The 57,671-nt window shown below is 58.3% G+C and carries 48 protein-coding genes (1 of these 48 running past the window's edge); 27 read left to right on the plus strand and 21 right to left on the minus strand.

All coding sequences use genetic code 11. The features are described from left to right. Positions 1-70: 70 nt before the first annotated feature. Positions 71-511 (minus strand): BPL-N domain-containing protein, encoded by a 441-nt coding sequence (locus EXN68_RS22920; RefSeq protein WP_237681457.1) that lies wholly within the window; start codon positions 509-511, stop codon positions 71-73. Between the two features lie 106 nt (positions 512-617). Beyond that, complete coding sequence (locus EXN68_RS22925) at positions 618-2,072, minus strand: hypothetical protein (protein WP_237681458.1); 1,455 nt, start codon at positions 2,070-2,072, stop codon at positions 618-620. A gap of 364 nt (positions 2,073-2,436) precedes the next feature. Here EXN68_RS22925 and EXN68_RS22930 point away from each other — a divergent pair, with 364 nt between their 5' ends. The 3 genes from EXN68_RS22930 to EXN68_RS22940 are packed head-to-tail and all read left to right on the plus strand — an operon-like array spanning position 2,437 to position 4,871. Beyond that, entirely contained in the window at positions 2,437-2,850 is a 414-nt protein-coding gene (locus EXN68_RS22930) for a PepSY domain-containing protein (protein ID WP_161991462.1), read from the plus strand. A gap of 3 nt (positions 2,851-2,853) precedes the next feature. Beyond that, positions 2,854-3,519, plus strand: coding sequence for a response regulator transcription factor (locus tag EXN68_RS22935; RefSeq protein WP_142843027.1), 666 nt, complete (start codon positions 2,854-2,856; stop codon positions 3,517-3,519). Next, complete coding sequence (locus tag EXN68_RS22940) at positions 3,516-4,871, plus strand: sensor histidine kinase (RefSeq protein WP_142843028.1); 1,356 nt, start codon at positions 3,516-3,518, stop codon at positions 4,869-4,871. Before EXN68_RS22935 ends, EXN68_RS22940 begins: the two co-directional genes overlap by 4 nt. A gap of 291 nt (positions 4,872-5,162) precedes the next feature. On the opposite strand, the gene EXN68_RS22950 is transcribed toward EXN68_RS22940, so the two are convergent. Continuing rightward, positions 5,163-5,936, minus strand: coding sequence for a type 1 glutamine amidotransferase domain-containing protein (locus EXN68_RS22950; RefSeq protein WP_142843029.1), 774 nt, complete (start codon positions 5,934-5,936; stop codon positions 5,163-5,165). 155 nt (positions 5,937-6,091) lie between these two features. Here EXN68_RS22950 and EXN68_RS22955 point away from each other — a divergent pair, with 155 nt between their 5' ends. Next, positions 6,092-7,009 carry a LysR family transcriptional regulator gene (locus EXN68_RS22955; protein WP_142843030.1) on the plus strand — a complete coding sequence of 306 codons (918 nt, stop codon included), beginning with the start codon at positions 6,092-6,094 and terminating at the stop codon, positions 7,007-7,009. 270 nt (positions 7,010-7,279) lie between these two features. On the opposite strand, the gene EXN68_RS22960 is transcribed toward EXN68_RS22955, so the two are convergent. Genes EXN68_RS22960 through EXN68_RS22995 form a run of 8 tightly spaced genes read right to left on the minus strand, consistent with a single transcriptional unit; the run spans position 7,280 to position 16,336 of the window. Then, positions 7,280-8,179, minus strand: coding sequence for a ribokinase (locus tag EXN68_RS22960; RefSeq protein WP_142843032.1), 900 nt, complete (start codon positions 8,177-8,179; stop codon positions 7,280-7,282). A 12-nt stretch (positions 8,180-8,191) separates the two neighbouring features. Next, on the minus strand, positions 8,192-9,997 hold the full coding sequence (locus EXN68_RS22965) for an ABC transporter ATP-binding protein (RefSeq protein ID WP_142843034.1): 1,806 nt from the start codon (positions 9,995-9,997) through the stop codon (positions 8,192-8,194). A gap of 4 nt (positions 9,998-10,001) precedes the next feature. Next, entirely contained in the window at positions 10,002-10,940 is a 939-nt protein-coding gene (locus tag EXN68_RS22970) for an ABC transporter permease (protein WP_035264986.1), read from the minus strand. Then, complete coding sequence (locus tag EXN68_RS22975; RefSeq protein ID WP_142843036.1) at positions 10,940-11,914, minus strand: ABC transporter permease; 975 nt, start codon at positions 11,912-11,914, stop codon at positions 10,940-10,942. The genes EXN68_RS22970 and EXN68_RS22975 overlap by 1 nt, the downstream gene beginning before the upstream one ends. Then, positions 11,911-12,891, minus strand: coding sequence for a nucleoside hydrolase (locus EXN68_RS22980; protein ID WP_003519718.1), 981 nt, complete (start codon positions 12,889-12,891; stop codon positions 11,911-11,913). Before EXN68_RS22980 ends, EXN68_RS22975 begins: the two co-directional genes overlap by 4 nt. After that, positions 12,888-13,847 carry a nucleoside hydrolase gene (locus EXN68_RS22985; protein WP_080819665.1) on the minus strand — a complete coding sequence of 320 codons (960 nt, stop codon included), beginning with the start codon at positions 13,845-13,847 and terminating at the stop codon, positions 12,888-12,890. The genes EXN68_RS22980 and EXN68_RS22985 overlap by 4 nt, the downstream gene beginning before the upstream one ends. Before the next feature lie 33 nt (positions 13,848-13,880). After that, entirely contained in the window at positions 13,881-14,762 is an 882-nt protein-coding gene (locus EXN68_RS22990; protein WP_142843038.1) for a dihydrodipicolinate synthase family protein, read from the minus strand. 23 nt (positions 14,763-14,785) lie between these two features. Continuing rightward, entirely contained in the window at positions 14,786-16,336 is a 1,551-nt protein-coding gene (locus EXN68_RS22995) for an ABC transporter substrate-binding protein (RefSeq protein ID WP_142843040.1), read from the minus strand. Positions 16,337-16,465: 129 nt separating this feature from the next. On the opposite strand from EXN68_RS22995, the gene EXN68_RS23000 reads away from it, so the two are divergent. The 15 genes from EXN68_RS23000 (at position 16,466) to EXN68_RS23075 (ending at position 34,195) form a co-directional block, all read left to right on the plus strand. Then, complete coding sequence (locus EXN68_RS23000; protein ID WP_142843238.1) at positions 16,466-17,368, plus strand: LysR family transcriptional regulator; 903 nt, start codon at positions 16,466-16,468, stop codon at positions 17,366-17,368. A 270-nt stretch (positions 17,369-17,638) separates the two neighbouring features. Then, on the plus strand, positions 17,639-17,821 hold the full coding sequence (locus EXN68_RS23005; protein ID WP_237681460.1) for a hypothetical protein: 183 nt from the start codon (positions 17,639-17,641) through the stop codon (positions 17,819-17,821). 345 nt (positions 17,822-18,166) lie between these two features. Beyond that, on the plus strand, positions 18,167-19,195 hold the full coding sequence (locus tag EXN68_RS23010) for a ketopantoate reductase family protein (protein WP_142843042.1): 1,029 nt from the start codon (positions 18,167-18,169) through the stop codon (positions 19,193-19,195). 49 nt (positions 19,196-19,244) lie between these two features. Next, positions 19,245-19,817 (plus strand): TetR/AcrR family transcriptional regulator, encoded by a 573-nt coding sequence (locus EXN68_RS23015; protein ID WP_142843044.1) that lies wholly within the window; start codon positions 19,245-19,247, stop codon positions 19,815-19,817. Between the two features lie 12 nt (positions 19,818-19,829). Beyond that, entirely contained in the window at positions 19,830-20,432 is a 603-nt protein-coding gene (locus EXN68_RS23020) for a 2-hydroxychromene-2-carboxylate isomerase (protein WP_142843046.1), read from the plus strand. A gap of 115 nt (positions 20,433-20,547) precedes the next feature. After that, positions 20,548-21,924 carry an FAD-binding oxidoreductase gene (locus tag EXN68_RS23025; protein ID WP_142843048.1) on the plus strand — a complete coding sequence of 459 codons (1,377 nt, stop codon included), beginning with the start codon at positions 20,548-20,550 and terminating at the stop codon, positions 21,922-21,924. Between the two features lie 38 nt (positions 21,925-21,962). After that, positions 21,963-24,368, plus strand: coding sequence for a molybdopterin-dependent oxidoreductase (locus tag EXN68_RS23030; RefSeq protein WP_142843050.1), 2,406 nt, complete (start codon positions 21,963-21,965; stop codon positions 24,366-24,368). A gap of 336 nt (positions 24,369-24,704) precedes the next feature. Further along, a complete protein-coding gene (locus tag EXN68_RS23040; RefSeq protein WP_142843052.1) occupies positions 24,705-26,360 on the plus strand; it encodes an ABC transporter substrate-binding protein in 1,656 nt (551 codons plus the stop codon). 38 nt (positions 26,361-26,398) lie between these two features. After that, positions 26,399-27,409, plus strand: a complete 1,011-nt coding sequence (locus EXN68_RS23045) for an ABC transporter permease (protein ID WP_142843054.1) — start codon at positions 26,399-26,401, stop codon at positions 27,407-27,409. Continuing rightward, complete coding sequence (locus EXN68_RS23050) at positions 27,406-28,251, plus strand: ABC transporter permease (protein ID WP_142843056.1); 846 nt, start codon at positions 27,406-27,408, stop codon at positions 28,249-28,251. The genes EXN68_RS23045 and EXN68_RS23050 overlap by 4 nt, the downstream gene beginning before the upstream one ends. Continuing rightward, positions 28,230-29,948, plus strand: a complete 1,719-nt coding sequence (locus tag EXN68_RS23055) for an ABC transporter ATP-binding protein (RefSeq protein WP_142843058.1) — start codon at positions 28,230-28,232, stop codon at positions 29,946-29,948. Before EXN68_RS23050 ends, EXN68_RS23055 begins: the two co-directional genes overlap by 22 nt. Continuing rightward, the gene (locus EXN68_RS23060) at positions 29,945-31,078 is read left to right on the plus strand and encodes an LLM class flavin-dependent oxidoreductase (protein ID WP_142843060.1); all 1,134 of its coding nucleotides are present in this window, start codon (positions 29,945-29,947) and stop codon (positions 31,076-31,078) included. The genes EXN68_RS23055 and EXN68_RS23060 overlap by 4 nt, the downstream gene beginning before the upstream one ends. A 108-nt stretch (positions 31,079-31,186) precedes the next feature. Then, complete coding sequence (locus EXN68_RS23065) at positions 31,187-32,290, plus strand: LLM class flavin-dependent oxidoreductase (RefSeq protein WP_142843062.1); 1,104 nt, start codon at positions 31,187-31,189, stop codon at positions 32,288-32,290. Positions 32,291-32,403: 113 nt separating this feature from the next. Next, positions 32,404-33,585: an acyl-CoA dehydrogenase family protein gene (locus EXN68_RS23070; RefSeq protein ID WP_142843064.1), complete on the plus strand. Its 1,182-nt coding sequence runs from the start codon at positions 32,404-32,406 to the stop codon at positions 33,583-33,585. A gap of 49 nt (positions 33,586-33,634) precedes the next feature. Further along, positions 33,635-34,195 carry an NAD(P)H-dependent oxidoreductase gene (locus EXN68_RS23075; RefSeq protein WP_142843066.1) on the plus strand — a complete coding sequence of 187 codons (561 nt, stop codon included), beginning with the start codon at positions 33,635-33,637 and terminating at the stop codon, positions 34,193-34,195. A gap of 459 nt (positions 34,196-34,654) precedes the next feature. Here the strand turns inward: EXN68_RS23075 and EXN68_RS23080 are convergent, their stop codons facing one another. The 4 genes from EXN68_RS23080 to EXN68_RS23095 form a co-directional block, all read right to left on the minus strand. Next, positions 34,655-35,617, minus strand: a complete 963-nt coding sequence (locus tag EXN68_RS23080; RefSeq protein WP_142843068.1) for a hypothetical protein — start codon at positions 35,615-35,617, stop codon at positions 34,655-34,657. Between the two features lie 81 nt (positions 35,618-35,698). Then, a complete protein-coding gene (locus EXN68_RS23085) occupies positions 35,699-37,384 on the minus strand; it encodes an ABC transporter permease (RefSeq protein ID WP_142843070.1) in 1,686 nt (561 codons plus the stop codon). Beyond that, positions 37,381-38,478 (minus strand): ABC transporter ATP-binding protein, encoded by a 1,098-nt coding sequence (locus tag EXN68_RS23090; protein WP_237681461.1) that lies wholly within the window; start codon positions 38,476-38,478, stop codon positions 37,381-37,383. Before EXN68_RS23090 ends, EXN68_RS23085 begins: the two co-directional genes overlap by 4 nt. Before the next feature lie 101 nt (positions 38,479-38,579). Further along, a complete protein-coding gene (locus tag EXN68_RS23095) occupies positions 38,580-39,572 on the minus strand; it encodes an ABC transporter substrate-binding protein (protein WP_142843072.1) in 993 nt (330 codons plus the stop codon). Between the two features lie 291 nt (positions 39,573-39,863). Between EXN68_RS23095 and EXN68_RS23100 the strand changes: the two genes are divergently transcribed. Further along, positions 39,864-40,997 carry an ROK family transcriptional regulator gene (locus tag EXN68_RS23100; protein ID WP_142843074.1) on the plus strand — a complete coding sequence of 378 codons (1,134 nt, stop codon included), beginning with the start codon at positions 39,864-39,866 and terminating at the stop codon, positions 40,995-40,997. A 417-nt stretch (positions 40,998-41,414) separates the two neighbouring features. Here EXN68_RS23100 and EXN68_RS23105 read toward each other — a convergent pair whose 3' ends face one another. Together EXN68_RS23105 and EXN68_RS23110 are read right to left on the minus strand one after the other, a co-directional pair. After that, positions 41,415-42,338, minus strand: a complete 924-nt coding sequence (locus EXN68_RS23105; RefSeq protein WP_142843075.1) for an SRPBCC family protein — start codon at positions 42,336-42,338, stop codon at positions 41,415-41,417. Then, on the minus strand, positions 42,335-42,676 hold the full coding sequence (locus EXN68_RS23110) for an ArsR/SmtB family transcription factor (RefSeq protein ID WP_161991463.1): 342 nt from the start codon (positions 42,674-42,676) through the stop codon (positions 42,335-42,337). The genes EXN68_RS23105 and EXN68_RS23110 overlap by 4 nt, the downstream gene beginning before the upstream one ends. A gap of 287 nt (positions 42,677-42,963) precedes the next feature. Between EXN68_RS23110 and EXN68_RS27940 the strand changes: the two genes are divergently transcribed. The 4 genes from EXN68_RS27940 (at position 42,964) to EXN68_RS23130 (ending at position 47,011) form a co-directional block, all read left to right on the plus strand. Next, positions 42,964-43,182: a hypothetical protein gene (locus EXN68_RS27940; protein WP_046800490.1), complete on the plus strand. Its 219-nt coding sequence runs from the start codon at positions 42,964-42,966 to the stop codon at positions 43,180-43,182. A 46-nt stretch (positions 43,183-43,228) separates the two neighbouring features. Next, a complete protein-coding gene (locus EXN68_RS23120; protein ID WP_142843079.1) occupies positions 43,229-43,633 on the plus strand; it encodes a hypothetical protein in 405 nt (134 codons plus the stop codon). A 321-nt stretch (positions 43,634-43,954) separates the two neighbouring features. Beyond that, the gene (locus EXN68_RS23125; protein WP_142843081.1) at positions 43,955-44,848 is read left to right on the plus strand and encodes a DMT family transporter; all 894 of its coding nucleotides are present in this window, start codon (positions 43,955-43,957) and stop codon (positions 44,846-44,848) included. Positions 44,849-45,001: 153 nt separating this feature from the next. Then, a complete protein-coding gene (locus EXN68_RS23130) occupies positions 45,002-47,011 on the plus strand; it encodes a hypothetical protein (protein WP_142843083.1) in 2,010 nt (669 codons plus the stop codon). 349 nt (positions 47,012-47,360) lie between these two features. Here the strand turns inward: EXN68_RS23130 and EXN68_RS23135 are convergent, their stop codons facing one another. The 3 genes from EXN68_RS23135 to EXN68_RS23145 all read right to left on the minus strand — a co-directional run bounded on the left by EXN68_RS23135 (position 47,361) and on the right by EXN68_RS23145 (position 51,379). Beyond that, positions 47,361-48,422: an ABC transporter ATP-binding protein gene (locus EXN68_RS23135; protein WP_046800484.1), complete on the minus strand. Its 1,062-nt coding sequence runs from the start codon at positions 48,420-48,422 to the stop codon at positions 47,361-47,363. Further along, positions 48,415-50,166, minus strand: a complete 1,752-nt coding sequence (locus tag EXN68_RS23140) for an ABC transporter permease (protein WP_225341525.1) — start codon at positions 50,164-50,166, stop codon at positions 48,415-48,417. The genes EXN68_RS23135 and EXN68_RS23140 overlap by 8 nt, the downstream gene beginning before the upstream one ends. A 148-nt stretch (positions 50,167-50,314) precedes the next feature. Further along, complete coding sequence (locus EXN68_RS23145) at positions 50,315-51,379, minus strand: ABC transporter substrate-binding protein (protein ID WP_142843085.1); 1,065 nt, start codon at positions 51,377-51,379, stop codon at positions 50,315-50,317. A 308-nt stretch (positions 51,380-51,687) separates the two neighbouring features. On the opposite strand from EXN68_RS23145, the gene EXN68_RS23150 reads away from it, so the two are divergent. The 3 genes from EXN68_RS23150 to EXN68_RS23160 are packed head-to-tail and all read left to right on the plus strand — an operon-like array spanning position 51,688 to position 54,837. Beyond that, the gene (locus tag EXN68_RS23150) at positions 51,688-52,362 is read left to right on the plus strand and encodes a response regulator transcription factor (RefSeq protein ID WP_080843196.1); all 675 of its coding nucleotides are present in this window, start codon (positions 51,688-51,690) and stop codon (positions 52,360-52,362) included. Continuing rightward, complete coding sequence (locus EXN68_RS23155; RefSeq protein ID WP_142843086.1) at positions 52,349-53,740, plus strand: sensor histidine kinase; 1,392 nt, start codon at positions 52,349-52,351, stop codon at positions 53,738-53,740. The genes EXN68_RS23150 and EXN68_RS23155 overlap by 14 nt, the downstream gene beginning before the upstream one ends. Next, positions 53,737-54,837 carry an ABC transporter substrate-binding protein gene (locus EXN68_RS23160; RefSeq protein ID WP_142843088.1) on the plus strand — a complete coding sequence of 367 codons (1,101 nt, stop codon included), beginning with the start codon at positions 53,737-53,739 and terminating at the stop codon, positions 54,835-54,837. Before EXN68_RS23155 ends, EXN68_RS23160 begins: the two co-directional genes overlap by 4 nt. Positions 54,838-55,027: 190 nt before the next feature. Here the strand turns inward: EXN68_RS23160 and EXN68_RS23165 are convergent, their stop codons facing one another. Next, positions 55,028-57,671, minus strand: the 3' portion of a protein-coding gene (locus EXN68_RS23165) for a bifunctional aconitate hydratase 2/2-methylisocitrate dehydratase (protein ID WP_142843090.1). It continues 146 nt past the right edge of the window; 2,644 of the gene's 2,790 nt are visible here — the last part of the coding sequence; its start codon lies off the right edge, out of view; the stop codon is at positions 55,028-55,030.

Consider the following 57,671-nt stretch of genomic DNA (forward strand, 5'->3'; position numbering starts at 1 on the left):
CAACAAATCCATCATCTGCCATGCAAATCTCCAGATAGTCCTGGAAACCTTCTCGCACACGCAGCAAGCCTCAAAATACAGCCAATCCAATGGGGCGGAGACGGCGCTTACATCCTATGCCCGAACCGCTTGCGAGATAGGCTCCCATGCACGAGCCGAAAAAGCCGCCTCCTGCCTTAACAAACCTGTGGATGGCCTCAACCCGTTGATCACCAAGGCTTTCAAATGCGGCTGGAATATCCTGTCCTCCGCCCGGCTGGACGTAGATGTCATATTTTGAAAGCGTCTCGTCGCGAATATCGATCCGCTCCTTCGCACCGACGTAATCGACCCGATACTCAGGTCCGAGCGCCATAATCGATTGACGCATCGTTTCAGAACAATCCTCGCAACTGGCGGGCCCGCGGTAAACCGCAACCCGAATGATGCCTTCCTTTGCGTTTGAAGAAGAAACCACCCCGGTGGTGGCAGCGATAACGGTGAGTACCGCGGTCATGGTTTTGATGATCATGTCTTATCTCGCTTATCTGGCGCTGGTTGGCCGAGGGAAGAGGCACAGCTGGCAGGAACTGGAACACAGCTTATGAGGCGCGCAACGCGCCGAGGCTCAGCGTGGCTCATGGCCTGGTATTCACCATGGGGTCCTCATCCGGGCCTTGATCGTCGGGCGCAGGAGCAACGCTTGCCCCGCCCGCATCCTCATTGGACGGCCATGTATCAGATGTTGAATGATCGGGCGGCGTCCAGTCCTCACGATCCTCCCGCTTGTCCTCATGGTGTGGCGAAGTGCCGTCTGTGGCAGGATCGAAAGCGCCCCTCTCCGCAGCATCAGGGTGTTGTTCCGGCGGAGACGGAACCACAGGCGGCGGGTTTTCCTGGTCGCCAGGAGTAGCGGGATCCTGATCCTTCAGGCGGGTGTCGATCGGGACTTCAGGGCCTTGATCGGAAGCCTCTGCCGATGGAGGAACAGCGTTGTTTCTGAACTCATCAACCGGCGGAGCAGCCAGTGTCTGGTCTGTGGAAACGTCTTCCACGCTGAAGTTCACATCCTGTGGAACGGGCGCGACGGCGACATCCGACAAATCTTCCTCGGGCATCGTCTGGTAGATATTCGTCGTCTCGTTCGTGACGTTGTATATCGTTTCGTAGGTGACGTTCTGGAAGATTTCGGGGCGGCTTTCGGTCATGATCGGAGCAGAAATGATCACGGGTTCGCTGTAATAACTGTCAGCAACGCCTTGGTAATACCCGTCGTAATATCCGTCCCAGTAACTGTCGATTGACCGGTCGTTTTCAAAATCGACGATCCTTACATAATAGCCTGGATAATATTCCCTCGTGGTGAGTGAGAGAGCTGCGAAGGAGCCGGACAGGACCGTCAGTGTGAATGAAAGACGCTGGTAGTCGTATCCACTTGCAGGCGCGCGCTGCGCTATCGCAATTTCACGCCGCATCCTGATAACCTCAGTGCGAAGAGCTGCGTTGTCGGCGACCTCGTCCTCCAACTGCTGCATTCTATACGACAAGTCGGCAACTTTTCGTTTGAGCGCTTTCACATCCGATGCATTTGCATTTGCCGCAAATCCCTTATGTTTTGCGAGAACGAAACGGCTTGAATATTCCGCCCAAGCCGCATTGAAGCGCTGGAGAGCTCTCGTCGCCCCGTCGCATTTGGCTGATGACAGGGAGTAACGCGTCTGCAGATTACCGACCGCATGGGACAGCGCCTTGGTGGCCCGCGAAATGCGGGCGGGTTCACGCGATGCAATTGCCGCTTCAAGGCCCTGCACAGACCGCGTCGCCTCCGTGAGGGCAGCGAGCACCGCCACGCCACTGCGACGCCGTTTCTCGCCCTTCGCTTCGCTGAACGAAAAAGCGATTTCCCCCAGAGAGGCGCGCATGTCTCCAAGAAGGGCTGGCGCGTTCATCCGGACGGGTGAGCCGGCAACCGCTCGCACTGACGAGAGCGAAACGACGGCGGTTGCCAAGACAGCCTGCTGGACCAGGGGACTAACCGTAAGCGCCGCGAAAACCGGGAGGAGCGACACAAGTTTCATTTTGTTTTCAGGCATTTTCAAATCTCTCATACCTATTGTATGTCATCGCAGGAGCGCGCAATCCGTATATGTCCGGTCACGGCACCTTAAGGGTCCGTCCACGGACCAACCGGGCGGATTTCGTGTGGCCAGGATCGTGAGCGCAATCATCCAGAAGATGGCAACAAACACGGCGGCTGGAAGTAGGCGCAAGAACATCGGTGAACCTCACTGAACCTGACGAGCCAAAACGCGTCAGGCAGTGATATATTCGACTGGACCTGACAGCCCCTTGAAGCCGTTGTCAGCGAATTGTCATCTTCAATCGTCTAAAGGTGCTGCGACCAAGGAGGTCCATGTGAAACCCACCAAGCCAAAGCGATGCATCCGATACTCCGTCGTGCTGGCGTTGATGCTCTCCACCGTGGTCCACGCGCGCGCCTATGCTGAAGATGACACGGGTGCAGGCGCTGAAAGCGAGACCTCCTCCGAGACCGAAAGCGACGATGGCGTGGCCGAGGGCGTCTATAATGGCAGCGATGCTGCCAGTTCGATGCGCGGCTTTTCCAACGAGATCGAAGATTACGAACAGCAGGATCAAGGGGGCCCAAATGGTCTTCAGGGGCAAAATATCCTTTCGCTCGACAGCATTACGGCAAAAACCCAGGCGCTCACGGACGGCCGTATTCTGGACGCTGAGCTCAAGCCGCGCCGCAACGGCCTCAGATACGAGCTCAAAGTCCTGGAAAATGACGACCGGTTGCGACGATACTCATTCGATGCGCATAACGGCCGTCTCATCGGAGTGAAGTGAACCATGCGCGTTCTCATCGCCGAAGATGATAAACGGATCGCTCAGTCGCTCTCGATTGCGCTTGCGGCTGCCGGTTTCGTGACGGAGATATCGCTCGATGGCGAGGACGCCTGGTTTCGAGGCGAAACCGAGGCATTTGATGCCGTCATCTTAGATCTCGGCCTTCCAGGCCTCGACGGACTGACCATTCTCAAGCGATGGCGCCGCGACGGCAGGGCTGCGCCGGTTCTCATCCTGACAGCCCGTGGAGACTGGAGCGAACGGGTCGAAGGTATCGAATCCGGTGCAGATGATTATGTCGTGAAGCCTTTCAGGATGGAGGAAGTCGTGGCGCGTATCCGGGCGCTGGTGAGGCGCGCAGCCGGGTTTTCCTCGCCGAACATCACGATAGGCCGCTACACCCTGGACACGCGGCTGAAACAGGTCTCGATCGGTGGATTGCCCGTCGCACTCTCTCCCCAGGAATACCGCCTGTTAGCCTTCATGGCGCACAGGCCGGGGAAGGTCGTTTCCCAGCTGGAAATCACGGAACATCTCTATGCACAGGATGACGACCGCCTGTCCAACGCCGTCGAGGTGCTGGTCGGACGGCTTCGCCGCCGACTGGGCGCCGATATCATCATTACACGCAGAGGTTTGGGATATCTCCTGGGCGGCGATGCCGCATGAAATCAAGATCGCTGAAATCCCGCATGATCGTGGCCGGTGCGGTGTGGATTTTTTTCGCGCTCATACTTGCCGGTTCTGCAATATCCTATCTGTTCATTGAAAATGTCGAAAAGGGAGTTCGGTCCGATCTCAGCGCGACACTCTCGCGGCTCGTTGCCATCATCGACCTTGATGCGCGGCAAGATCGGCCCCGTCTGACACGACAGCTGCCCGACCCGAGATATGAAACCCCGTTTAGCGGCGTTTATTGGCAGATCACCGACATGGACAATCAAAAGGCGCTGCGCTCGCGCTCCCTGTGGGATAAAAATCTCGAGACGGAGGTGAGCACCGACGGCGAGCATTTCGCCAGTATTGACGGCCCGGCAGGCCAATCCCTGCTGGCACTGTCGTTGACGACGCGCTTCAAGGCCAGGGATATTGAACGTCACTATCAGATCGTCGTCGCACTGGACCGTTCCATCCTCGACGAAACCATTCACAAATTTGCATGGGAAATGACCGCGGCGCTCGCCGTACTCGGTGCGTCGCTCGTCCTTGCCGCCCTGTTGCAGGTTCATTTCGGCCTCCTGCCGTTCCGGCAGTTGAAGAGCGAAGTCGAGATCATCCGCAAGGGCGCCGCCACCTCGCTGGAGAGCGAATATCCGACAGAGGTGTATCCGCTTGTTGCCGAAGTGAACGAACTGTTGAAACTGCAGGAAACATCGATCGAATTTGCAAGGGCGCGCGCTTCCGATCTTGCGCACGGATTGAAGACGCCCCTCTCCGTCCTTGTGACGGTTGCCGACGACCTCAGACGCCGTGGCGAAACGTCCGCCGCGTCTGTCCTGTTCGATCTGTCCGACGAAATGAACAGTCGGGTGGACTATCAACTCAAATTGTCGAAACTCCGACAGAGAGCACGGCTGCACACATTGCGGGCTCCACTTGGATCGATCGTCAGCCGGGCCGTTGCCGTTCTCAAGAAAACCAAAGAAGGCGAGCAACTGAACTGGCAGATCGACATGGCGCAGAACATCGATGTCGATATCGATGAAAACGATCTCGTCGAACTGGTCGGCGTCGTTTTGGAAAACGCAGCAAAGTGGGCCACCTCGACGGTGCGGGTGTCAGCATCAAGGCGGAAGGACGTCGCAGAGCTGCGCGTCTTTGATGACGGTCCGGGCATCGGCCAGTCCCACCTAAAGCTCATTGGGAAACGCGGCCAGCGCTTCGATGAAAGCGTTGGCGGGTCTGGACTTGGCTTGGCGATTGCAACGGAAATTCTCGCGATAAACCACGGTTCGATCCTCTTCGAAGGCGATCAGGGCGTGGGAACCCTTGTCATCGTGAGGCTTCCGCTTGCCGTCTGATCTCGACAAACCTGCAACGACTTGATGTTCACCTGAAGGGATATTCAGCGACAAGGGAGCACTAAAATTACCGACCAGCTGACCTAGTGCCATTCAGGAGTTTATCGAGTTCAGCAGCGCGGGATCTGGATAGCCGAACTTCTTCAGCAAACAGCGGCCAGCGGTCTACGGCCGCTCGAACCTGTTCGACAACTTCCCGGCCATCCGGATCTGAAATCGAGCCCCCCCTGGAGACTGCCGAAAGGTGAGGCACGTCCTCAGGGCGTCGGACGTGACATCATGATCGTTTGTTTACTGCGTCTTTGTTTCGAGGGCCTTCACAATGGCCTCACCGAATGCCTTGGCCGAGGCTGGGTTCTGACCTGTGATGAGACGGCCGTCGACAACAACCTTGTTCTCGAAAATCGGTGCCTCTTCAAATATCGCACCAGCGTTCTTCAGCGCGCCCTCGAGCTCGAAAGGAACGATCTTGTCATAGTGGCGGGAGGCTTCTTCTTCTGCAGTGAAGCTCGTGAGTTGGCGTCCCCTGATAAGGCTTTCGCCGTTGCTCAGCTTCACATTCAAAAGGCCTGCCGGACCGTGGCAAACGGCACTGACGATGCCGTTGCCCTCGTAAATCTTGCGAATGATATCCTGAAGATCGGTATCATTGACGAAATCCCACATTGGTCCATGTCCGCCGACAAGTTGGACAGCCGCATATTGTGAGGCGTCGACCTCTGAAAGTTTGATCGAATTTGCGATCTTGTTGCGATGATCCGGATTGGTCCAGAATGCGAGTGTCGCAGGATCCTTTAGATCGAACCCGTCAAAAGGCGACAATCCGCCCTTCGGACTTGCAATGTCGAAATCGATACCGGCTTCATCGAACACTTCTACGGGGTGCGTTAGCTCGGGAAACCAATATCCGCCGACGAGTTCGGGGGTTTTCTTGTCCAGGCTGGACACGACGATCAGGATTTTTTTCTTTGCGGTTTCAGCAGTCTGCGCGAACGAGCTGGCGGGCAGCGCGACAAGGGTGGCAATGGCGACGCAGATGCCTGCGACGTGGTTAAAGAGCGACATATCCATTCCTCAAATTGTTGACACGCTCTCCATATGTCCAGCTTCGATTAAAAACATAAGTGCCACACTTCTATATGGATTGTTTAGAAAACCTTCGTTATCTGTCTGGAGCCTTATAGGGTTGCCTTCGACAATGGTCCGAATGGAAAGATCAAATGACGCGTCACGATGCATTCGACGGACTGTCGGAATTCCTGGCAATCGCCAGGCATAAAAGCATCCGCAAGGCAGCATTGGAGCTTGGCGTGACGCCAGGCGCGATCAGCCAGGCGTTGCAGCGGCTGGAACGAAGACTATCGACACCCTTGTTTCATCGTACGACCAGAAAAATGTCGCTGACAGAAGCAGGCGAAGGGCTTCTGGGGAAGATAGGCCCGGCGGCTCATCTGATCGAGGCAAGCTTTGAGGAGACGCTCCAGTCCTCAAGCGAGCCGTCCGGCACGTTGCGGCTTATCGTGGAGAGGCTTGCTATTCCGCATGTTTTGGATCCTGTCATGCCCATTTTCAGACGGTCTTGGCCGCTGGTGAATGTGGACGTGACGGTCAGCAATCAGCATCACGATTTTGTTGCCCAGGGTTATGACGCTGGCATCCTGCTCGGATCCTATATCGCCCAGGAAATGATCGCTATCAGGCTTTCACCACCGTTCAGTTGGGCCGTTTTCGGTTCTCCAGAGTATTTCAAAGCGCATGGGAAACCGAAAACACCTGGGGAGCTTACACAGCACCGATGCATTCGATTTCGACGCCCGGAAAAAGGAGACATCTACCGGTGGGAGTTTCTCGATCAGGGTCAGACCGTCCGATTGGAACCGAGTGGACCGATCACAGTGAACGATGGGGAACTTATGCGGCAATTCGCTTGCCAGGGTCTGGGCCTCATCTATTCGTCGACGTTCCACACATCCAGCGAACTCGCCCAGGGTCTGCTCGAACCCGCTTTGCTCGATTACTCTCCCGGTGGCGATGGCCTCTTTCTCTACTTCACCAAGGCCGCCCAAAGCCAGCCCAAGTTACGGGCCTTCATCGACACCTGCTCGAAGCTGCGCAAGCAGTCCAAGTCAGTGGCGTGATGTATATTCAATTCCGACCATAGATGCCTCCGGCCTGCCGCGCACTGTCAGACTTGGAAACAACATCAAGCCTCTCATTAAATCAGGTCTGCCTGCAGCAGCCTCAAGAATGTCCGGGGACGCCGGCACCTCACAAGACGTATCACGCGTCATGGCTTCAAGGCGATGCGCAACGTTGACGACGTCTCCGATGACCGTGAACCCCTTTCGTGAATAGATTAATAAAATCGAAAAGACCGATCCGAACCAGTTTGGAAAAAACTGGCAACGTCATGCAACTGAGTTGATTGCACCTATTTCGACGGAATCCGTAGCCCACCGCTCGGGAATACTGCTCTGACTACCTTTTCGTGAGCATGCCAGCGCTGCGGCGATCGATGCCCGCTGCATGGCCGCCTTGAGCGGCAAGCCGCAGTCTAATCCCGAGGCAAGCACCCCGACGAAGCAATCGCCAGCTGCTGTTGTATCCTGTACGTCGATCGACATGGCCGCGATACGAATATACTCGCCAAACGCGCAGGCTTCAGCACCATCACCACCGAGTGTACGCAGAACGCCGGTGGCGAGACGCACAGACAAGGCCGTTGCCGATGCATCGCAACCGAGCCAACCCGCTAAAGCCTCAGCTTCATCTTCATTGACGACAATCAGATCGCACAAGGACAGAACTTCTTCCGACAAAAGAAATGCCGGTGCGAGGTTGAGGATCGAGATGGCCTTTGAGGCATGCGTACGGCGGATGAGTTTTTCCACTTCGGCCACATCGTTTTCCATTTGCATGAGCACGACACCGGCCCGCTGCAACAAATCCTCCTCCACGCAATTCGAAGAAACCGCGAGGTTGGCACCAGCCGCCACCACAATCATATTCCGACCCTTGGCGTCGATATGGATCGAGGCATTGCCGGTCGGTTCTCCAAGAGAGGCGACGCGGCTGATATCCGTTGCCGTCTTCAGGTTCTGCAAGCCGATCTCGGCCAGACCATCCTGCCCGACCGCACCCACCATCACCACCTCGGCACCATCTCGGGCCGCTGCAAGCGCCTGATTGGCGCCTTTGCCACCGGCCTCCGTGCGGAAACGTTTGGCAAGCAGCGTCTGGCCCGGCTGCGGCATGTCCTCGACCTCATAAACGAAGTCGACATTGATTGAGCCGAAGGTGATGATCATGACGCGGTTTCCTTAAGCGATCTGAACGAAGTGACCTTCGCCGGCTTCTTCGTAGGTCCGCTTCGGCGGCACATAATCGGCAGCGCGGAACGGGCTCTTGATCTCGTCATTGGAGATACGGCGCGTCTGTCGGCGCGAGGGATCGGCAATCGGGACCGCCGCCATCAGCCGTTTGGTATATTCGTGCTGCGGGTTTTCAAAGACGGCCTGACGCGGGCCAATTTCGACGATCTCTCCGAGATACATCACGGCGACGCGGTGGCTGATGCGCTCGACAACCGCCATGTCGTGGCTGATGAAGAGGTAACCGAGACCGTATTTTTCCTGCAGGTCCAGCATCAGATTGATGACCTGTGCCTTCACCGAGACATCGAGCGCGGACACCGACTCGTCGGCAATCAGGAGCTTCGGCTCCAGCGCGAGGGCGCGGGCGATACAGACGCGTTGACGCTGGCCGCCGGAAAATTCGTGCGGGAAGCGGTCCGCCATCGAAGCGGAAAGGCCGACACGTTCCAGAAGGTCACCGACGCGCTGACGCGCTTGCGAAGCTGGCGCCAGACCATGGGTGACGATCGGCTCGGCAATCGCCTGGCCGACGCGGATGCGTGGATTGAGGCTTTCGAACGGGTCCTGGAAGATCATCTGCGCTTCGCGGCGGATATCGGCGAGATCGCTCTTGCCGGCCGTAAGTACATTCTTGCCGCCGATCTGCACTTCACCGGATACCGCATCGGTAAGCCGAATGATCGAGCGGCCGGTGGTAGATTTACCGCAACCGGATTCGCCGACCAACGACAGGGTTTCCCCCTGACGCAGTTCCAGCGATACGCCTTCGACCGCGTGGATGCGGCCGATGGTTTTGCGCAGGAAGCCCTTCCTGATCGGAAAGCGCGTAATCAGGTTGTCGACCTTGAGGATCGGTGGGTGATTGCGCTTGACCGTATCCTCGGTCGGCTTGACCGGCTGGATTTCCCCGGTTGCCATGTCCACCTGCGGAAACCGCAACGGACGATCCTTGCCGGTCATCGAGCCAAGCTGTGGTACTGCCGACAACAGCGCGCGGGTATAGGGATGTTTGGCGCCGGCAAAGAGATCATGCGTCGTGCCGGTCTCAACCTGTTCGCCACGATACATCACCACCGTACGGTCGGATATTTCCGCAACAACGCCCATGTCATGGGTGATGAAGAGCACGGACATGCCTTCCTCTTCCTGCAGTGTCTTGATGAGTTCGAGGATCTGCGCCTGGATGGTCACATCGAGCGCCGTCGTCGGTTCGTCGGCGATCAGCAGCTTGGGGTCACAGGCAAGTGCAATCGCGATAACGACACGCTGGCGCATGCCGCCCGAAAAATTCATCGGGTATTCGTTAAGGCGCGACTTTGCCGAGGGAATGCGGACCTTTTCCAGAAGCCGCACCGCTTCCGCCTGAGCTTCGGTTTCCGTCATGCCGCGGTGTTGGCGCAGGACTTCGGTGATCTGCGCACCGATCCTCAGCACCGGGTTGAGCGAAGTCATCGGCTCCTGAAAGATCATGCCAATGCGATTGCCGCGGATTTTCTGCATGTCTTCAAGCGGGATCGACAGAAGGTCCTTGCCCTCGAACTCGATCTTTCCGGCCACGCGCGAATTGCCCGGCGACAGAAGCCGCATGATCGACATCGCCGTGACGCTCTTGCCCGAACCGGATTCACCGACAACGGCGACGGTTTCCTTCGGCGCGATATCGAAGCTGACATCATGCACGACATTGCGCCACTCGCCACCGACGCGGAAGGCCGTGTTGAGATTGGAAATCGAAAGAATTGGATTGGTCATGATCTTAGCCCTCACGACGCGGATTGAGGATGTCGCGCAGGGAATCGCCGATCAGGTTGATCGCGACGATGAGCAACAGAAGGGCGATGCCCGGGAATAGGCTGATCCAGTAGTCACCGGAAAGCAGGTATTCGAAGCCGTTCGAGATCAGCAGACCAAGGGACGGTTCCGTCACCGGCAGGCCGATGCCGAGGAAGGAAAGCGTTGCTTCCAGCATGATGGCATAAGCGACGCGCATGGTGGCGACGACGATCAGCGGCGGCAGGCAGTTCGGCAGGATGTGCCGGAAAAGGATGTTGCGGTCCGGCAGCGCCATCGAGCGGGCGGCATCGACATAAGCGCGTTTGCGCTCGACCAGCGCCGAACCGCGGATCGTGCGGGCATAATAAGCCCATTGCGTCACCACCAGCGCCAGAATGATCTTGTCGACGCCCTGGCCAAGAATGGCGAGGAAAATCAGCGCAATCAGGATTGCGGGGAAGCTCAGCTGGATATCGACGATACGCATCAGCACCGAGTCCAGCCGGCCGCCGACATAAGCGCTGGTGAGACCGATCGATGCGCCGATGACGAGCGCGATCGCCGCACTGGAGAGGCCGACGAGGATACTGGTGCGCAGGCCATAGAGAATGGCGCTGAACAGGTCGCGGCCCTGCGTGTCGGTGCCAATCAGATAGGTCATGCCCGACATGCTTTCCGAACCCGGTGGCAGGCGACCGTCGAGAATGTCGAGTTGAGCCAGATCATACGGATTTTGCGGCGCGATGACCGGTGCGAAGATGGCAGCCACGATAAAGATCGTCACCAGTATGATGCCGACGAGCGCGAGCTTGTCGTGCAGCAGCGCATGGACGACTTCCCGTGCGGGGGAACGCGAGGTGGATTTCGCGCCGCTGTTTGCGGCGGCATGAACCGAAACGGTCGAGCTGTTGTTGTCGGTCATCACGAATTCCCCTCAAGGCGAACGCGGGGGTCGACGATGGAGTACAGAATGTCGACCAGAAGATTGATGATGCTGAACATCACCACGGTGATCATCAGGTAGGCGAGGATGACGGGACGGTCGAGAACGCCGATAGCGTCGATGATCAGCTTGCCCATGCCTGGCCAGGCAAAGATCGTTTCCGTCACGACTGCAAAAGCGATCAGCGAGCCAAGCTCCAGACCGATGACGGTGATCAACGGGATCAGTGTGTTCTTCAGTACGTGTACGGTGACGATACGGCGTTCCGGCAGACCCTTGGCGCGGGCGAAACGAACGAAATCGAGTTGCATGGTTTCCATCACACCGGCGCGTGTAAGACGGATGACCAGCGAAATCTTGAACAGCGCCAGGTTGAATGCCGGTAACAGAAGATGCGCCAAACCATCGAACGTGAAGAGGCTGAGTGGTACGCCAAGGACGTTGACAGTCTCACCGCGACCCGATGCCGGCAACCAGCCCAAATAGACACTGAACAGCATGATCATGACGAGCCCGATCCAGAAGGTCGGCAAACTGAAACCGAGGATCGAAAAGGTCATGATCGACTTGGAAATAAAGCCCTTCGGCTTGAGGCCGGCATAAACGCCGAGCGGAATGCCGACAACAAGCGCCATGAACAGCGCGACGAAGGCAAGTTCCAGCGTTGCCGGCATGCGGTTCAAAATCAGGGTTAGCGCCGGCTGATTGAACACAAAGGAATTGCCGAGATCGCCGGAAAGCGCACGCGTGAGGAACAGCCAGTATTGTTCCCAAACCGACTTGTCGAGGCCGAAGGACTGGATGACCTGCAGGCGTTCCGCCGGCGTCGCGGTGGGGCTCAGCAGAACGTCAACCGGATTGCCGACGAGATAGAGGCCGACAAAGACCAGAACCGACATGACAAAAAGCGTGAGCACGGTTTGTAGCGACCGGCTTAGAAGATATCCGCTCATGAGCTTGAGCCTCCCAGATTTTTTTTAGCGAGCGCTGCACCGCCATGGCGGGCGATGCGCTCGATCAGTAATTCGATGAAACCGGCCTCGTCGACATCGGTAACGACGGTGGTGTTCGCCGCCCGGTCCATTTTCTTGTAAAAATCAGCGTAGGTGTACCCCATCGTGAGACCGGTGACCTCAACGCCGACAAAAGCCTCGCGGCTGGTGAACAATTCGGGTCGGATCAGCCATGCGATCGTCGTTGCATCATGGATCGGTCCACCCGGTCGACCGAAACGTTTGACGTCGCTGCGGTCGAAAGTTGAGAAAAGATTGAAAAGGGCATCGCCCGCTTCGCCGCCGGCACGGAACCGTTCAAAATGTTTGGCGGTAAACAGCGCCTGGAAGGTCATGTCGAGCGGCATCAGCACAATCGGAACGCCGGACTGGAAGACGATTTCGGCGGCGTGCGGATCGGCATAGACGTTGAATTCGGCCCATGGCGTGCGATGGCCAAGTGCGGTGAAAGCTCCGCCCATAGAAACAATCCGGCGGATGCCGCGGGCAACGTCCGGATGCTGGATCAACGCCAGCGCCACATTCGTCATCGGCCCGATAGCGCAGATGGTGACCGGCTCACCTGCCGCTGCCGCCGCCCGCGCCGTGCGGACGATGAAACGCACGGCGTTTTCTTCCGCCGCAACGATATCCCCGGCCTTGACCAGCGTATCGTCGAAAGCGCCGATGCGAGCGTATTTCCCATAGACCTGTTCGCGCACCAGCGGACCGCTGGCACCGGCATAAACCGGCACATCACGCCGTCCGCTCAGGCCAACCAGCTTGCACGCATTGGTGACCGTATCGCGAAGCGGCACATTGCCGGCGACAATGGATAGTCCCAGAACCTCGATTTCCGGCGAGGCAAGCGCCATCAGAATGGCGGCGGCATCGTCCACGCCAGGATCCGCATCTATGATGACCTTGTGAGGTTTCATGCGACGACCTTTTCGGCATAACGCGACAGGCGCTCGAGGAAGAAAGCGATCACGCCTTCCGCATCGACCCTGGTGACGATGTCGGCATTCGGCTCCAGACCGCTCTTGCCATACCAGTCGGCAATCGTCTGGCCCATGCAGAGTTCGCTTTCATATTCGACGAACACACGTGCTTTCTGGGTTTCAAACAGATGCGGCGCAAGAATATAGGCCATGACCAGCGGATCATGCAGCGGACCGCCACGCGAGCCATAACGGGGTACGTCGTTACGATCCCAGAACGCCATCAGTTCGGCAAGCGTCTGGGAAATGCGACCGCTGACGCGGGAAAACTCAGTGACATGTTCCGGCTTCAGCATGACCTGATGGGTAGCATCGAGTGCCAGCGCGACAATCGGGATGCCGCTGGAAAACACCACATGCACGGCATGAGGATCGGCCAGAACATTATATTCTGAGGTCATCGTGCGGTTGCCGGGTTCGCGATAGGCGCCGCCCATCATCACGATACGCTCGATACCTCCAGCGATCTGCGGTTTCATACGCAGCGCGACGGCAATATTGGTCATCGGACCCAGGCAGCAGAGCGTGATACGCTCGCCCTGTTCGGCGGCCTTGCCCAGCGCGTCGATCAGGAAATCGACGGCGGAAGTCTCTTCCGCCTTCTTCACCGGTTCCGGCAATACGGTGTTGCCGAGTCCGGTCTTGCCATGAAACTGACCATGGATCGGCTCACGCAGCATCGGCCGGAAGCAGCCGGCATAGACCGGGATGTCGGCACGATTGCCGAGTTCGCAGACCTGCAGCGCATTGCGCACCGTGCGCTCCAGCGGCTGGTTGCCACAGACCGGCGTGATACCCAGAATCTTAAGTTCCGGCGACACGAATGCGGTCAACAGGGCAATCGTGTCATCGATACCCGGATCACAATCGACGATGATCGAAATCGGCTTCATTCTCAATGCCTTCAATGTGTGGGATCAGAAAACTCAGAGCGCGCCGACATCGCGCAGCACACTGGCGATTTCCGCTCGCGCGGCTTCGCCGAGCGGCATTTGCGGATGTATCGGCGCACCGACGGCAAAACCCTGCAGATCGAGCGCCGTCTTGATGCAGGCGGCGATCGAATATTTCGCGAAAATCTCGTTGACCTTCCACATCGGCCGCTGAAGGTCCATCGCACGCGTCCAGTCGCCGGCCTTGGCCACCTCATAAAGCGCAATGCTCTGCTTGGGCACGATGCAGGCCGGACCGGCCATCCAGCCCACACCGCCAATCATCATCACGCAGACCGGGATGTGCGCGGAGGCTGCAAATACTTCCATCCGGCCGCGGGTCCGCTCGATGATGGAGAGCAGGCGCCCCGTATTGGTCGAGGCGTCCTTGATGTAGCGGATATTATCGACCCGGCTCAGTCGCTCGATAACCGGCAACGAAAGATCGGAACGCTGGAACTGCGGATTGGTATAGAGCACCACCGGACGGCCCTTGGCCGCCCCGGCGATCGCAGTGAAATAGGCTTCCACACCCTCGTCGCTGACCGGAAAGTACGCTTCGAGGATCGCCAGAATGCCATCCGCACCGGCCGCGACCATATATTCCGTCTGGGCAACGGCGTCGGCAGTGGAAGTCGACGCCACGCCGGCGACAACGGGAACCCGGCCGCGATTGGCCGAGATCACGGTATCGACAACGCGGCGTCTTTGCTCCTGGGAGAGATAGGCAAATTCACCCGTGCTGCCGAGGGGCGTCAGACCATGCACGCCCGCGTCGACCAGGTGGTCCACCAGATCCGTCAGCACACCTTGCATCACCTCACCGCGGCTATCGACCGGGGAAACGAGATAGGGAAATACACCGCTGAAAGACATGGTGGACCGCTCCTTTTCTTCAATCAGTTCGGCTTCACGTAGTAGGGAAGCGTGTAACCGTCGGAACGACCTGCATAGTTGATATCGCTCTTCACCGCCCAGGTGTTGGCGAGATAGAAAACCGGAATGACACCGAGATCCGTCATCGCGATTTCCGTGGCCTTCTTCAGAAGTTCCTCGCGCCTGGCGTCGTCGAGCGTCGAGCGGGCTTCGTTCAGGGCCTTGTCGAATTCCGGGTTGGAATAACGACCGCGATTGCCCTGACCGGCCTTTTCGCCGTAGGTCTCGAGGATCGGTCCAAGAACGCCGGAAGCCTCACCGGTTTCGACGGCGGCACCGCCCATGATGAACGAAAACTCGAGGTTCGAGGCACGGGTAAAATAGACGCTGCCCGGCAGGGTGGCGACTTCGGTCTTCACGCCGACGCGGCTGAAGAACTGGCCGATGGCCTGCGCAACCTTGCTATCGTTCGGATAACGGTCATTCGATGCATGGAAGGTCAACTGGAAACCGTCGGGATAACCGGCCTTCGCCAACAGTTCCTTGGCCTTGGTCGGGTCATAGGCATCGACCTTGATGGCGGGATCATAACCGAAATAACCTTCCGGCACGACCTGGCCGGCCGGCACACCCTGCCCGTCCATGATGCGGTCGACCAGCGCTTCGCGGTTGATCGACAGAGATAGAGCGCGGCGCACTTCCGGTTTCAGGAGCGGGTTCTTGCCATCCGGACCCTTGGCGAAAGGCGATTCTTCACGGGCTTGGTCCATGTGCAGATACATGATGCGGTTGCCGGCAATATTGACGACTTTCAGCTTGTCGGATGCCTCAAGCCGGCGGGTATCGGCCGTCGGGATGCTTTCGATCATGTCGACATCGCCCGAAAGCATGGCGGCAACGCGCGCGCTCGGGTTCTTGAAGACCCGGAAGGTTACCTTGTCCCAGGCAGCTTTTTCGCCCCAATAGGCATCATTGCGTGCAACAACGACATTGTCGTCCGGCGACCAGGAAACGAATTTAAACGGGCCGGTGCCGACAACACCCTTGCCGGTGTTCATTTCGCCCGTCGTAACCTTTTCCATTTCGGCCGGAAGCATCGCGATACGGCTGAGGTTGTTGAGCAGAAGCGGCGTTGGACCGGCAGTCTTGATACGGACCGTCAGCGGATCGACGGCTTCGACCTCGGTGATAGCCTTCACGTAAGCGGCAAATGAGCTTGGGCTGTTGGTCGAGGCAAGTGGAATGCGCTTGATGCTGGCGACCACGTCTTCAGCGGTGAAATCGCTGCCGTCGTGGAATTTCACGCCTTCGCGCAGCTTGAATTCCCAGGTCTTGTCATCGACGATTTTCCAGGAAACGGCGAGCGCCGGCTGGATCTGCTGCTTGTCGTCCTGGTTGACGAGGCCATCGAAAATGTTGCGTGCCATCGCACTGTTCGGGCCGACGACATAAAATTGCGGGTCCATGGACGTCGTTGAGGCAGAAAGACCAACGGTCAGATCCCGCGCCTCGCTCGCGAACGGCATGGCGAAAACAGACGCTGCCAATGCGGCTGCGAAAACAGAAAACTTCATGACGGGGACTCCTCCAGGTTGTCCGGCCCGCGCTCCCTGCGGGCAAAAGAAGAATTAACGTTTTACCTGGCAAAAGAAAAATTGCATTTTGTACTTAAGCCATGCCGCAATGTTATGGAAGGAAACCAGGTGAGACTGAAACCAAGGCAGGTCGAAGCGTTTCGAGCCGTGATGATGACCGGTGGCATTACTGCAGCGGCCGAAGCCCTGAACGTCACCCAGCCGGCCGTTAGTCGTCTTATCCGCGATCTTGAGGATATCGTGCAGATGCGGTTGTTTGAACGGATCGGCGCCAGGCTGGTTCCAACCACAGAAGCCACGCAGTTTTACCGGGAGGTCGAACGACTGTATCTCGGCCTCGACCAGATCGCCCAGGCGGCCGATGACATACGAGCACACAAGAACACCGTCTTGCGGATCGGTAGTGTCACGTCATTGGTAAGGCCTTATCTTCACAAGGCAATTGTCGAGGTGATTGGTGACCGGCTGGACATTCCGCTTGTCATCGACGTCGAAAACAGCCGCCACATCTGGGATATGGTCGATCAGAACCGCTACGATCTCGGTCTGGTTTTCGGTTCTCCCAGAATGGCCGACAAGAACGCCACGCCTCTATACAGTTCCTATGCCGTCGCCGCAATGACGGCAGATCACCGTCTGGCATCCCGCCGGGTCGTCACACCTGGTGACCTTCTCGATGAACGAGTGCTCATTCCTGGCCGCAATTCTCCACTCAGGCTAGCACTTGACCGCGCTTTCTCAATCGAAGAGCACCAACCGACAAGCACGATGGAAACGTCAATGCTGAACTGCTGCCACTTTGCGTCGGCCGGCATGGGCGTCGGCATCGTGGATCATACCAGCTTGCGCTCTGCCGATGCCGAAGTGGTGGCGATACCATTCGAACCAAAGATCGAAGTGTCCTATTACGCGATACGGCCAACTGGTGCGCAAAGAATTGCTGTCCTTGATGAGTTGATTAAGCGCATACGCCAAATGATGAGAGCCGAGGAAGGTCCTGATCACACCTAACATTACGGGCTCTTGCATGGGTTCGGACTATCAACGCCTATCTGCCTTGAAATAAGCAGCCACCTCGCCGCTGTATTGACGAGATTGGAAAGGAAGACTTACCGCAGGGATCGACATCTGATTTGGCTATACCCCCAAATTCCGGCTGCAATCTCTGCGTTCAGGTCTGCCCACCAATGTCTTCGGGGGCGATGCCGGAAGGCCCGCTCTTCATCCTGCAGCAGGATTCGTGCCAGACATATTTTATGTGCGAGGGCTATTGCCGGGTCGATGTCCCAGTCATCCATCCTGTTTCATGAAACCTATTGGCAAGCCGCACGGGATGATCTTGATTCCTATGACGAGGTCTTGAAGACGTTTCAGGAAAAACAGGGTCTTCCGCAAAACAGCTGGACGGCACCCATTTCCCAGCGTGTGGAGAACGCCACGGCGCTCAAGGGCCGCGCGGACTGAGCCAGACATTGCGCCGTCTCGGTTTCGGCATCAAATAAACGCCTGCCCCTGCCGGCATCGAACACAGACGCGTCCCTGGCTCTGCGATAACCGACCACCTGCCAGGGGCAGCGCATTCTCTCCCGAAATCACCGATTTCGGGAACTGATTTTCTACAAAATTAGTAGATATAGAATGACCGGTCTTCCTTTATACCGCTTGAAGGCCTTACGATCCGTTCCAGACTGCTTCTGAACCGCATCCTGCCACCGTCCTCAATCGCCGCCCGCACAGACCGCCGAATAAATCAATAACCGAAATCCTCCGGAAAATCCGGAGCGTAAAAGACAGGACGAAAAACGACAGATGCCACGTTACGTTATCATTGGCGCCGGCGCGGTGGGCGCGAGCCTTGCAGCGCAGTTCGCACTTTCCGGCATTGACTATGCGCTTTTCGGACGGGGTGCCCAGATCAGCCATATCAGGCAGCATGGCCTCACCTTCCAGCGCCCCGCAGAGACGCGGCAGATCGATCTGGAGGTCTTCGACCTGGCGGATCTTCTGGAATTGACGCCGGACGATATCCTTCTGCTTACGGTGAAAGCACAGGATGCCGTAAGCGCGCTCGCCTTCTGGTCCTGGCAAAGCGTCTCGAACACGACGACACCGGCAGCGGCAAACCTGCCTGTCGTGACTTTTCAAAATGGACTGGCGACCGAAGCGAATGCCCTGAGAACATTTGCCCGGGTCTATGGTGCAAGCATTCTGACACCGGCGCGGTTTACCGAAACCGGCAAGGTGGTGGTGGGCGGCGAGCCGCAATTGGGCATCGTGACAGTCGGTCGCTTTCCGCTCGGACAGGATGACGTGACCGCGCAGGTCACGGCGGACCTGAACAGGGCTGGATATCTTGCCGAGGCAAGCGACGATATCCGCCGATGGAAAGCAACAAAGCTCCTTCACAACGTTCGAAATGCACTGGAACTTTTCGAGGGTCCGGGCGATCTGAACGACAGGATCAGCGCGGCTCTGGTGGATGAGGCCCGCCATGTGCTGGAAGCGGCAGGCTACACCTTTGCCTCACCCTCCGAGCGAACCGTCGACATCTCGAACTGGCGGGTTGCGCCCAACAGCGGGATTCATCCGGGCCAGCAATCGACATGGCAGAGTTTCAGGCGCGGCGCCTCGAGCGAAGTGGATTTCCTCAACGGCGAAATCGTTCTGCTGGGCCGGGTTCATGGCGTTCCGACGCCTTTTAACGAGGCCGTTCAAACGCTAGCCGGAAAGCTGGCACATCAGGGCGGATTTTCAAAGCCGCTGCCGCTCGATGCGATCACATCTCTCATCGCCGTCCCGGACCCGGCGGCACATACCAGTCCTGCCGTCCCTTCATGACTGGCAATCCGTATCAGTGCGACTTTTGAAACGACAGTGTGAAACGATAATGCGAGAAGCCATATCAGACCATATCCTCACCGCCGCTGGCACGCTCTTCTACCGAGAAGGCATCCGGGCTGTCGGCATAGATCGGATCATCGAAGAAGCAAATGTTGCGAAGGCGACGCTTTATCGGCATTTCCCGTCAAAGGATCATCTCGTTGCGGCCTATCTGCAGGCGCGGCACGAGCGAGTGATATACTCGCTTCAGAAGGTACTGGAGGAGGACATGGCTCCGAAGGAGCAGATCCGGTTGATCTTCGAGCAGCTCCACGAAAAGGCTGATAGCCCGGATTTTCGCGGCTGTGCCTTTGCTCTTGCGGTTGCGGAACATGGCGAGTCCGAGCGCGTCGTGTTTGTAGCGCGTGCCCATAAGGCAAAGGTCAGGGACGTGTTTGCCGCTGTTCTGGCAAGAGCCGGCAGCACGGTGGAAATTGCCGCTGCCCATCTGTCACTTCTCTACGAAGGAGCCTTGGCGACCGTTGCCGTCGGACGCGATCCCACGGCGGTCCTGATTGCGCGAGACTGTGCTCTCTCCGTTTTCGACACGGCCGCCGCCTCCACCAATCAACCCAACTGAAAGCAGCAGATCATGACAAGGACGATCGATTATTTTTTCAGCATCGGCTCTCCCTGGGCCTTCATCGGCCTTGAACCGTTTGCTGCGCTCGCGAAAGAACAGGGCGCCGCGATCCGCCCCCATGTCATTCCGCTGATCGAGGAAAACGGCGGCATTTATTCCCGAAACCGGCCAGAGGCCAGACGTGCCTACTGGATCAGGGATTTGAAGCGCTGGGCGGCATTGCGCGGAAAAGTGCTGAATTTCGACAATCGCGCCGCTCTCTCGGATCCCTCACCGGCCGGCCTGATGGTTGCCGCGGCGATAGAAACGGGCGAGGACTGGCTGAAGCTGGCAGCTGCGCTTCAGGAAGCCTTCTGGGTTCGCGGGGAAGACATCGGTAAGGCGAACGTCCGCCTGGCGATTGCAACGGCCACAGGCTTTGATGCTGCAGCCCTCGATGAGCACGGACAAAGCGATGCGGTTGCGGCGTTGCAAAAGGCCAGCTTCGAAGCGGCCAGGACAGCCGGTGTGTTCGGAGTGCCGACCTATCGCTATCAGGATGAGCTCTACTGGGGGCAGGACAGCCTTCCGTTCCTCGAGCGTCATCTCAGGGGCGAAAAGCTCGCCGCCTGATATCGCCGCCAGAAGGCGGAGACAGTACTGGCGATCTGCCGGGCAAGGCGCTTCGCCTTCAATACTTATAAGTCTGCTGTAGCATTCCGCTGCCAGATTCCCATGGAATTTTCTTATGCCTGACCTCTCACCTCCTCTCATCCAATCGCTGCGGAACCTCCTCGGGGAGCGTCTTTCAACGTCACTGACACTGCGCGAACAGCATGGGCGCGGCGAAGCCCATCATGCAGCCGTGTTTCCCGATGCGGTCGCTTTCGCTGAAACCACCTCCGAAGTATCCGAGATCGTGCGACTATGTGCGGCGGAAGGAGTGCCTGTCATCGCTTTCGGCGCCGGCACTTCGCTTGAGGGGCATTTGACCGCTGTCAATGGCGGGGTCTCGATCGACCTTTCGCGCATGTCGAAGATCGCCCGTATCAGCGGTGAAGATCTGGATTGCACGGTTGAGGCCGGTGTCACGCGGGAGCAGTTGAACACATATCTGCGCGACATGGGATTGTTCTTTCCCATCGATCCCGGCGCAAACGCCTCGATTGGCGGTATGGCTGCAACCCGCGCTTCGGGAACCAATGCCGTCCGCTACGGAACGATGCGGGAAAATGTGCTCGGGCTGACCGTGGTGCTGCCGACCGGTCGGATCATCAAAACCGGCGGCCGCGCCAGAAAATCTTCCGCCGGATATGACCTGACGCGGCTGTTTGTGGGTTCGGAAGGAACGCTGGGGATCATCACCGAAATAACGCTTCGTCTCTACGGAATTCCGGAAACCATCTCGGCGGCGCTCTGCTCTTTCGAGAGCGTCGAACAGGCGGTGGCGGCGGCCATTCAGGTCGTGCAGCTTGGCATCCCGGTCGCCCGCATGGAGCTTATGGACCGTGGCCTGATCAGGGCCGTCAACGCCTATTCCGGGCTGGACCTGAAGATAGAGGATACGCTGGCTTTCGAGTTTCACGGCTCGCCCGCCGGCGTTCAGGAGCAGGTCGACATGGTATCCGCCATCGTGGAAGAAAATGGCGGCAAGGATTTCGAGTGGGCCAATGCGCCTGAAGATCGCAACCGTCTCTGGAAAGCGAGGCATAGTGCGTTTTATGCCGTCGTATCGCAGAGGCCAAATGCCAAAGGCTGGTCCTCGGATGTCTGTGTTCCAGTGTCGCAGCTCAGCAATTGCATATTAAAGACCCGCGAACTTCTGAAAGATTGCAGCGTACCGGCGGCTATCCTCGGCCATGTCGGCGACGGCAATTATCATGTCGTCTTCGCGGTTGATCCCGGCAATGCGGAAGAACTCGGCGAAGTGGCGGCGATCAACAAGAAGATGGTGCGATACGCGCTGTCCGTCGGCGGCACCTCGACCGGCGAACATGGTGTCGGCACCGGCAAGATCGCTTATCTGCGCGAGGAACATGGCGATGCGGTCGAGCTGATGGCGCTCATCAAACATGCGGTCGACCCTGCCGGCATCATGAATCCCGGGAAAATCCTGCCGAACTAGAATTGCCACTTTGCAGTCGATGATCGTGAGGCCATGCGATGAATTCCTTCAAGACTCACAGCTCCCACTGGGGCGCATTTTCCGGACGCCTTGCAAATGGGCGACTGGAGATAGAGCCTCACCCGGATGACCCGCACCCATCACCACTGCTGGGCAATCTTCCGGCGGTGGCCCATAGCCCGGTTCGTGTCCGGCGGCCTGCCGTCCGGCGGGGCTGGCTTGAACGCGAGACCGGCCACGCGCAGCGACGCGGCGCTGACGACTACGTCGAGGTCAGCTGGGCCGAAGCGACGAGGCTGGTCGCGGATGAGTTGAAGCGGGTCTATGACCATCATGGCCCGAGCGCGGTGTTTGGCGGTTCCTATGGCTGGTCGAGTGCTGGCCGGTTTCATCATGCACAGAGCCAGATTCACCGCTTCTTGAATGTTCTTGGCGGATATGTCCGGTCCGTCAACACGTATAGTTCCGGCGCGGCCATGGTTATAATCCCCCATGTGCTTGGACCGTATGACAGCTTCGACCGCAAGAGCGTGACCTGGGATGCGATCGAACGCAGCAGTGAGCTGGTGCTCGCATTCGGCGGGATGGCAATCAAGAATGCCGATGTCCACGGCGGAGGGATCAGCACGCACACCGTTCGGCAGAAACTGGCCGGCGCGAAGGCTCGCGGTGCGCATTTCACATTCATCAGCCCGCTGGCCAACGATTTTTCCAGTGATATGAATGCCGAGTGGCTTCCCATTATTCCCGGTACGGACGTGGCGATGATGCTCGGGCTTGCGCACGTCCTCGTCACCGAAGAGCTGCACGACCGAGCGTTTCTGGACCGTTATACGGCTGGATATGACCGGTTCGAGAACTATCTTCTTGGCAGGGAGGATGGCCAGCACAAAAGCCCGGAATGGGCGGCCGCGATCTGCAACATCGCTCCGGAGACGATCCGCAAGCTGGCGCGAAAGATGGCGAGTTCGAGAACCCTGATTACGCTCAGCCACTCGCTTCAGCGGGCCGATTATGGCGAGCAGCCGGTGTGGATGGGCATTGTCCTTGCCGCCATGCTTGGCCAGATCGGACTGGACGGCGGCGGATTTTCCTACTCCCTCGGCGCGTTGGGTAATATCGGCAAGAACCTGCTCGCCGTTCCCTTGCCAACGCTGCAGCAATTCAAAAACCCCGTTCCGGACTATATTCCCTGCGCGCGCATCGCCGATATGCTGCTCAATCCCGGTGCTGAGTTCCATTACAACGGGCACACGCTTCACTATCCCGATATCAGGCTTGTCTATTGGGCGGGCGGCAATCCATTTCACCATCATCAGGATATCAACAGGCTGCGAACCGCTTTCCGCCGTCCTGAAACGATCATCGTCCACGAGTCGGCCTGGACTTCGACCGCCCGGCACGCCGATATCGTGCTACCCGCCACGACCACGCTTGAACGTGACGACATCGGCGCTGCCGATCGCGATCCCCTGATGATCGCCATGAAGCGGCTGATCGCCCCCGTTGGCGAAGCACGCGACGATTATGAGATATTCGCCGGGATTGCGCGGGAACTTGGCAGGTTCGATGCCTTTACTGAAAACCGCAGCAGCGGAGAATGGCTCGCCTTCCTGTACGAGACGACCCGTCAGGCGCTTGCGGCCGGCGGCCACGACGCACCGGACTTTGAGACCTTCTGGAAGCGAGGGGAGCTGCCCCTTCCAGTCAAGCCAGACGACGGTGGCCCGGCGCGCGCTTTCCTTCACGACTCCGGGACGAAGCCGCTGGCGACACCGTCAGGAAAAATCGAAATCTTTTCCGAGACTGTCGAAAGCTTCGGATATGATGACTGCATAGGTCATCCGCGCTGGTATCCGCCAAGAATGGAGACGCCCGATGATGCCCGCCTCCATCCCCTGCATCTTGTCTGCAATCAGCCGTATCAACGTCTGCACAGCCAGCTGGACTATGGCGATTTCAGCCGTTCGACCAAGATCAGGGATCGGGAGCCCGTCCGTATCCATCCGGCCGACGCTTTGACCCGCGGAATAGCTGACGGCGATGTCGTCAGGCTTTTTAATGCGCGCGGCAGCTGTCTCGCTGGCGCTGTCATCAGTGAAGACGTCATGCCGGGCGTGATGCAGCTTGCCACCGGCGCATGGTTCGAGCCACAGGATGCTGCGGTGGATAATTCCCTCTGCATCCATGGCAATCCCAATGTCCTGACCCGCGACATCGGCACTTCGAAACTGTCGCAGGGTTCCACTGGCCAGATTGCGAAGGTGGCGATTGAGCTTTTCACCGGCGACTTGCCGCCCGTCAGGGTTTTCGAAGCCATGACATTTACGCCGCGTGACAGAGCGTCTTCGTCGCCAGACCAACATCGACCGCCGGAGCGAGACGGCAATTCAAGGGCGTCTGAAACGCCAATCCAAACAGTCGGCAAAATGGCGATAAAATAATTCACTAAATCGATAGAAAAAGAATAACCAGTCTTTCTCCCTCACGCCCGGCTGCTAGTTTATGGGCAAGATAAACACGTAAGGAGGCACCGCGTCATGACTGGAATATGTAGAAGCGGGCGCGCTCCTCGGCCAAGCGAACTCCCACGAGCCGCTCGCTAGCCCTCGCGACGCCCTAACCGACCATACAATGAATTCAAGCATTCTCCCGCTCGGCTGAAAGGCCGACGTGGCAACGGTTTGACATGCCTGCTGCCAATGACGGCCGCCGCATGTGCGTCCGCAGGAGATGCCGAAATTGCAACGAAAAAACTTTGAATTTTTCAGGATCATATCATGACAAGACGTTCTTTCTCATTCTCCCTGTCGCGTCGACGGCTGCTTTTCACGGCCTCTCTGGCTGTCTCCGCATCGCTGTTTTTATCAACAGCGGCACCTCTGAGCGCACTGGCGGCGGATACGCCGCGCGATGGCGGTGACATCACCTTTCTGATCGATTCACTGGGCGACACGTGGATCCCAAACAACAGTGCCATCTCCAGTTTTCAGGGCCACATCTGGGGTCATGTGACGGACAAGCTGCTTGACGTCGATGCGGAAGGCAAGGTCAGCCCATGGATCGCCGAACGCTGGGAGCAGAACGACACCGCAACGGAATTCACCCTCCACCTCAAAAGCGGGGTGACTTTCTCGGATGGCGAACCGCTTGATGCGAAGGCCGTCGTCGCCAATCTCGACATCTGGTATGCCGGGCGCAAGAGCGAGGGAATCAATCCGATCGGCCTCTTTCCCAAGACTTACGATCACGCCGAAGCGGTTGATGCCACGACGGTCAAGGTATTCTTCAAGAAGCCCACGCTCGGTTTCATTCCAACCCTTGGCTATCACGGCTCCATCCTGATCTCTCCCAAGAGCATCGCCCAGCCTGCCGGCCAGCAGGCCGACCTCAGCAAGACCGCCGGCAGCGGACCTTACGTAGTGGAGTCGTGGAAAGAGGGCGATCATGTCACTCTGGTCAAGCGCAAGGACTACAATTGGGGTCCGGCCGCCGTCGGCCACACCGGACCCGCCTATCTCGATACCATCACTTACAAACTTGTATCAGAGCCATCCCTTCGCGTCGCCTCCGTTCAGTCCGGTCAGGCGGACGTCGCCTACAACGCCTCGCCCCAGGAACTGAAATCGCTGAAGGAAGAAGGCTTCACTGTTGCGACCCCCCGCTATCTCGGCTTCGTCAACGGCTGGGCCGTCAACACCAAGCTACAGCCCTATGATGACGTGAAGGTTCGCCAGGCGCTCCAGGCCGGCATCAACCGCCAGGAAATTATCGACACCGTCTATACGCAGGACTGGAAGCTAGCGACGTCGTTCATTCAGAGCAACGTCCCGGGTGCCACGGATCACAGCGATCTCCTCGCCTATAACCCGGAAAAGTCAGAGAAGCTTTTGGAGGAAGCCGGATGGATCAAGGGCGCTGACGGTGTTCGCGTGAAAGATGGAAAACCGCTGGAGCTGACGATCCATTCCAATCCTTATCTGGCAACCTCGAAATCCGTTGATGAGCTTATTGCCCAGCAGCTTGGCAGGCTCGGATGGAAGGTTAACATCAGGGCTTATGACGTTGTCACCTTTGGCGAGAAGGTCAAGTTCGGTGGTGCAGCGGTTCCCACATATGAAGTCACCCGCAGCTTCATCGATGCCGGCACGGTCGCCAGCATCCTGACCAATGCCAATAATGGCGAGAACTGGTTTGCACTGGATGAGCGTGATGCGAAGCTCAACGATCTGCGCGACAAAATCGCCGGCGCGGGTTCAGTCGAGGACAGAAAGCCTCTTCTGGACGGCCTGCAAAAATACGTGCTGGAACAGGGTTACTTCATACCGCGCACGCAAATCGTCCAGCGCATCTACGTGCAATCGCCGAAGCTGAAGGGCGAAGTCTATAACGGCGTCGCTTACGCCAGCTATTACACAGCGTTCATTGCCGAATGACGCCAGCACCCACCAAGTAACGTCAAGGAGGTGACGGCATGAGCAATGCCTACCTAACCTACGCCGCAAAGCGGCTCGGCCAGGCGATCGTCGTCATCCTCCTGGCCTATGTCTTCACCTTCGTGGTCGTCAGCGTCCTGCCCGGCGACCCGATCACCAGCGTTCTGCGCAACCCGCAGAACGGTTTCACCGAGCAGGAGATCGCCGAAATCATTGCTGCACAGGGGCTGGACAGGCCGATCATCGTGCAGCTCTGGCACTCCCTGTCGGCATTCCTGACGGGCGATCTCGGCATTTCCATGCGCTCCAACCGACCGGTCTCGACACTCATTGCCGAGGTGCTGCCATCCACGCTGGTTTTGGCCTCCGCCGGGCTAACGGTCGCCTTGATCCTCGCCTTTGCCGTTGCCTACGGCACCCAGGTCGTGCCGAAGCGTTACGGCCAAGGACTGCTGCGCGCTTTCCCCTCGCTGTTCCTGTCGACACCTAATTTCGTCATCGGCCTGTTTCTGATCCACCTTTTCGGTTTTCAGCTCAGGCTGTTCCGCGTCATCGAACCGGACAGCTTCTGGGCCACGCTGTTTGCGGCGATCACCATCGGCATACCGTTTTCCGCACAGATCGCGGAAGTTCTGATTGCCAATCTCGATCATGAGGCCGAGCAGGATTACGCAGCGGTTGCCCGCAGTCGCGGCATCGGGCCGAGACGGCTTTTCGCAACACATCTCCTCAAGCCCGCCTCCTTGCCCGTCGTGACGGTTATCGCTTTGACCGTTGGCGAACTTCTGGGCAACTCGCTGATCACGGAAACGGTATTCGGCCGGACCGGTATCGGCAGTCTCGTACAGCGTTCCGTCAGCACCCAGGACCTGCCGGTCCTGCAGGCGATCGTCTCGCTGGGAGCCGTGGTGTTCGTCATCGTCAACCTCGTCGCCGATCTTCTCTATCCGCTGCTCGATCCACGGGTGAAAATTATCGTTGGCCGAAAACGCCGCCTGTCGACCATCGACGACACGTCGCTTGGCCTTGAAACGGGGGCCAAACCATGAGCCTTATCTCCAGCCCGGTTTCCGTCAGCAATCCGTTGGAGAGACTGAAAGGTCTCAATATAACTGCGACGGTCGCCCTCTCCCTGCTTGTCATCGCCATCGTCGTCGCCTGGTCGGTTGCACCGCAGCTCTTCACAAGTCTGAGCCCGGTCAACGGTGTCCCGGCCAACAAGCTCCTAGCGCCCAGTGCCGCACATTGGTTCGGCACGGATCATCTGGGGCGCGATCTCTACACGCGCGTCGTTTATGGCACCGCGTCCTCGGTATCGAGCGCGCTCGTCGCCGTCGTCATTGGCGTGTTGGTCGGCGGCGTGATCGGTCTGCTCGCTGGATTTTTCGGCGGATGGGTGGATATCGTCTTTGCGCGTTTTGTCGACGTACTGCTGTCCATCCCGAAGTTCCTGCTCGCGGTCATCATCGTCACGGCAATCGGCTTCGAGACGATAAACGCCGCCATTGCGACAGGCATATCAGCCATTGCGTTTTTCGCCCGTGTGGCGCGTTCGGAGGTCATCAAGACCCGCCAGGCGACCTTCGTGGAGGCATCTTTCCTCGCAGGTGGCTCACGCGGATACATCGTGCTGAGACATGTCCTGCCAAACGCATCTCGCTCGATGCTGCCGCTTGCCGTCCTGCAATTCGGCGAGTCCATTCTTGTCATCGCCAGCCTCGCCTTCCTCGGCTACGGCGATCCGCCCCCCTCCTCCGACTGGGGCCTGCTGATTTCAATCGGCAAGGACTACCTCAAATGGCCCTGGCTCGTTTATGCCCCCGCGTTCGTTACGATCGTGACCGTCCTCTCTGTCAACAGGATCAGCCGATGGCTTCGCAAATCGCACTGAAAACAGCGCCAATCCTTCCCGAGTTCGTGGCGGCGTCTCCACAACACGCGACGCCCCTCATCGCGGTCGAAAATCTTGTCGTTGCCTACCGGAGGCAGGAGGTCGTCCATAATGTCGGCTTCGAAATCGGGCGCGGCGAAAGCCTTGCCCTCATCGGGGAATCCGGTTCGGGAAAATCGACAATCGCGAAAGCCGTGCTGCGGCTTCTTCCCAACGGGGCGAACGCTACGGGTCAGGTCGTTTTCGACAGGCAGAATATTCTGGCATTGCCGGAACGGCGCTTCAGGCCGTATCGCGGCCGCGAAATCGGCTTCGTGCCGCAGGATCCCGGCAACTCCCTCAACCCTGTGAGAACAATCGGCGCGCAAGCACTCGAAGCGGCAGCGCTGACCGAAGAGGTCAATCCGGCGATCCGCAAGGCACTTATCCTCGAAACATTTGCCAAGGTGGGTCTCGACAATCCGCAACGGGTCTACGATTCCTATCCACATCAACTGTCCGGAGGCATGTTGCAGCGCGTGCTGATCGCTCTGGCAATATTGCCGCGTCCTGCCCTGCTGGTGGCGGACGAGCCGACCTCGGCGCTCGACGTCACGATCCAGAAACGCATCCTCGATCTCCTGTCCCGCCTTCGGGATGAGCTGAACATCAGCCTGCTTCTCATTACCCATGATCTCGCGATAGCGGCAGAGCGGGCAGATAAGCTCGTTGTGCTGAAGAACGGCGTCGTGCAGGAGGCAGGCAAAACGTCTGCCGTTTTCTCCTCCCCTTCCTCTTCCTATGCGAAGAAACTCCATGGGGACGTGCCAGCCCTCAACCCTGACCGCTATGCAAAGTTTCGCGATCCGGGGTTCGGTCTCCTGAAGGGTGATAAGTCGCCGAAGATTGCGGTAGAGGGTGTCACCAAACGTTTCACCGTGGATGGCAAAACCCTGACGGCGGTGGACAATATTTCATTTACGGTTCCGGCAGGCACGACCCATGCGCTCGTCGGCGAATCCGGCTCCGGCAAGACGACGACGATCCGCCTGCTGCTGGGGCTCGAAGAGCCGGAAAGCGGCACAATCACGGTTGCCGACGAGACCGTCACGAGCAAAAGCCGGGCTTCGCTCCGTTCTGTCTGGCGGCATCTTCAACTGGTTTACCAGAACCCGTTTACGTCACTCGACCCGACGTGGAAGGTGGGACAGCTTGTGCGTGAACCACTCGATCGGTTCGAGATCGGGACGCCGAAAGAGCGCTCCGAGCGGGTACGGGAAGCTCTCGCGAATGTCGGCTTGAGTGAGCATTTGCTGGAACGCAAACCGTCGGCTCTCTCCGGCGGGCAGCGTCAACGTGTGGCGATCGCCCGCTCGCTGGTCCTCAAACCGGATGTGATTGTGCTGGACGAACCCACATCCGCTCTTGATGTCAGCGTTCAGGGCGACATCGTCGAGGTTCTGCTGTCTCTGCAGGCCAAGCTCGGCCTGACCTATGTCTTTGTTTCACACGACCTCGCTCTGGTCCGGCAACTTGCGCATAGCGTTTCGGTGATGCAGCGGGGACGCATCGTCGAGCATGGAGCCGTCACCGAGATTTTCGGCAATCCGAGACACGAATATACCGCGTCGCTGCTGAACTCCATCCCGTCGGGCATTGCCGGGACGGTTCGCGTTCCCGCGGTCCGGCACACTCTGCGGAGGGAGCAACTCGCATGAATATTGCAGCACCTTCCCGCGACCTTCCCGCGTTGTTTCGACCTAAGCAGCGGCTTGGCTTCAATACGCGGGTGTCGTTCAACGACGATGACGGTCCGGCACAGGGGTTGCGACAGGGCATTGAACTGTTCAGGCAGGCGGAAAAGCTGGGATATCAATCAGGCTGGGCCTATCAGCGTCACTTCGATCATTATCTGTCTTCCCCGTTGCCCTTCTTCGCGGCGGTCGGCCAGCATACGCGACACATCACGCTCGGCTCCGCCGTCATTCCGATGCGTTATCAGGATCCCATCCTTCTGGCCGAGGCGGCAGGAACGACCGACCTCTTGATCGACGGCCGACTTGAACTGGCGATTTCGACCGGGGCCAACGGTGCGTTTGACGCCGTCTTCGGAACAGTCGATGCCGATGCGCGAACGGAGGCAAAACGCCGCCAGTCGCGCTTCCTCGCAGCCATTGCCGGAGATGTATTGCACACTGTTACGGAGCGGGACCAAGGGGCGCCTCTGGGAGCCGGATTGCGGGTTACACCGCACAGCCCGACCTTGCGGAGCCGCATCCGACAGGGCTCTGCCAGCATCGATTCCGCCATCCAGGCCGCCGAACTTGGTATCGGCCTGATTTCAGGAACCGTCCTTCACGATCACGCCGAAGGCGAGACATTCGGTCAGTATCAGGCGCGGATCATCGACGCCTATCGCACCCATTGGCTTCGCATCTGGAAGACGCCGCCGCCGCCCGTCGCCGTTGCAGCTTCCATTCTGGTCGGGACCACCGCCGAACTGCGTGAGAAATATGCCGCTTACGACCTCGAGCGCCGCACGGTGGGAATTGCCGCGTCACGCCCGAAGGGTGCGTTGGCTCCTGCCGGCCAACCGGTCGGTGCGCAGATTTCTCCCGTTTTTCAAGGTACACCGGACGAGGTTATCGAGAGCATATTGAGCGACCCGGGACTGGCGACCGCAGATGAACTCGTTCTGTTTCTGCCACCCGCTTTCGCATTGCCAGAAAACATACGATTGCTCTCCGATCTTGCAACGACAGTCGCTCCATCTCTGGGATGGACGCCTGCTCCGGATCACGAAATGCCGTCACAGACGACAATCCAAGGTTCCAGGCAGCAAGGATAGTCGGGCAATATTTTCTACATATTCCATAGAAATAGAAAGACCTGTCTTCCTCATATGCCACGCCGGCATTAGCTTTTACCCGATATCCAGAAACACCAAGGAGCTCCCATGGCTGCGGAATTCATCAGCGTCAGCTTTCCCAACGCGTCCAATGATCTGAACCCCATCCCGGATGCTCCGGTCGATCCGCTCTTCCTGGAACGCTATGCGCGTGCACTGGACGACTACGGGTTCAACTACACGCTCATTCCCTATTCCTCTTCCTCGTTCGATCCCTTCACATTGGGCGCGACGGTGCTTGCGCATACGAAGAATATCAAGATCATCGTCGCACTCCGGCCCAACACCGTTTATCCGACGGTTGCGGCCAAATCTCTCGCCACGCTCGACCAGTTGAGCGGTGGCCGCGTCGTCGTCCACTTCATCGCGGGCGGAAGCGACGAGGAGCAGGCGCGCGAGGGAGATTTCCTCAACAAGGAAGAGCGTTACGAGCGGCAGGAAGAATATATCCGCATACTTCGTCTTGCCTGGACGTCAACCGAGCCCTTCGATTTCGACGGCAAATATTACCAGTTCAAGCAGTTTCGCAGCGCCGTACGTCCCACCAACGGCCTGATCCCGATTTCGCTCGGCGGCTCGTCGGATGCCGCCTATCGTATCGGCGGCTCGTTGTGCGACATTTTCGGCCTCTGGGGCGAACCGCTGGCTGAAACCAAGCAGCAGATTGACCGCATCTACGCCGAAGCCGCAAAAGCGGGTCGAACCGATCGCCCGCGTATCTGGGTCACCTTCCGGCCAATCGTGGCTGAAACGGATGAACTGGCCTGGGACAAGGCGCACAGGGTTCTCGACCGTCTGAACGAGAACCGCCAGAAGGGTCTTTCCCGCGCGCCGGTCAACGCAACACCACCCGCTAATATCGGCTCCCAGCGCCTGCTCGATATCGCCAAACGCGGCGATGTCCATGACCGCGCGCTCTGGTATCCGACGGTCACCGCGACCAATGCAAGCGGCGCGACAACCGCTCTGGTCGGATCACCCCGCACAATCGCCGACTCCATTCTCGACTATATTGATCTCGGCGCCGATCTGATTTCGATCCGTGGATACGACAACTATAATGATGCCGTCGACTACGGACGATATATCCTGCCCCTCGTCCGCGAGGGTATTCGCGAACGTGAAGAGGCAAAGAAGAAGACCGCCGCGTGATCACGGCGGTCCGGCCACGCCGTCGGACCCATCCACCTCTTCTTCCAAGACGGGGATCATCCACGCCCGCAACGGATGATCCCGCCCGCCGACCTTCAGAAAGCCGTTACCGCATGTCCTACGATCCCACCGCACTTGACGCCGCCGTGCGCGCCGTTTCCGAAGCCGCACCGGATGCGGATCAGACCGGTCAATTTCCCTGGACCGGTATTCGTGCCGTTCATCAGGCTGGGCTTCTTGAGAGCACCGTGGCCACGCGTTACGGCGGTTCGGGAGGCAACTTGAACACCGCAGCCCATATTCTGGCGGCGCTTGGACGCGGTGATCCTTCTGTAGCGCTCATCAGCGCGATGACGATCTTCACGCATCTGGGACAGGCGGCAAAAGACCACTGGCCGGACGGTCTCTACAGGGAACTTCTTTCCAGGGCCAAACACCAGCCATTGCTGCTCAACGCCGCCCGTGTGGAACCGGAACTGGGTTCTCCGGCGCGCGGCGGATTGCCGGCCACGCGTGCACACCGGACGGCAAATGGCTGGTCGATCACCGGGCGCAAGCGCTTCGTGACGGGCGCGCACGGCCTCACGCACTTCCTCGTATGGGCGCACACCGACGAGGCTCAGGCTCGGGTCGGTACGTTCGTCGTTCCAAACGGCCTGCCCGGCATCAAGATCATAGAAAACTGGAAAAGCCTTGGAATGCGGGCGACGGGTTCGCACGACGTCGAATATACCGATGTTGAAATTCCGGCGGAAAATGTGCTGGAGCTTGTTGATCCCTCGGTCGCCCAGCAGGATAATCGCGGCCATGCAGCAATGACCCTTGCGCTGACTGCAATCTATCTGGGCGCGGCTGAGGCCGCTCAGGAAGCGTTCATCCGCTTCGCGCATGAGCGCGTGCCCGCCAATCTGGGCCGTCCGATTGCGCAGACGGAACGTTTCGTCGAGCTCTCGGGTGAGATCGACCTTCTGGTTTCCGGAGCCCGCCAGATCATCTTTGGCGCGCTCGCAAACCATATCGGCGATGCCGAACACCTGATAAGGGCCCGGCTTCTCGCCGGCAGGCAAATCCGCGACGCTGTCCAGCTTGCTGTCCGCGGCATCGGCAATCCCGGCCTCAACGCCGATCTGGGCCTGGAGCGGCATTTCCGGGATATCCAGTCGGTTCTCGTCCATGCCCCCCAGGAGGATACGTCCGTCGCCATTCTCGGACGTACTGCTTTTGAGCGCTGGAAAACGGGCGAGAATGACCGATCAAAACACCCAGCCAGCCTGTCAGTCCTGAAGACAGCTTAAGGCGCAGTAGCGCGATCCACTTCCTCATGATCATCCGAGAGAACGTCCAATGAGCAACAATCTGATCGTCGGTTTCTCCGGCAATACGTCACGCCCATCAAACACGAAGCGTTTTGTTGAAAATGTCAGCGAAGCACTGGCCGGGCAACTGGGCCTGCAGCATCAGGTTTTCGACGTCGAGGATCTGGGGACATCGTTAGGCTCGGCGCGATCCGTAACGGATCTTGATGGGAACGCACAGCGGGTTGTTCAGACGATTATCGAGGCCGAAGCTCTGGTGATCGGCTCACCAACCTACAAGGGAAGTTATACGGGCCTCTTTAAACACGTCATCGATCTTCTCGACCCCGCCGACCTCAGAGGCAAGCCGATCATCCTGACGGCGACCGGCGGCGGAGACCAGCATTCACTTGTGGTGGAGCATCAACTCAGACCGCTATTTGCGTTTTTCGAAGCGTTCGTGACACCGACCGCAATCTACACCTCCGGCCGTGATTTTATAGAAGGTGCGCTTTCACCGACTATAAACGCGCGGGTAAATCAGGCAATCGCAGAAGCTGTCTTGCTCGTGAAAGCACGTTATGAAAGCGTAACAATCGCTGCGGAATAACGGGATCATGTGCAGGGATAAGTATGTAATGGCTCGCTCAAAACGCCCGTTTAATTTTTTATAAGATCGGATCGGTATCGCCAGCGCCGCGTGCTCAGCGAAATGAATGGTGATCAGGTCTATGATATTGGGATCAGTGGATGCACGGTTATACGGGACAATCGAGCGGCTCCTGATGGAGAGCCGATCAAGAATGTTGGGCTCCTCATTGAGTTAATGCCAAATTGGCATGGAGTATGTTGTTGCCGGTTGAACATCGATACATTTTCAACTTTGGCTTCAGCTTAATCTCCAGTCCTAAATGAACCGGGCACGGGGGAGAACAAACCTTCAGTTTCTTGCTCCTTGCAGGCACAGCATGACCATCTCTTTCAGCAAGCATCTCAGGCTGGCTGATCGCGAATGACGCCGACATCGATACGCGATGTCGGCCGGCTCACATGAGGTTCGTAAACTGGACTATCCTTGAACCATGTTGAGGCAAATAACGGTCCTGTCATCGCTGAATTCCGCCGTTGTCGAACCTTTGACGGACGGATACTCACGCAGCTTGTGAAAATCCGCCGCTTCGACACGTGCGAATTCCGCTTCCCAGGCCGTAACATCCGTCCCCGCCGGCAGGGACAAATAGCCGTCGGAGAATATTTCAACACTCGAGAGCCCGTCTTTGGCGATACGGACGTCAACCGTCCCCTCCTGCATGACCGTTCCGCCATTCACCGAGGCGTAACCCAGTACATGCCCATGCCGGTTTGCGAATTGCGGTTGGACACGGATTCCACCCATCAGGAATTCCTCGACCGTTTCGATGTTATTCTCGAGACCGCTCATGCCCGCTGCGGCAATGACGACATTGTCCGCTTCCCGCGCCGTCATGATGCCGCTTGCGACGGCCGAACGCAGGCCTGAGAAGATCGTCGCGCGTGTGCGCGCCTCGGCCGCATCACCATCACCGATGGCGGCAAGAAGCTGTTTGAACACGAATATACGCGCCGAAGTGCTTACCGTATCGATCAGCTTTGTGTGCTGAAACAGACGGGTGCCGTTGATCCTGACGCCGGAATCGCCGGCAAGCAGCAGGCGGAAGCTGTCGCCCATATCCGCCACGATCGCCAGGGTGGTCGATGGCGGATGGCCGGCATTGATGCGCTGCGCCTCCTTTTTCAGAATATCGCTGATATTCTGAAAAAGCGCGGGCGCGGCGAGCGTTTCCAACCTGCCGTCAAGGCTCATCTCAGCAACGGCATTGGCGGCGGCAAGGGCTGCGATGCGGCCGGAACTAAGCCCGCTGTAACTTGCTCCGGTCGGATCGGTCGCGCCGTCGAAAACGGCCAGAACCCGTCCGGGAATGAGAAGTGCCACATCGTCCCCCGGCTTTGCGGCGTTCTTGTATTTCGATTGCGAAAAGCTCGCGATATTCATCTTTCTTGTGTCCTTGCAGAGGGAGGCTGGCGGCGACACATGGTCGCCGCTGCTGCAGTTTTGAATGATATTTGGATGGTTTCAGACGAAAGAGGCTTCCTTGTCTTCCGAAAGCCGGAAGACGACGAAGACGCAAAGTCCGGTGCTGACGAGAAGTAAGGTGGAAAGTGCCGCGGCCGTGCCGAACTCGCCGTCAATCACCTGAATATAGATCAGGACGGGCATCGTGATCGTCCGCGCCGTGTAGAGGATCAGCGTCGAGGACAATTCGTTGATGGCGGTGATGAAGCTCATCAAGGAACCGATGATGAGCCCGGGCAACATCAGCGGCACCGTCACCGATATGAACGTCTTCGCCGGCGAAGCGCCGAGATTGACCGCGGCCTCCTCGATGGACGGCTTGATCTGCCGCAGGATCGAGGTCGTGGAGCGCACGCCGTAAGGCAGGCGGCGGATAAACACCAGCAGGATGATGATGAGTGCCGTGCCGGTAATGTCAAAAGGCGGATAACGGAACGTCGTGACATAGCCAATCGCCATGACGACGCCGGGTATCAGGTAGGGAACCATCAGCAGAAGATCGAGCGAGCCTGATACTGCATTGTCCCGCCTGACCACGATGAAAGAGAGCAGGCCGGAAACGATGGCGATCAACACCACGGCGGCAAGCGCAAAGGTGAAGCTGTTGGCAATCGCCTGCGGTGAATCGCGAAGAATGCGGGCATAGCTGTCCAACCCGAAGCCGCCTGTGAAGACGGGACCGTTTGTTGCGAGGAACGATGTGTAGATGACCGTAAGGGACGGCAGCATGGCGACAAAGATGACCAGATAGCAGAAACCGTGCACGATGAAAGATTTCAGCGGGCGCATGGAGAGCTTTACCGGCCGATTGGTCAATGAGCTGGCATAACGGCGCTTGGCGAGAATGTGCCGCTGCAACAGAAGTGCGGCCATGGAAATGGCGATCATCACCATGGAAATCGTGACTGCCATGGTCGGTGTGCCGGCCATTTCGGAGGTATATTGCGCATAGGCGATGGTCGAGAGCGTCCTGATGCCCTTGCCGAGGATTGCCGGCGTTCCGAAGTCTGCAATGGACAATACGAAGCAGATGATCGCGCCGGTGCTGACTGCCGGAAAGACCAGCGGCAAGGTGATCTTGCGGAACCGTTGGAACGCCGTGCAGCCGAGGTTTTCCGCAGCATCCTCATAGGATTTATTGATGGTGTTCAGCGCATTTTCCGTCATCAGGAAGATATAGGGAAAGAACTTCAGGCTGAAGACCATCACGATGCCGGGTATCCCGTAAATCGTCGGCAATGAAATGCCGGCGAAAGACAGGAGATTAGTGACTGCGCCGTTGGCGCCGAACAGCATGATCCAGGCATAGGCGCCGATGAAGGGCGGCGCGCACAGAACCAGCACAGCAAAGGTGGCAATGAAGGTGCGGCCCTTGATGTGGTATCGCGACGTGCAGAAGGCAAGCGGAATACCGAGCAGGCAGGCCCCCAACATGCCGAGCACGCCGATGACGAGCGTATTCCACAATGCCACGGTATAAAAACGCCGCGTCAGCACCTGAACATAGTTGCCGAAACCGAAAGCACCCGTCTTGGCATCGAAGAAACTGATGAAGAATACGCTGAAGATCGGCAGGATCAGGAATATCCCCAGGAGGATAACGGCGAGTGCCGTTACGCTTGTCCAGAAACCCGGCATTCGCAGGCGAAAACCTCCAGGCATTGAAGTCGCAGTCATATCCGTCATGACAGGCGCTCCCCGGTAACGCCCTCGCCAAAGAGCTTGGTATCAACAGCAGGCCAGGAGAAAACCGTTTTCTGGCCGGGCTGAAGGGCGATGATATCAGCCGACGGCTTGGTGATAGCCTCGATTTCCTCTCCCGACGACAGCACTGCGGCAACATTCATCTCGCGGCCGGTGAAGCTCACCTGTCTTATGGTGACAGGTAGTTCGATGCGGTCTCCGCCATCGGTTGCCCGCGAGCCAACGGTAATCGCTTCGGGACGGATGGCGGCAACGACCGTTCGTTGCGGCGCAATGGCATCGACCTGTGGCAGCCCCACCCTGTGCCCGGAAATGGATGTCTGGCCACCCGAACGATTCAGCGTCAGGAAGTTGTTTGCCCCCACGAAGGAGGCGACAAAACGGTTGGCGGGATTATTATAAACGTCCCAGGGTGCGGCTGCCTGCTGGATGACGCCACCATACATCACACAGACCAGATCGGACATGGCAAGCGCCTCCTCCTGATCATGGGTCACATAAACCGTGGTAATGTTCATGGCCTGCTGAATTTCGCGCAACTCGCGCCGCAGATCGACGCGCAGTTTGGCATCGAGGTTGGATAGTGGCTCGTCCATCAACAGCACTTTCGGATTGATGACGAGCGCTCGCGCCAGACCGACGCGCTGCTGCTGACCGCCGGATAATTCATGCGGCATGCGCTTGGCGTAGGGAGCGAGCTGCACGATATCGAGAATCTTGCCGACACGTTCACGAATCTCGGCGGAAGACGCCTTGCGCTGCTTCAAACCGAAGGCGATGTTGTCGAAGACGGAAATATGCGGAAAGACCGCATAATCCTGAAAAACCATGCCGACATCGCGCTTATGTGCGGGCACATGCTCAATCGCCTGTCTTTCGATACTGATACTGCCGCTGTCCTGCTGGTGAAAACCGGCAATCGTGCGCAGGAGGGTCGTCTTGCCGCATCCGCTCGGACCGAGAAGCGTAAAGAACGATCCCGAGGGGATGGAGATATTGATGTCGGAAAGGGCAACGACATCCCGGTAGCTCTTTTTTATGCTGGTAATTTCCACGGCGGCCATGTGCTGCTCCATGACAGATCCTGCACGGCCGGTGACCACGCTGGACAAACGAAAAGCGAATTGTGAATGGGATAAAGGGGGACGCCGCTTCTGCGCCGTCCCCGGCAATTATCTTACTGAACGTCGAGCAATGTCTCGTTCCACTTTTCCATCAGGCGCGCGCGATTGTCCGCAGCCCATTTGAAATCGTATTTCGCGTCTGGAACATCGGAAAGCGGAACGAGTGCCGGATTGGCGGGAACATCGGTTCGAACCGAACGACGACCCGCCTTCACCACGATTTCCTGCGCTTCCCTGGAGACGATGAAATCGATGAAGGCCCTGCCATTGCCGGCATTCGGCGCTCCCTTCACGAGCGCCATGCCGTCAGGCGCAATTGCCGTACCCTCTTTCGGATAAACGATTTCGACCGGCGCGCTGCCAAGCTTGTAGCGCAGCGCGGCATCTTCCAGCGTAATGCCAACGGCCTGTTCGCCATCGTTGACGAAACGCGGCACCGCGCCTGAAGAGGTGGAAAGAACCGAGTTGCCGAGGATGCCGGTATAAATTTCCCAGCCTTTTTCCTCGCTGTCGAAATCCTGCAATACCGTTGCCATCTGAATATAGGCCGATCCGGACTGATCGGCGCGGGCCGACGAAATCAGGCCCTTGTATTCCGGCTTTGCGAGATCGGCCCAGGACGTCGGAACGGGAGCGCCTTTCAGGGCCTCCTTATTGACGATAAAGGCCGTGACGACAGCCGTGAAAGGCACCCAGTTCGCGCTCGGTGAGAAGGCAGGGTTGATCGACGCAGCCTCAACCGGCTTGTATGGTTCGAAAAGTTCGGCGGAGAAATCGATGACCGTCCCATCGACGCTCCAGATCACATCACCCGCCGCCTTGCCGCTCTCCGCCTTGATGCGGTTCATCAGCTCCCCGGACCCGGCTTTGACAAGCTCAACCTTGGTGCCGGTTTTCTTTTCGAACATGGGCAATAACTCGTCCATGAGCTGCTGCGGGGCAGCGGAATAGACCACGACGGTACCTTCGGCATGAGCGAAAGCCGCGCTGGCAAGGAAAGTGGCGCCCGCAAAAAGGCGCGCGAAAATAGTGCATGATTGACGCATGAGGGGTCTCCGTTTTTTTGTTCCCTGACAGTCCGGCCCTGCGACATGATTTCTTTTTGGTTTTGCCTGTCGCCACCCGCTGTCTGTTATTTATTTTCTTTACGTAAATTAATTAGTCAAGCCGAAATTTATTTCGAATATAAAAATAAAATATCCGATTGAAAAAGCACAATTCTTTATGATTTTCATTCACGGGCCTCCGATCTCTACGGCGGATTTTCCGGCAAAGCGCGGTGTACAATCGCGTAATTTTCGCTAATCATCCGGCATGATTTCTCGCGGGAGACTTTTTTGATCGATCTCGGCTACAACGAGCGGCGTCTGCTCGAGATTTTGCGCGGTAAGGGAGGCATGTCGCGTATCGAACTGGCGCGCGAGATGGATGTTTCCGCACCGACCCTTACTCGCCTGACCGCCAATCTTCTGGAATCCGGCCTCATCGTCGAAGCGGAGGAAGCCCGCAATGACGGTAAACGGGGCAAACCCTCCACCGCCATCGAGATCAATCCGAACGGGCTTTTCACGCTGGGGGTCTACTTCAATCCAGACGATCTGCGTGTCTGCGTGGCCGATCTCAACGGCACGATAAGGCAAGAAATCAGGTCGGAACTGGAGGGGCACAGTTTTGAGCATATCATGGAGATGGCCGAGGCGTCCGCCCGCCAAGTGCTTGAAAAAGCGAAGATACGAAAGAAAGATGTGCTGGGCTGCGGCATCAGCTTTCCCGGCCATTTCAGGCGGGATCGCGGCCATGTCTTCCGTATCAAGCAGTTCGAAAGCTGGCGCGACATCGACGTCGACAAGGACTTCCAGCCCTATTTCGACTTCCCGGTCTTTCACGAAAATGACGGCAATACCGTCATTCTTTCCGAGCTCTATTATGGCGCAGGCCGCAATATCCGCAATTTCGCGATGATCTGGCTGACATATGGCATTGGTGGCGCCGTGGTGGTGCAGCGTCATCTCTATCGCGGCACCAATGGCAATGCCGGCGAGTTCGGCGGACTGTTTCCAAAATCCCATCCCCGCCCCTCGGGACAGGACCTGTGCGACACTCTGGCTGCTCAGGGCATCGGCATTCGACGCCTGAAAGACATTGACGAAAGTTATGCCGACCATCCTGCCGTGGCATCCTGGCTGGAACGGGCAACGGATCAGCTTCGCCTTCTTTCATTGACGGTCGCCCGCACGATGGATCCGGCAGCCATTATTTTCGGTGGATCGCTGCCGGACTGGATTCTCGAACATATCGTGCGGCGTATCGGTTCGCTGGACATACTCGGCGAAGATTTTTTCGTCGAGCCGCCGGAAATACGCAAATCAATCATGAGCGACTCGCCTCATCTCGGCGCCGCCAGCATACCGATCTACCGCGCCATCACGCCCAGCTATTATTCCGGGCGGGCGCTGAAAGGCTGGGCATGACACGCCATGGCCACCAGAGCGTTTCCCCCTATTGGTCTGTGTGTTGATGACAGGGGACACTGTTACCTGGATATACGCCGCCGGAATTCCTCCGTACCCGCTGATTGTCAGGCACGGCCAGGTTTATCTCGACAATACCGACGGGCTGCCCGGCGAGGAAAAAATGGACGATCCCGCCGATTTTCCCGACCGGTGGTCGATGGGAGCGTATGATGCATCTCTCCATACCGGCGAGCGTGAAGATCGACATATACCGCCATGGCGCTCGCGAGCGAATTCGACTGATCACTGAGGCGATCGAGAAGCCGCGTTAGTGCGGTTCGCGACCGCAGGCCGCGATGGAAACGCACGGTGCCACTGGCAGACAAACCGCCGATATCAAGAGGCCTTGCATATGATGTTGCTGGCCAGGTACATTTACAGCGCCCTGGCGAAGCGTTCCAGTTTGCCCAGCGTTTGCTGACCCAGCTCCACGGCACCGAAACCCTTTGCCTGCTGGAACTCGGCTTCCGTGCTGAACACCATGCCCAGCACAACTTTCGTCGCGCCATCCTGATCTTCGAAGGAGGCCCAGGCATCGGCATGTTTCGGCCCGTTTTCGCCCCATAGCAGCGTATAGGCGAGCCGCTCTTCGGGCCGGACCTCGACATAACGATGATGGTTCGGGAAGACGGTGCCGTCAGGGCCGATCATGTCAAAGACCCACTCGCCGCCGGTTCGCAGGTCAATTCTCTTCGTGCGGCAGGAAAATCCTTCAGGACCCCACCATTGCGGCAGCGTCTTCTCGTTCATCCAGGCCTTCCAGACGATGTTTCGCGGCACCTTTATCACTCGCTCCAGAACCATGGTTCGCCCGGCCACACTGGCCAGATTGTTGAGACCGGCGTTGAAACCCTGTTGATAACCATCCCGCATATCCTCGGCCAGCGAGGAAAGCTGAACCGTTACGGTCAAGCGGCTACGCTCTTCCATAGCCCGAAAATCGGCGGTGATCAGCGCTGCTGATTGCGTTACGCCGCCGGAGGACACCACCTCGTAATTTACGCTGCGGCGGGCCGGCTGCAACTCCAGCCAGCCGCATTCACAGCGGATATCCGGCTGGCCGGCGACCTTGCAGAGCGAAATTTCGCGACCACCCACCCTGCTGTCCGCCTCCAGGAATTCCACGGTGACCGCGGGCGTGGGAGAAGCCCACACCGCCCGGGCGGCGGGTGACAGCCAGACCTGCCAGAGCGCTGATGGCGGAACGGCAATTTCCCGTTCGAAGCTCAGCGTCGCAAAACGGTCCTGTGTGAGATGCGGTTCGGCGCGTGCGCCTTCCTGACCCGGCTTCGTCGTCATTTAGAATCCTCCTTCATGGCCTGCATTGCAAATGCCTCCAACCGGTCAAGCCGGCTCTCCCACATCGCCCGCTGCTCATCGAGCCAAGTGCGTACCGGCTCCAGCGCTTCCGGCACGATCGCGCAGGTGCGCACCCGCCCATCCTTGGAGGTGATGATCAGCCCCGCCTCCTCCAGCACGGAAAGATGCCGCATAACCGTGGGCAGACGCAGCCCCGTGGGAGCGGACAGCTCCATGACCGGTGCCGGCCCTCCGCCAAGCCGCGCCAGAATGGCCCGCCGCGTCGGATCGGCCAGAGCCTGGAAGATCAGTGATAACTCGGGATGATGCTTAGTCATATTGCTAACTATCACGCTCCACTGGGACGCCGCAAGGGAAACTTAGTAAATCAACTAAGTTTTCGTTTGTGGAGTGGTGCAGGGAATGAGGCGCCGATGCCTCGCCTCGGCGTTTCGTTCAGGTAACCGAGCCCTTTAATCTCTCCAGCGCCTGCCGATCGGCAGCCGGCAGCAGATGCAACTATCGAGCCGGAAATTAGCCATCAAAAGTTGCAGAAAAGGATTGACTCTCTTGGCTGTGTGAGTGAGCCTTGCCCGGAAAAAGACGGGGAAAATATCAAATCATCATGTCACCAGAACGCTTTAATCAATGCCTGCGGGTCATCCGCTGGACGCCGATCAATATTGCGTCCGCCCTGCAATGTGAGCTTTCGTGGATCGAGGCACTGGAAGCGGGCAATGAGGAAGTTCCCGCCGGTTTGGCCACGTGGCTTGAAACGCTTGCACAGGCCCATGAGGCTCTCCCGCCTCCATCCACCTACAGAGGAAAACGGTCGGCATTCTGATGCGGCCGATAGCTCTCAATCTTCATCAACAACTGGATTGTTCGAAATGAAATATGTCATAGCAGCTCTTGGCCTGATCAGCTTCTCAAGCCCTGCCCTTGCGGCCTCCTGCGAGAAGAACTTCGCTGTCTCCGGCGTGCCGATGGTGACCGCTGTCTCTTACAAATCATGGCAGGAATTGCCGAAGGCAAAAGCGCCCGCCGTGCTTCAAAAGCTCGCTCAGGCTGTGGCAGCGGAAGGTTTTTCCGGCATCCAGGTCAACAAGGCGCTGTCCTCGATCGATGCGCACCAGGAAACCAGCGGCAGCGGCAGAATTCAGACGCTGCGGGTTGTGGCCCGGCAGAAAGGCGCCGGCGTGCGGATCGACGCTGTTTTCAACATTCAGGCAGGACAGATTGCGGACAAGAACGTCATCCGCGAAGGCATTTGCAATATCATCAACGGCGTGTGAAGCGCTGTAGATAAGACTGTCCATTCGACGGAGCGGGCCAGCCGCTTCGTCTGCATTGGCCTTGGCGTGACGGCCGCTTCTGCGGGTGGCAACAGGAAACAGGCCCAGGCCTCACCATTCATTCGCAGTCTCTATGACGATGGGCACCGACATCGGAAATGGCACGCCACCGGCTGACCCGGCACGGGCGGTGAGCCAGGCGCTGCTCCACGCTGTTTATGACGATGCTTATGGTATGGCGGGCGAACCCGGAATCTGCGATGGGTGCAGGCAGGGATAGTGTCCGTGGCCGCAAGCACGCCATGAAGCGACGGGGAAAAAATGCCGATTTATGAACTGGCTGCCGTGGGCGCCGCAACCTGCTGGGCGATGACCGGACTTCTGGCGGCACGTCCGGCGGGGCATCTGGGAGCGCTCGCCTTCAACAGGACACGGCAGCTTTTTGTCGCTTCCCTGCTCGGGGTCTATGTCCTCGCTTCGGGAACCTGGCGGGAACTGCAGCCCGAGGCGCTGTCGGCGCTTCTGCTATCCGGTTTCATCGGCATCTTCGTTGGCGATACGCTGCTGTTCACCTGTCTCAATCGGGTGGGGCCACGCCGCTCGGGAATCCTGTTTGCCCTCAACGCCCCAATTGCCGCGCTGCTGGGATGGGCGGTGCTTGGTGAGGAGCTTTCCGTAACAACTGTCACCGGCATAGGCCTGACGCTGTGCGGTGTTCTGCTCGCAATTCTCTTCGGCAAGCGCAAGGCGCAGCTGCACGAATGGGAAAGAGTGAAGGGACCACTCTGGCTCGGCGTGCTCCTCGGCTTGCTGGCCGCGCTCAGTCAGGCCGTCGGCTCGCTGATCGCAAGACCCGTCATGGCGAGTGGGATCGATCCGATTACCGCTTCGATGCTGCGCGTTGGGATCGCGGCAGTCTGCCTGACGGCGCTCACCATGCTGCCCATCAAGGCAGTGCGGCCGAACGGCCCGCTGACGATGAACATTTTCCTGCAGACGGCGCTTACCGGCATCATCGCCCTTGCCTTTGGCATGACGCTACTTCTTTTCGCACTTTCCGGCGGCAAGATCGGCATCGTCTCGACACTGTCTGCAACAACGCCCGTCATCATCCTGCCATTGCTCTGGCTGAGAACCCGGGAATTGCCGGCACCCGGCGCATGGGCCGGGGCAGCACTGGTCGTGGCCGGCATGGCACTGATGTTCTGGAAGTGACCGAAGCCTTCAAAAGCGCCGCAGATGACGCCGCTCGCGCCACGATCTACCACTGCAAATAATGTCGAGCTGTTCCGGCGGTACACTTGCGCGGCAACTTTCGCGTGTCTAAAAGACGCGCAAAGTTAATTCGCATTACAGAGGACCAACTTCGTGGAACAGGTAAACACTCCAGTCGGCAAGGGCCGGCGCAAGGCTTTATGGGCAGCGGTTGCGGTTATTGCCATCGCGGCTGCAGGTGTCATCGGTGGTAAAGCCTTCTACGAAGCAAAGGTCGACGAGCTGATTGCCCGCAGCGGCGCAACCGCCCGTTCCGTGGACGTCGATTTTCTCGGACAAATCCATATTCGCGAGCTGAGCCTGCCGCTTGAAGACGGCAAAAAAATCCAGATCGCAGCTATCGACGGGCGTCCCAAACTTCCTTTCCTGGCAGGCGCGCTCGATATGAATGGCATCGATATTGACGTGCCGACCGGCAAGATCTCCATGGCGCATGCCCGTGTCGAGAACGCCGCTTTCAAGAAAGTGGAAACGACATCTGGCGATGGCAATGCAAACTCCCTGTCCCGGCGCATGGAGCGCTTCGCAGCGACGCGTATTTCCACGCCTGAACTGACATTCACCCAATCTATCGCCGACACCGAGCAGAAGACCGTTTACAACAATGCGGCTCTGCTTGATATCGCCGATGGCCGGGTCGACCGCTATACGATCGACAATGCCAGCTATGACATCAAGATGGCTCTGCCGGACAGCACTGGCACGATGGAAAAGAAGCACATGGTCGTCTCGACGGGTGCAATAACCGGTCAGGACTTCGACGCCGCCTACCTTGCAAGGCTCTACACGGAAAAAGCCGGGCCCGAAGACAAGGATGCAAAACCTCTTTACGGACCACTCTCCGTCAGCAAGATTTCCTTCTCCGACGGTGACGGTCAGTTCAGCTACGACGAAATACGCAGCGACGGCTTTACCGCTCGCATGCCGGCCGAGCCGCTGCTGGAAACCCTGAAGGCGCTGACGACAACCCAGAATGCCGATGAGCTTTCACCACAGGAGCGCCAGGCATTTTTCGGCAAGGTCGTGTCCATTCTGGACATGATGGGCAAGAGCAACATGCAGCTGCTGGGCTTCAAGGTCGACGCGCCTGATCAAAGCGAAGGGGCGGAGGGCAAGCGGGTCAAGGCGACCATCGAGCGCATCGACATGCAGATGGACAGCCGCAAGCTCGATTTCGGCCTGAACGGCATGTCGATTGGCGATGGCGACGGCAAGATCGAGGTCGCCGAGGCAAGCCTCAAGGGCTTTGACTGGAGTTCCACAATCGAAGGTCTCTCCCAGATCGTCGGTTTCGATGAAACGAAAATCGAGACTTTCCCGTTCAATCGGCTGATCCCGGAACTCGGCAAGGTGCGTGTCGGTGGCATCAACGTTGATATCGCCGCTCCGGAAAAGACCGATGAAGAGGCAACAGGCACGCCTGAGCGCATCAAGTTCACGCTCAAGAATTTCGAGATGGGACTGACCAAACCCTTCAATGGCATCCCGACCGATATCGAAATCAGGCAGGAGGACCTTTCCCTGCCCATCCCGGCGGATTCGACGGAGGAAGTTTTTGTTGAAGCGCGCAAACTGGGTCTGGAGTCACTCGCCTTGTCTTACGCCCTCGCCGCTGGCTGGGACGAACCAAACAAAAACCTGCTGATCCGCGAAGTTTCGCTCAGCAGCAAGGATATTGGCAGTGTCAATTTCTCCGGTCTGGTAAGCGGCTTTACGGAAGAGTTTTTCTCCTTCGACCTTGGTCGCGCCCAGGCTGCGCTTTTCGGGCTTGCCGGTCGTGAGGTGAAATTCACGATCAAGGACGAAGGCATGATGGCCAAGGCGATCAAGCTTTATGCCCTGCAGAACGAGATGACCGAGGATCAGGTGCGTGGCACTTTGACGTTGGTTGCCAACGTGATGCTGCAGCAGGTGGCCGCCGAACAACCGAAACTCCAGGATGCGGTGAACGCACTCGTCCAATTCATCAACACGCCGGGAACCTTGACCGTCACGGTCAAATCAACGGGCCCAAATGGCCTTGGCCTTTTTGATCTTGCTGCAGCCTCCGATAATCCGATGCTTCTCCTCGACAAGGTCGACATTCAGGCAACCGCTGAATAAGCCGGCCTACCAGCCGCCAGTTATCTCAAGCTCAGTTACCTGAGCCTGAGATTACCTGAACATACATCCTGCCGCCCCATTTGCGGGGCGGCAAGTTGGAATTTCGAACAGAATTTTTACAAGCTTATTTAATTAGTTACTCCGAAAATCGAAAGTCAGACATTAACAGCAATCCCGGATGGAAGCCTGAATATCCCGGTCGCATTAGCCGCGCGACACAAAACCGGCCGATTGAAAATCGCATTCCGGTCCATCGCAGCCCCCTTGGAGGACGCAACGATGGACCATAAGCCACTCTTACCGGCCATACTGGTCCACCACAGACAGGCCGGACCGGACGGACGGGATCTTATCGAGCACCGGCAAAAAGCCAGACGCTTTCACGGGGAATATCCACCCAGACAGGGCCTTCCGGCAGAGCCTTCGCGCCAAAGGCCTTGGCGGCGAAGTCGCCGGCCTTCAGGCGGTATTCCCAGCGGTCGCCGAGATAGAGGCAGGCGTCCAGATGCATTTCCCTGCGGTTCTGGCCGGGATTGTCATGCACGGCGATCTGCTCGACGCGGATGACCGCCTTGTCCTCTTTTTCTTCGTTCCTGCCGAAAACGATGCCATCAAGCTGCCAGTTTGGCCCGTGAATGCTGGCATCTTCGCCCAGACCGCGTATCTCGCCGCTGGCGACATTGTTTGCGCCGAGAAAGTCTGCCGCATAAAAGCTCTTCGGCTTGGTGTAGATGTCCTGCGGCGTGCCTTCCTGAACGATGGCGCCGTTGCGCAGAAGCAGGATATTGTCGGATGCGGCGAGCGCTTCCGACTGATCGTGGGTGACGAGAACACCGCATATTTCCAGATCGAGGATGAGCTTGCGGATCCAGTAACGCGCCTCTTCGCGCAGCTTCGCGTCAAGATTGGAAAGCGGTTCGTCCATCAACAGGACACGCGGCTCATAGACCAGCGCGCGGCAGATTGCGACGCGTTGCTGCTGGCCGCCCGAAAGCTGATCGGGATAACGCTCGGCAAGATGGCCAAGACCGATCTTTTCCAGCGTCGCCTGAACACGTTTGCCGGCATCCACCCGGTTCACGCCACGCAGCTTCAGGCCATAGGCAACATTTTCCATCACCGTGCGATGCGGCCACAGCGCGTAGGACTGAAAGACAAGGCCGATATTGCGGTTTTCCGGCGCAACCGTCAGGCCCTTGCTGCCATCGAGCATCGGTTTTCCGCCGATGCTGATGAGGCCCTGTTCGGGCTGTTCCAGCCCGGCAATGCAGCGCAGCAGGGTTGTTTTGCCGCTGCCCGAAGCGCCGAGCAGGGAAACGATCGAGCCGCGTTCGGCAGTGAAGGATGCGCCCTGGAGAATATGCAGGCCGCCGAGATATTTGTGAACGTCGCGAACAGTAAGTTCAGTCATGGATTTTTGCTCCCAGACGAAGGGCGAGACCGAGGCCTGCGCCGGTAAGAACGATGCTGACGAATGCCAGCGCGGCGATCGTGTCCATTGCGCCGGACTGGATCATGGAAACCATGAGCGAGCCGATGACTTCGGTTCCGGCGCTCATGAGATAGATGCCGGTGGCATAGTCGCGCAGGAAGACAATCATGATCAGCGCCCATGCGCCGACGAGACCGGGGCGCACGATGGGAATGACGACGTCACGCCAGGTCTGGCCGATTGTCGCACCCGTCGTGCGTGCGGCCTCCTCCAGTTCGGGGCTGACCTGAATGAGCGTGCCCTGCAACAGCCGCAGGCCATAGGAAAGGCCAACGATCAGATAAGCGATGAACAGGCTTATCAGCGTCGTGCGCAGCGGCACCAGGAACGGAATGAACAGGAAAAGCCAGAAGAAGGCGAGACCGATGATCAGGCTCGGCATGGAGCGCGGCAGAAGAACCATGTAATCGAGAACGGTGTTGGACACGTCGCGATTGCGGTGCCCGGCAAGACCGACGACCAGATAAAAGGCGACAGCCACGGCACCACCAACGACCGCCAGTATGATGGTGTTGAGAACACCACGATAAAGGCTCGGAACCTCGAAAAGCGCATTGAAATGCTTGGTGGTGAGATGAGCGAAAGGATTGACGCCCTGCCCCCACGCATCGACAAAGGCGCGCAGGATAATTCCGCCGATCGGCAGGATGACCGACAGGAACAGCCAGAAACCGATGATGGAAAGCGCGATGATCTGGCCGGCGCGCCCCAGCCGCATGACGGTGGTGCGCGAACCTTTTCCGCCAAGGGCCGCATAACGGCGGCTGTGGCGCAGCAGCCGGCGCTGATACCACACCAGCGGCAGGGTCAGGAGCACGAGCAGGACAACGACGACAGCCATCAGCTGATAGGTAGGCACACCGAAAAGTGTCGTGAGCTTGTAGATATAGGTGGTGAGGACGTTGATGCCGCTCGGATCGCCAAGCACCAGCGGCACACCGAACATTTCAAAGCCGATCAACAGGTTAAGCGCGGTGGCGAAGATCAGCGCGGGCAGCACCATGGGCACGGTGACATCCCAGCACACACGCCAGATGGGCGCACCGGTGATGCGGGCCGCCTCTTCAAGATCGGACGGCAGGTTGCGCATTGCCGCCGACACGTAAAGATAGACATGCGGGACATGCGCCAGCCCCGTGACAAGCACGATGCCGCTCAGGGAATAGATGTTCCACGGCACGAAACCGATGATGTCGCGCACGAGGATCGAGACGAAGCCGGAAGGCCCGATGGCAACCGTATACCCGAAAGCAAGCACCAGCGCCGAAATGAACATCGGAACCAGCACGATGATTTCCAGCGCCTTGCGGAAATGCACATCGGTGCGGGTGAGCAGGAAGGAGAGTGCTGCGCCCAGCGGGACGGCGATCGCCACCATGCCCACGGCCATGATGACCGTGTTCCACAAGGCGTCGTAAAACATCGGGTCGACGAGAATATATTCATATGCGCTCAGGCCGAGGCTGGCGCTCGGGCTGAAGAACGGACCATCGAGAAAGCTCTGGTAGATGATCAGGCAAATGGGCGTCAGGACGCACAGCGTCAGGAAACCGATGACGAGCCGGCGGAAGAGCAGCGCTTCGCCGGGCGGACGCGGCGTCTTCAGTCGCGGCTCGCGGGATAGTTCTCGGGGTGGGTTTTGGGTAATGGTATCCACCGGCATGGGTTGTAACCTCCGGGAAACAGACGTTTGTTGAATGGATTTTCATAGGAATGGCACGACCGCGGCCCTGGGCCAGACACCGTTCTGTGCCTTTTAAAAAGCTCGGTGCCTGGCCCCGTCCTGGGGGACTTGCGTGCCCGGGGCGCGATCAGCCCTTGAGCGCTGCGCGCCACTCGTTGAGGAACTTCAACCGTTTCATGGGTTCCATGAAACCGAGGAGCGTTTCATCGAGCGCGATCGGCTTCAAATTGCCGCCGACCAGTGCGTTGAGCGTGTCGATATTATAACCTTCGGTGGTGTCCTTGCGCAGAGCCGGCATACCCTTTGAAGCAAGCGCGTTCTGCCCGTCCTGCGACAGCAGGAAGTCCATGAACAACTTGCCGGCATTGGGGTGCGGCGCGTCTTTCAACAGGCCGGCAACACGCGAGAAGGCAAGCGTGTAATCCTTGCCGAAAGCAACACCGAGGTTCGGCGCGCTCTTCACCCAATCCAGCGCGTAGGAGCCGATCAGGTTGTAAGCGAGGACATTTTCACCCGAAACCACGGTTTCGCGCATCGAGCCTGTCGAGGAATATGATTTGCCCTTCGCCTTGCCGAGCCCCTTGGTCATGTCCCAGAAATTGCTGGTTTTTTCCAGGTCACTGGTCTGGATCAGAAATCCGACGCCGGACTTTTCCGGATCGAAGGTGCCGATACGGCCGTTATATTCACCGCTGGAAATGAATTTGATCAGGTCTTCGCGTGTCTGCGGCACCTTGTCTTCCGGCAGCGCGGTCTTGTTGTAGATCATGCCGACAGGCTCGACCGAGGTGGCGTAAACAATGTCCTTGAAGACCGCCCAGCTGGGCAGCGACGGCATTTCGGGCGACTTGTAGGCCTCCAGATAGCCGTCGGTCGCAAGCTTCACGCCCTGATCCATCGCCGAAGTCCAGAAGACGTCGCCACCCACCTGCTTGGCTGCGGCCTCCGAAATGATGCGGTTATAAACGCCATTGGTGCCGATATCGTTGTAGTCGACGCGGATGCCGGGATATTTCTTCGTGAATGCGTCGAGCGCTGCCTGTGCCTGCGCCTGGTCGGTGGCCGCATAGATCGTGACCGACCCCTCCTTGCGTGCAGCCTCGACAAGATCGTCACTGGCCGCAAATACCGGCATGGCCAGCAGCAGGGCCGCCGCATTCGCGGTCAGCGCATAAGAGAAAAATTGCTTCATTTCTGGTCCTCCCACAATGATTCAAGAAATCCGGGGGAAGAGAAGCGACCAAGTTACGACAGATTTTACTTGCCGACACACGCCTGAATATCTCGATTATTTTAAGCAAAGCAATAGTAATTCCACTTCTTGCGAAGTAGATCAAGCCGCCAATAAAATCGATATCCTCCCACGGATATAGTGAAAATCATCCGATAAGCCGAATAGATCGCCACGCTACATAAATTTATCCATGAATCTGTCAGCAACCTGTCACGTTCAAATATGTTTTTGTTGTCATGTTCGATTTTTCATGCAATTCATGGCCCATGCGCATCCTCTTGGTCGAAGACACACGGGATGTCGGGGAGGCAATCAATCAACGGCTGGAGCGGGTGGGACACTCGGTTGATTGGGAGGCAGACGGACTTGTCGCGGCTGAAATTCTCGACTTCACCGATTACGATCTGATCATTCTTGACGTCATGCTGCCCGGGCTTGACGGGTTCGAGATATTGCGCCGTGTGCGGGCCGCCAAAAAAACGGTTCCCGTGCTGGTACTGACGGCCCGCTCGGAAATCGAGGACCGCGTCAGCGCGCTTGATCTTGGCGCGGACGATTATCTGGTCAAACCGTTCGATTTTCGCGAGCTGGATGCGCGTGTGCGCGTGCTGCTGCGGCGCAACCGCGGCGAAACCACCAATATCATCACCTGCGGCAATCTGCAGCTCGATCAGCAAAGCCGCAACGTCCGGATCGGCAAACGGGAAGTGCAGCTGAAGCGGCGAGAAATTGCCATTCTCGAGGTTTTTGCCACCCGTCCCGGCCGTCTGTTCAGCAAGGACGAGTTGATGGATGCGCTGTTCGGCTTTGACGAGGGCGTCAACCACAATGCGGTCGAGCTTTATGTCAGCCGGATACGCAAGAAGATCGAGGGTTCAGGCGTATCGATCATTACCCAGCGCGGCATGGGTTATCAGCTGGTGATCGATGACAACCCGTGAGCCATCGCTGTTTTCACGCCTCGTCATTCGCGTGGGCATGGTTCTGCTCATAGTGGCGAGTATCCTGATTTCCGCCGCCGGTTATTATGCCCAGACGGCCGCCAACAAGACCTATGACCAGCTTCTGCGCGGTGCCGCCATGCAGATTGCCGACGGCATTACCCAGAATGACGGCAAGCTGATCGTCAATCTGCCGCTCTCGGCTTTCGAACTGCTTGGCTTTGCGGAAAGGGACCGCATCTTCTATCGCATCGTCGGACCGGATGGCGCGATCGTCAGCGGTTATCCCGACCTCAATGCCGATTATGATTATGTCGCTGCCCGTTACGATCCGCAGCTCGAAACGGAACAATATCGCGGCGTGGAAGTGCGGGTCATCACCGTTTCGCGCGCGCTGGCCGATCAGGCGCAGGGCGGATGGATCTACGTCATCCTGGCGCAGACCACCGAGGCGCGCCGGGCGCTGGCCGCCGAGATAACCCAGGGCGCCATATTGATTGTCGGCATCATGATCCTGCTTGGACTTGGCGGCACCTTTCTCGCCGTGCGTTATGCGCTGAAGCCCGTCACCCGGCTGGCGCTTGCCCTGCGGCAGCGCAACCCCGAAGACCTGACGACCATGGAAATGCCCGCACCGCAGGAGCTGCAGCCGTTTCTGGGCGCCATCAACCACTTCATGAGGCGGCTGGACGAACGTGTCGTGCGGCTGCAGCAGTTCATCGCCGATGCCGCACACCAGATACGCACGCCGCTGACCGGGCTTTCCGCCCAGGTGGACATGCTTGATGAAGCGAGCATGATCCCGGAAAATCGCGAGCGCACCCAGCGCATCAAGATACGCACGGGCGAACTGGCGCAGCTGACCAACCAGTTGCTCAGCCACGCCATGGTCATCCATCGCTCCGGCACCATCCAGCTCGAAAACATCAATCTGGTTGCGGTGGCGCGCACGGCCTTCCACCATGCCGTTCCGCTGACCGTCGATCCCGACATGGTGATTTCGTTCGAGGCCGACGAAGCGTTGATGCCGGTCAAAGGCGACCCGGTCAGCCTGCGAGAAGCAATCGCCAACATCATCAGCAATGCGCTGCGCCATGGCGCGGTGTCGCGCCTCGATGTCCGGGTGATGCAGCATGACGAGCGGATCTGCGTCGAGGTGGAAGATGACGGACCGGGTATTCCGCCGGAAAAATGGGATCAGATGTCACGCCGCTTCAACGCCACGTCTCCCAATGTCGGCACCGCCTCGGGGCTCGGGTTTGCCATAGCAGCGGAAGTCGCGGTCGCGCATGGCGGCCTGATCCGCTTTCGCGAAAAGGGCGACGCGGGTTTCACCGTCATCCTTGACTTGCCCTGCGCCGGAGAGGACAGCGCGTGAAAAAACTTTTCCTGGCAATCCTGTTTTCAGCGCTGGCCACGGGCTCGGCTCTCCCGCAGCCGACGGAGGGCACCTCGACATATTTTCCCGCCCCGGCCGAAGAGACGGGCCGTCTCGTCATCAACGGCGCGGCCGACACATCCGCCCTGAAACCGCTTCTGCTCGATTTTCAGCAGATCGAACCGAACATCGCCATCGACTACACCGATTTCGTCACCAATGATCTCTATCGCGAGGCGGACGCCGCCTGCCGGGAGGAGAAGGATTTCGGCGACCTTCTGATGTCATCCTCGGTGGACCAGATGGTGAAGCTCGCCAATGACGGATGTGCCCTGTCGCATGTGTCGACAGAGACGCGCGCGGTGGAGAACCATGCCAATAGCTGGCGCGACGAGGTCTATGGCTTCACATTCGAGCCGAGTGTCATTGTTTATAACAGCGATTATGTTCCGCCGCAGGACGTGCCGCATACGCGCGCCGAACTTGCCGATCTGCTGCGCCGAAAACAGGAGTTCTATCGCGGCCACGTCGCGACCTATGATCTTCGCCAGTCGGGTGTCGGTTATCTTCTGGCCTTCCTCGATGCGGAGCAGAATTCCACCGCCTATGGCCGCCTGCTGGAAAGCATGAGCCGCGTCGACACCCAGCTGCGCTGCTGCAACAGTTCCGTGCTGGCCGATATTTCCAACCAGAAAATATATATAGGCTACAATGTCATAGGCTCCTACGCCTATGCGGCGACCCTGCGCGATCCGAAGCTGAAAATCGTCTTGCCGCGTGATTATACCCTTGTTCTAAGCAGGGCGGCGCTCATTCCGCAAAAGGCAAGGCAACCGGCGCTTGCCGGACGCTTCATCGATTATCTTCTTTCGGAACGCGGCCGGCGTATCGCCCGGGAAAAATCCTTCTTCTTCTCGCAGGACGGAACCATGCCGGCAGGCGTCGATGGCCCTCCCTCGCTCATCGAAAGCGGTGTCGGACGCCTCATCCGCATCGGCCCCGCCCTTCTGGCGACGCAGGACGCCGCCCAGCGCAAACGTTTCATCGACGACTGGACCGGCGTGATGACGTCCGGAAACAATTCCGGAGCGAACTGATATCTTGGAAAAAATAGGACGGCACCCGGCGCATTCGGGCCGGCGGTGCGACTATTGCCGCCTCCATGCTGCGATGGACCGGCGCATGGTTTCGGATGCCCGCCCTTCGACAGGCACCCGTCAGATCATTATGACGCGCTTCAGATAACGTGTCATGTCCGGGAGGCTTTCACCTCCCGGTGCCGAAACCTCAATAATGGACCGAGAGGGAATCGATCGGCGTTCCCTTAGACGGGGTGAACTTGGTCAGATCGATCCCTTCGACGGCTGCCTTATACTCTTCCGCACTCGGCGTGCGGCCAAGGATTGCCGACAGGACGACGACCGGGGTCGAGGCCAGAAGCGATTCACCCTTCTTTTCAGCCGTGTCTTCCACGACGCGGCCCTGGAACAGGCGGGTCGAGGTTGCCAGAACGGTATCGCCCTTTTCCGCCTTTTCCTGGTTGCCCATGCACAGGTTGCAGCCCGGGCGTTCCAGATAGAGGATGTTCTCGTATTCGGTGCGGTTGGTGGTCTTCGGCTTCAGGTCGTCGAATTCGAAGCCGGAATACTTCTGCAGGATTTCCCAATCCCCTTCCGCCTTCAGCTCGTCGATGATGTTGTAGGTCGGCGCAGCGACGACGAGCGGCGCCTTGAACTCGACCTTGCCTTCGGCCTTTTCGATGTTCTTCAACATCTGGGCGACGATCTTCATGTCGCCCTTATGCACCATGCACGAACCGACGAAGCCCAGATCGACCTTCTTGGTGCCGCCATAATAGGACACCGGACGGATCGTATCATGGGTGTAGCGCCGGGAGACATCGGCATTGTTGACGTCGGGGTCGGCGATCATCGGTTCGTCGATGACATCCAGATCCACAACGACTTCGGCGAAATATTTCGCATTGTCGTCGGGGGTCAAGGCAGGCTTTTCGCCCGAGCGGATTTCGGCAATACGCTGATCCGCCTTGGCGATCAGGCCCTTCAGCGTCTGGGCGGCATTGTCCATGCCCTTGTCGATCATGATCTGGATGCGCGACTTGGCGATCTCCAGCGACTCGATCAGCGTCTCGTCCTCAGAGATGCAGATCGACGCCTTGGCCTTCATCTCGGCCGTCCAGTCGGTGAATGTGAAGGCCTGGTCGGCGAGCAGCGTGCCGATGTGGACTTCGATGATGCGGCCCTGGAAGACATTGTCGCCATGCTGCTTCAGCATCTGCGCCTGCGTCGCATGCACGACGTCGCGGAAGTCCATATGGGGCTGCATCGTGCCCTTGAAGGTGACCTTGACCGATTGCGGGATCGGCATGGTCGCCTCACCCGTCGCCAGCGCCAGCGCCACGGTACCCGAGTCGGCGCCGAAGGCGACGCCCTTGGACATGCGCGTATGGCTGTCGCCGCCGATGATGATCGCCCAGTCATCCACGGTGATGTCGTTCAGCACCTTGTGGATCACGTCCGTCATCGAATGATAGACGCCCTTCGGGTCGCGCGCGGTGATGACGCCGAAATTGTTCATGAAGGACATGAGCTTCGGAATGTTCGCCTGCGCCTTCTTGTCCCAGACGGAGGCCGTGTGGCAGCCCGACTGATAGGCGCCATCCACCAGCGGCGAGATGACGGTTGCCGCCATCGCCTCAAGTTCCTGCGCGGTCATCAGGCCGGTCGTATCCTGCGAGCCGACGATGTTGACCTTGACGCGAACGTCCGAACCGGCATGCAGAACCTTGCCGGGGGTCACGCCGACGGCATTGCGGTTGAAGATCTTCTCAACGGCGGTGAGCCCCTGACCTTCGATCGCGATTTCCTTGTTCGGAGCAAAGACCGGAGTCGCCTCGATGCCGAGCGTCTGAGCCGCAAAGGTCTGGAGCTTCTTGCCGAAGACGATGGCGTAGGAGCTGCCGGCCTTCATGAATTCCATCTTCTGGGGCGTGAAGGCGGCGGCAACGTCGACCAGCTCATTGCCGCTTTCGTCGCGAAGCTTGCGGTTCTTGGCGTCGATCTTCAGGACAGTGCCGGTCTCGACCGAATATTTCTGCTCGAGGATCGGGTTGCCGTCATTGTTGAGGATCGGCTTGCCATCTTCACCGAGCTTCTTCACCCAGTTCTTCAGGTTGATGCCGATGCCGCCCGTCACGTCGACGGTGGTGGCGAAGATCGGTGAGATGCCGTTGGTGCCGGCAACAACGGGTGCGAAATTGACGAAGGGCACATAGGGGCTGGCCTGCTTGCCGGTCCACAGCGCCACGTTGTTGACGCCGGACATGCGTGACGAGCCAACGCCCATCGTGCCCTTTTCGGCGATCATCATCACCCGCTTGTCGGGATGCTGCTTCTGAAGCGCGACGATTTCCGCCTGCGCTTCCGGCGTGATCATACACTGGCCGTGCAGCTGGCGGTCGGAGCGCGAATGCGCCTGGTTGCCGGGCGACAGAAGGTCGGTCGAAATATCGCCTTCGGCGGCGATGAAGGTCACGACCTTGATCTCGTCTTCCACATCCGGAAGCTTGGTGAAGAATTCAGCCTTGGCATAGCTTTCAAGCACGCCCTTGGCGACGGCATTGCCTGCCTTGAAGGCATCGCGCAGCCGGAACATGTCGGCGTCATAAAGGAAGACCTGGGTCTTCAGAACCTCACCCGCCTGCTCGGCAAGTGCCGCGTCATCACCGAGCGTGATGTCGAGCAGCACTTCGACGGAAGGGCCACCCTTCATGTGCGACAGCAGTTCCAGCGCGAAGGTGGGCGTGATCTCTGGCACGACCGCTTCGCCAAGGATGATCTCCTTCAGAAACGCAGCCTTGACGCCCGCAGCACTCGTGGTGCCCGGCAGGGAGTTGTAGATGAAGAATTTG

Source organism: Martinezella rhizogenes, assembly GCF_007002745.1.
GTDB lineage: Bacteria > Pseudomonadota > Alphaproteobacteria > Rhizobiales > Rhizobiaceae > Agrobacterium > Agrobacterium cucumeris.

Bases quoted from the DNA above. Each gene is read 5' to 3' on its own strand.
- EXN68_RS22920 (WP_237681457.1), bottom strand. From the start codon at position 511: ATGATCATCAAAACCATGACCGCGGTACTCACCGTTATCGCTGCCACC.
- EXN68_RS22925 (WP_237681458.1), bottom strand. From the start codon at position 2,072: ATGCCTGAAAACAAAATGAAACTTGTGTCGCTCCTCCCGGTTTTCGCG.
- EXN68_RS22935 (WP_142843027.1), top strand. From the start codon at position 2,854: ATGCGCGTTCTCATCGCCGAAGATGATAAACGGATCGCTCAGTCGCTC.
- EXN68_RS22940 (WP_142843028.1), top strand. From the start codon at position 3,516: ATGAAATCAAGATCGCTGAAATCCCGCATGATCGTGGCCGGTGCGGTG.
- EXN68_RS22950 (WP_142843029.1), bottom strand. From the start codon at position 5,936: ATGTCGCTCTTTAACCACGTCGCAGGCATCTGCGTCGCCATTGCCACC.
- EXN68_RS22955 (WP_142843030.1), top strand. From the start codon at position 6,092: ATGACGCGTCACGATGCATTCGACGGACTGTCGGAATTCCTGGCAATC.
- EXN68_RS22960 (WP_142843032.1), bottom strand. From the start codon at position 8,179: ATGATCATCACCTTCGGCTCAATCAATGTCGACTTCGTTTATGAGGTC.
- EXN68_RS22965 (WP_142843034.1), bottom strand. From the start codon at position 9,997: ATGACCAATCCAATTCTTTCGATTTCCAATCTCAACACGGCCTTCCGC.
- EXN68_RS22970 (WP_035264986.1), bottom strand. From the start codon at position 10,940: ATGACCGACAACAACAGCTCGACCGTTTCGGTTCATGCCGCCGCAAAC.
- EXN68_RS22975 (WP_142843036.1), bottom strand. From the start codon at position 11,914: ATGAGCGGATATCTTCTAAGCCGGTCGCTACAAACCGTGCTCACGCTT.
- EXN68_RS22980 (WP_003519718.1), bottom strand. From the start codon at position 12,891: ATGAAACCTCACAAGGTCATCATAGATGCGGATCCTGGCGTGGACGAT.
- EXN68_RS22985 (WP_080819665.1), bottom strand. From the start codon at position 13,847: ATGAAGCCGATTTCGATCATCGTCGATTGTGATCCGGGTATCGATGAC.
- EXN68_RS22990 (WP_142843038.1), bottom strand. From the start codon at position 14,762: ATGTCTTTCAGCGGTGTATTTCCCTATCTCGTTTCCCCGGTCGATAGC.
- EXN68_RS22995 (WP_142843040.1), bottom strand. From the start codon at position 16,336: ATGAAGTTTTCTGTTTTCGCAGCCGCATTGGCAGCGTCTGTTTTCGCC.
- EXN68_RS23005 (WP_237681460.1), top strand. From the start codon at position 17,639: ATGTCCCAGTCATCCATCCTGTTTCATGAAACCTATTGGCAAGCCGCA.
- EXN68_RS23010 (WP_142843042.1), top strand. From the start codon at position 18,167: ATGCCACGTTACGTTATCATTGGCGCCGGCGCGGTGGGCGCGAGCCTT.
- EXN68_RS23015 (WP_142843044.1), top strand. From the start codon at position 19,245: ATGCGAGAAGCCATATCAGACCATATCCTCACCGCCGCTGGCACGCTC.
- EXN68_RS23020 (WP_142843046.1), top strand. From the start codon at position 19,830: ATGACAAGGACGATCGATTATTTTTTCAGCATCGGCTCTCCCTGGGCC.
- EXN68_RS23025 (WP_142843048.1), top strand. From the start codon at position 20,548: ATGCCTGACCTCTCACCTCCTCTCATCCAATCGCTGCGGAACCTCCTC.
- EXN68_RS23030 (WP_142843050.1), top strand. From the start codon at position 21,963: ATGAATTCCTTCAAGACTCACAGCTCCCACTGGGGCGCATTTTCCGGA.
- EXN68_RS23040 (WP_142843052.1), top strand. From the start codon at position 24,705: ATGACAAGACGTTCTTTCTCATTCTCCCTGTCGCGTCGACGGCTGCTT.
- EXN68_RS23045 (WP_142843054.1), top strand. From the start codon at position 26,399: ATGAGCAATGCCTACCTAACCTACGCCGCAAAGCGGCTCGGCCAGGCG.
- EXN68_RS23050 (WP_142843056.1), top strand. From the start codon at position 27,406: ATGAGCCTTATCTCCAGCCCGGTTTCCGTCAGCAATCCGTTGGAGAGA.
- EXN68_RS23055 (WP_142843058.1), top strand. From the start codon at position 28,230: ATGGCTTCGCAAATCGCACTGAAAACAGCGCCAATCCTTCCCGAGTTC.
- EXN68_RS23060 (WP_142843060.1), top strand. From the start codon at position 29,945: ATGAATATTGCAGCACCTTCCCGCGACCTTCCCGCGTTGTTTCGACCT.
- EXN68_RS23065 (WP_142843062.1), top strand. From the start codon at position 31,187: ATGGCTGCGGAATTCATCAGCGTCAGCTTTCCCAACGCGTCCAATGAT.
- EXN68_RS23070 (WP_142843064.1), top strand. From the start codon at position 32,404: ATGTCCTACGATCCCACCGCACTTGACGCCGCCGTGCGCGCCGTTTCC.
- EXN68_RS23075 (WP_142843066.1), top strand. From the start codon at position 33,635: ATGAGCAACAATCTGATCGTCGGTTTCTCCGGCAATACGTCACGCCCA.
- EXN68_RS23080 (WP_142843068.1), bottom strand. From the start codon at position 35,617: ATGAATATCGCGAGCTTTTCGCAATCGAAATACAAGAACGCCGCAAAG.
- EXN68_RS23085 (WP_142843070.1), bottom strand. From the start codon at position 37,384: ATGACGGATATGACTGCGACTTCAATGCCTGGAGGTTTTCGCCTGCGA.
- EXN68_RS23090 (WP_237681461.1), bottom strand. From the start codon at position 38,478: ATGGAGCAGCACATGGCCGCCGTGGAAATTACCAGCATAAAAAAGAGC.
- EXN68_RS23095 (WP_142843072.1), bottom strand. From the start codon at position 39,572: ATGCGTCAATCATGCACTATTTTCGCGCGCCTTTTTGCGGGCGCCACT.
- EXN68_RS23105 (WP_142843075.1), bottom strand. From the start codon at position 42,338: ATGACGACGAAGCCGGGTCAGGAAGGCGCACGCGCCGAACCGCATCTC.
- EXN68_RS23110 (WP_161991463.1), bottom strand. From the start codon at position 42,676: ATGACTAAGCATCATCCCGAGTTATCACTGATCTTCCAGGCTCTGGCC.
- EXN68_RS27940 (WP_046800490.1), top strand. From the start codon at position 42,964: ATGTCACCAGAACGCTTTAATCAATGCCTGCGGGTCATCCGCTGGACG.
- EXN68_RS23120 (WP_142843079.1), top strand. From the start codon at position 43,229: ATGAAATATGTCATAGCAGCTCTTGGCCTGATCAGCTTCTCAAGCCCT.
- EXN68_RS23125 (WP_142843081.1), top strand. From the start codon at position 43,955: ATGCCGATTTATGAACTGGCTGCCGTGGGCGCCGCAACCTGCTGGGCG.
- EXN68_RS23135 (WP_046800484.1), bottom strand. From the start codon at position 48,422: ATGACTGAACTTACTGTTCGCGACGTTCACAAATATCTCGGCGGCCTG.
- EXN68_RS23140 (WP_225341525.1), bottom strand. From the start codon at position 50,166: ATGCCGGTGGATACCATTACCCAAAACCCACCCCGAGAACTATCCCGC.
- EXN68_RS23145 (WP_142843085.1), bottom strand. From the start codon at position 51,379: ATGAAGCAATTTTTCTCTTATGCGCTGACCGCGAATGCGGCGGCCCTG.
- EXN68_RS23150 (WP_080843196.1), top strand. From the start codon at position 51,688: ATGCGCATCCTCTTGGTCGAAGACACACGGGATGTCGGGGAGGCAATC.
- EXN68_RS23155 (WP_142843086.1), top strand. From the start codon at position 52,349: ATGACAACCCGTGAGCCATCGCTGTTTTCACGCCTCGTCATTCGCGTG.